This is a genomic window from Streptomyces sp. NPDC048254, from assembly GCF_043201895.1.
In the GTDB taxonomy this organism is placed as follows: domain Bacteria; phylum Actinomycetota; class Actinomycetes; order Streptomycetales; family Streptomycetaceae; genus Streptomyces.
On record NZ_JBICZJ010000005.1, the window covers coordinates 224,312 to 280,976 of the forward strand.

The window sequence follows — 56,665 nt, forward strand, 5'->3', positions numbered from 1 at the left end:
GTGGTCGGCACGGCTGCTGGCCGACCGGCCCGACGCGGTCCGCGACGCGCACCTCGCGTACTTCAGGGCGGGCGCGGACGTCGCGATCACCGCCAGCTACCAGGCCACCTTCGAGGGCTTCGCCAAGCGCGGGATCCCGCACGAAGAGGCCGCCCGGCTGCTCGCGCTGAGCGTGGAGCTGGGGCGGGACGCGGTACGGCGGGCGCGGGTGGAGGGGATCGTACGGCCGCTGTGGGTGGCCGCCTCGGTCGGGCCGTACGGGGCGATGCTCGCGGACGGCTCCGAGTACCGGGGGCGGTACGGGCTGAGCGCCGACGAACTGGAGCGGTTTCATCGGCCGCGCCTCGAGGTGCTGGCCGGGGCGGGGCCGGACGTGCTCGCGCTGGAGACCGTGCCGGACGCGGAGGAGGCGGCGGCGCTGCTGCGGGCGGTGCGGGGCCTTGGGGTGCCGGCCTGGCTGTCCTACAGCGTGGCGGGTGGGCGGACTCGGGCGGGGCAGCCGCTGGCGGAGGCGTTCGCCCTGGCCGCCGATGTGGACGAGGTGATCGCGGTGGGCGTGAACTGCTGTGCGCCCGAGGAGGTGCCCGGGGCGGTCGAGGTGGCGGCGCGGGTCACCGGGAAGCCGGTGGTCGTCTATCCCAACAGCGGGGAGGTGTGGGACGCGGAGGCCCGGGCGTGGACGGGGCGGTCGCTGTTCGACACCGGGCAGGTGGAGGGGTGGCGGGATGCGGGGGCTCGGTTGATCGGGGGGTGCTGTCGGGTGGGGCCGGAGGCGATCGCCGGGATTTCGCGGGTGGTGTGAGAGCGAATTGATACTGTCCCGCGCCCCCGAAGGGGCACTAATGTCCCCGTGGGAACCGGTTGCCGGTTCTGGAGGGTGGGGAATTGACCAGGAAAAGCGGGGAAGACGGGCGGAGCACCATCCGTGATGTCGCCGCCCGTGCCGGTGTGTCCGCCTCCACCGTCTCCCGGGTCCTCGCCGGCGACTACCCCGTCAGCACCGCCACCCGTACGCGCGTCCTGCGGGCCGTCCGGGAGATGGACTACGTCGCCGACGCCCGTGCCAAGGCGGTGGCCGGGGCCGGTACGCCCACGCTCGCCTTCGTGCTGGAGGACATCACCGGGCCCTCGTTCGCGCACATGGCGCACGGGGTGGAGCGGGAGGCGGCCCGGCTCGGGCATCTGAGCCTGGTGTGCAGCACCGACGGTGATGTCGGGCGTGAGCTGGAGTTCATCGGGATGATGCGAGCCCAGCGGGCCGCCGCCGTGATTCTCGTGGGCGGGGCGGCGGACACGCCCGAGTACCGGGAGCGGACCCGCCGTACCGCCGACTCGCTGGCCTCGGCCGGTTCCCGGCTCGTGCTGTGCGGGCGGCCGCCGCTCGGGCCCGGCGCGCCGGTCACGGTCATCGAGTACGACAACGAGGGCGGCGCCCATGCCCTGGTGGCCCATGTGCTCGCACAGGGCCATCGGCGGGTGCTGTTCCTCGGCGGGAAGCCGGACCACACGACGGCGATGGGGCGCGAGCGCGGCTATCTCGCCGCGCACCGGGCCCGGGGTCTGGAATCCGACCCCGCTCTGCTGCTGTACGGCGACTTCACCCGGGACTCCGGGCACCGGCTGATGCGGCAGGCGCTCGCCCGGCAGCTGGAGTTCAGCGCCGTGGTCGCCGCCACCGACATGGTGGCGGCGGGTGCGCTGACCGCCCTGCACGAGGCGGGACTCGAGGTGCCGGGGGACGTGTCGGTGGCCGGGTACGACGACATCCCCTTCGCCCGTGATCTGCATCCGGCCCTCACCACCGTGCACGTGCCCTACGAGGAGCTGGGGCGGCTCGCCGTGCGGACCGCGCTCGGGCACGGCGGAGAGTCGGCCGACGAGCATCTGCTCCTCGGCACGCATGTGGTCGTACGGGACTCAGTGGCGGCGTACGGCGGCCATTGAGCGGCGCAGCCGGCGTACGGCCAGGGCCAGTTCGGCGGTCCGTTCGGGCTGCGGCAGAGCGGTGGGTGTCCAGACGGCGAACTCGCGGTCCCGGGGGCCGGACACCGTGTGGGGTTCGCCGTCGCCGAGGACGCGGACCGGGTGGGTGTCGTCCCAGGGCTGCCAGCCGGGGTCGCCGGTGGTGGCGAAGCGGACCCAGGCGCCGTGCATCTCGTCGGCCAGCTGCCGCGGGGCGCCCTCGCCGGCCAGCCGGGCCGCGTCGGGGCCGTCCCCGGTGTCGAAGACGAAGCCCAGCTCCAGGGCGTGGCAGGCGCCGAGCCGGGGGCGGTTGGAGGGCCAGGCGAACTCGTAGAGGTACGACGAGCCCGGGCGGGCCTCGGCCAGCCGGTGCAGCGGGCGGCGGAGCAGGTGGTCGGTGACCATCTGGCCGACGGTCTCGGCGGGGCCGGCCTCGGGGTGCAGGGCGCGGTAGCCGCGCGGCACCTCGTGGCCGACGTGGCAGCGGGCCATGGCGCCGGCGAGGGCGACCGGGCCGAGCCGGTCGACGTGGTCGAGCAGGCCGCCGGGGACCAGCCAGAGCCGGTACTCGTCGCGGGTCCAGCCCATGAGGAGGTCGACGCCGTGGGCCGCGTCGCCGTCGAGAAGGGCCTGCAGGGGGTCGCGCGGGACCAGGTCGCCGTCGACGACGATGCCGAAGGCGGGGCCGCCCAGGACCGGGCTGCTCAGCCGGCCGACCTCGGCCTGGGTGCGCAGCAGCAGTTCGCGGTCGACCTCGGCGAAGGCCTGGGCGGTGGCGGGGATCCGCAGGCGGTTGGCCATCCGGCGGACCATGCGCCGGACCTTGTCACGCTCCGCGGCCTCGGGCGGGCCGCTCTGCAGCACGGCCCGGCGGATCAGGCCCTGGGCCTGGGGTGCGGCGAGCAGGGCGCCGGCGCTGATCGCGCCGGCGGACTGGCCGCAGAGGGTGATGCGGTCCGGGTCGCCGCCGAAGCCGGCGATGGTGTCGTGGACCCAGCGCAGGGCGGCGAGTTGGTCGCGCAGGCCGGGGTTGTGCGGGGTGTCGGGGAACAGGCCGTAGCCCTCGATCCCCAGCCGGTAGTTGACCGAGACGAAGACCACCCCGTCACGGGCGAACGTATGACCGTCGTACACGGGTACGGCGGACGAGCCCCTGGTCAGGGCGCCGCCGTGCAGCCAGAGCAGGACCGGGAGCCGGGCGCCGTGGCCCGGCTCCGGGGTCCACACGTTGAGGTTGAGGCAGTCGTCGCCGGGGATCACGGGGTCGGACAGATACTGCGCGAACGCCTCCGAGTACGGCGGTTTGGGCGCCGTCGGCCCGAAGGCGCCCGCGTCCCGGACACCGTCCCAGGGTTCGGGCGGCACGGGCGGACGGAACCGGTGTGCCCCGAAGGGCGGGGCGGCGTAGGGGATGCCGCGGAACACCGCGACCGCGTTCTCCCACCTGCCGCGCACCGCCCCGAACGGGGTGCCGGCCACGGGGTCCTTGAGGTCCGTCCGGTCTGCCGTCATCCGCCACCAGCTCCTCCCGCCGCGCGTGCCTCAACGCCGGTACGACCAGAGCACCACATTCGCTCCCGGTATTCCGGCACCCACGGCGTTCGGGTGGCCGCGCGCGGCTACTTGGCGTACATCAGGGTGCCGAAGCCGAGCTGGTCGTACCCGCCGCTGTCGGAGCCGTAGTCCCCGCCGCCGCCCTCGGGGGCGACCAGGTTGTAGTACATGGCGGAGATGTACTTGTCGTCGAGGTTGACGCGCCGGTTGTAGTGGAAGTGGAGCATCGCCCACACCGGGCGGATCTGGCCGCGCGAGGCGGCGGAGATCACCGTCTGGGACGACTGGGCGCAGCTCTGCCCGGTGCCCCAGGTGTAGGTGGTGAAGGGCACGTCGCTGCCAGAGTTGTACTTCGCGACGTACTGGGCGGCCTTCATGAAGCGACGGCTGTCGTACGAGTACAGGTCGTCGCCCTGGTTCCAGGCCATCTCGCAGATCGCGCCCATCTGGCCCATGCCCAGGACGGTGTGGCCCTGGTCGCGGCCGGACTCCTGCCACTGGCCCAGCGCGTAGCCGTCGGAGTCGGTGTACAGGTAGGGCACGGCGTGCGCGATCGAGCCGTTGCCGGCGCCGGACTTGAAGTACGTGACGGCCTGGTCGTACTTGGCCTTGTCCTCGTTGAGGATGCCGATGGCGAGGACGGCGGCCATGTTGCACAGGTCCCAGTTGGCCCAGTAGTTGGTGATGCAGGCGTCGTTGTGGTTGGTCAGGAAGCTGTTGTTGAGCGGGTAGAAGACGTCTGCGAGCATCGCCTGCGCCGCGGCGAGGTCGAAGCCGGCGTAGTCGCGCATCAGCTCGCACGCGTTGGCGAACTGCCAGCCGTAGAGGCCTGCGGCGAGGAACCGGTCGGCGTTTCCGGTGACCGATGTCAGCGTCCTCGACCAGGCGTTGAGGATGTTCGCGGCGCAGACGGCGTTGGCCTCGGTGCCGCCGACCTTCCAGCGCAGGGCGTTCTGGTAGGCGGCGGCGATGTCGTTGTAGAGCAGGCTGTAGTTCTGCCCGTCGCCGCCGCGGATGATCGTGGCGGTCGCCCGGTTGGTCCAGGTCGACTGGGAGTGGGAGTTGGCGGTCAGTCTGTTCCATCCGGACAGCCAGGGGTCGGTGCCGGCGGCGACCCGCACCTTGGCGCGGTTGATGTCTCCGGCGTTGTGGAGCATGCCGGGGTGGGTGAAGGTGGCCGGCGCCGCGTCGGCCACCCGGGGGGCGGTGACCGAGGCGGCGACGGCGAGTGCGGCGGCGGACTTCAGGACACTGCGGCGGCTCAGTCCGCTGGTGTCCGGTCGGGGTTGTTCGCGGCGGCTCATCGCGATGGTTCTCCTTCGGTGGGGGGAGCTCAGGTGAGTGCGACACTCACCTCTTCGAACTGCGTGGTGCCGAGGGCCTGCGGGGTGCGCGAGCACACCACCAGACCCACGTGGTAGGGGGCGTCGCCGAAGGCGGGGATCGTGCCCGTGGCGAGCGGGCTCCAGGTGACGCCGTCATCGGCGGAGACGGCGGCGGCGAAGGCGGTCCCGGTGCGCTTCAGCCGCAGCAGCAGGGGCAGTCGGACGGTGGTGGTCCCGGTGAAGGCGGAGGCTCCGGCGACGGTCGGGCGCAGCATCAGCTGGGCGCTGGTCCCGCCGGTGACGATCACGCCGGCCGCCTGGTCGAACGGCGACAGCGACTTGGTCATGAGGAGCCCCACCCGGTCGGCGGTGGCCCCGGAGCGGGAGACGAGCCGGGCGGTGAGTTCGCAGTCGCCGGTGACCTGACGTCGTACGAACTGCCCGGTCATGCCCTGTGAGTTGACGTTGAGGTCGGCTCCGGCGCCGCGCACGGTGAAGGTGCCGTCGGCGTAGGCCGCGTCGCCCGGGGTGAGGACGGCGACGACGCCGAGGGTGCCGTACGCACTGCGGTCGAGGACCACGTCACCGAGGTCGCCGCCGGTCCAGGGCTCGGGGAGGGCCGGGACGACGGCGGCCGTGGGTGCGGTGGCCGTGGTGACGGCGGGCATCACCGCGCCGGCGGACGCCGAACGCGGCCCGCGGCCCGCGCAGTTGGTCTTGGCCACGGCGTAGTGGTACGTCGTCCCGGAGGTACCGCTCCCGTCCGTGTACCGCAGCCGGGTGCCGAAGCCGACCGCGCCCGCGTCCCGGGCGAGGGTCCGGTACGGCCCGTGCGCGGCGGGGGCGCGCAGCACGGTGTAGCGGGCCGACGGGTCCGGGTCGGTCCAGGCCAGCTCGACCCCGTCGGAGCCGGCGACGGCGAGCAGATCGGTGGCCCGGCGGACCGGGCGCGGCACCCGCCACCCCGCGCCGCCCCGGGACACCACACTGACGTTGTCGAAGGCGCCCGTGCCGGTCTCGGCGTACTCCGCGTCGACGCCCAGGCAGGAAGTGAGGACGAGCCCGGCGTACGCGGTACGCGGCAGCTCGCACACGGTCGACCCCACCTCGGTCCACCGCACCCCGTCCGCCGAGATCGCCCCGGTGCAGCGGTCCCCCTCCCGGGTCACCCGCACCCAGTACGGCGCCCGCAGCCGATAGCCGTCTCCCGCTCCCTCGACGTACGGGGCCGCCAGCGGGGTCGCCGACTCGGGCAGCGTGCCCAGGTCGGAGATCGGGAAGCCGGCGCCGGTGGTGATGGCCTGCTGCTGGCTGGGCGGCACCGGGGTGCTCCCGGTCGCGGAGATCCCGGCACCGGCCGCCGGGCGCACGCTCCACACCCCGCTCCAGGTGTGCAGGGGCAGACCCTGGATCAGCGTCGAGGCATGGGCGTCGGACGGGTCGAGCGAGGCCCTGAGGGTGACGCCGATCTTGGCGTACTGCGAGCTGAGCGGCCAGACGATCCGCGCGGTGACACTGCCGTCGCCGTGCAGCGGGAGGTGGACGAGGCGGTAGGTGGCCGCGGTGCCGCTCGCCTCCAGCACGAACCGTTCACCGTCGAAGCGCGCCGACCCGGGGATCCGTACGGCGCCCAGGTCCCGGGTCCGCCAGGGCCGCGGGAGCCCGGCGGTCGCCGGGACGACGGCCGAAGTCCCGCTTCTCCCGAGGGAGTTGGCGGCGACGACCGAGTAGTAGTACGTCCGGCCCGGGCGTACCCCTCCGTCGCTGTACGACGGCGACCGGACCTCGGCAAGCCGCTCATGGGGACCGTCGGGGTGCTCGGCGCGCCGCACCTCGTAGCGCGTCGCGCCCGCCGACGGCAGCCAGGACACCGTGACCGCGTGCTCGTCGCCGTCCGCCGTGAGGCCCGCCGGCGGGGTCGGCACGGCCGGGGCGGGGGCCGCGGCGCCCGCGTAGGCGAAGGTACCCCAGCCCGGCAGGTCGTCGTTGCCGCCCTCGACGATCCGGGTGCCGCCGGTGCCGCGGAAGACGGCGGCCTCCGTGTGGGGCGCGGCGAGGCCGCGGACCCCCGCGTAGTGGGCGTAGTACATCTCGTAGACCGGGGGCAGGGTGCCTCGGGAGATCGCCGAGACGGCCGTCTTGACGTACTTGCCGGTGCGGTCCAGGTCCGGGGTGAAGGGGACGTCGTCGCCGAGGTTGTAGCGGGCCGCGTACTCCGCGTTGCCGAGGATGCGGTTGCCGTCGTAGCCCCACAGATCGACGCCCTGGTTCCAGGCGACCTGGGCCGCGTCGCCCATCAGGCCCACCGCCAGCTGTTCGTGGCCCTGGTCGCGGCCGGACTCCTGGCCCTGACCGGCGTCGGTGACCACGCGGTGGCGGACGCTGCCGTTGCCCGCGCCGGCGGCGGCGAAGCGCAGGGCGTCCTCGAAGAGGGTGCGTTCCTCGCAGAACACGCCGATGGCCAGAATGGTCTGAAGGGCCGTCAGGTCCCAGTTGCCGTTGGCGTAGGGCATGTAGCCGGAGACGGCCGGATACCAGACGTCGAGGAAGGAGGCCGCGCAGCGGGCGATGTCGGCGTCCGCCCAGCCGTCGTAGCCGGTGTGGCGCAGGAGTTCGGCCGCGTTGGCGAACTTGAAGCCCTGCAGGCCCGCGCCGAGCGGGCCGTCGGCACCGGTGACGACGGTGAGGGAGCCCGACCAGGCGTTGAGGATGTCGCGGGCCTTGTCGGCGTGCGCGCGGTCGCCGGTGACGGCCCAGAGCAGGGCGTTCTGGTAGGCGGCGGCCGAGTCGGCGACGGCCTGGTTCTGGAAGTTGGCGGGGCCGCGGCCCCAGGAGGTGATCTGGCCGGTGTTCTGCACGGAGTACGTGCTCTGCGAGCGGACGTGGGCGGCGAGGGCGAGATAGCCGTCGTGGACGGGCGGTTGTCCGCCGTCGACCGCGGATCGCATGCGGGCCAGGTCCTCAGCCGTGTGCAGGATGCCGGGGTGGGTGAAGGCGAAGCCCGGAAGGTCGCCCGCCGCCCCGGCCGCGGGCACGAACAGCGTGTTCGTGCCCGCGGCGAGCAGCAGCGCGCCGGAGGACTTCAGCAGGGAGCGGCGGCTGAGCGGGCTCACTGGGCGGCCGCCTCCGCCTCGGCGGTCGTGATGAACTTCAGGTTCGTCACGTGCTCGTTGGAGAACCACTGGATGGTGTCGGTGGTGTAGTACCAGCTCGGCTTCTTCATCGAGTCGGCGATGACGACCCCGTTGATCACCAGGTTCTCGAAGGTGACGTTCGTGATGGCGTGGCCGGCGTCGTAGCCGAGGAGGAGCGACGGTTCGGCGTGGGTGCCGGTGTAGGTGAGGTTCTTGACGTAGACGTCCTCGATGCCGCGGCCGACCGAGGTGTTGTACTTCGTGTTGTACATGACCTTCATGTAGATGACCTGGCCCCAGCGGAAGTCCTCGATCCGGACGTCCTCGATGCGCACGTTCCTGATCAGGTTGGAGTCGCCGGGGTTGAGGGCGATGCAGCCCTGGTAGTTCATCTGGGGTTCGCGGTGGTCGAGGATGTCGAGGTTCCTGATGACAAGGTTCTCGATCGTCTCCGGGGCGTCGGTGTTGCCGTGCGTGCCGATGTTGATCGGGTGGGCGACGTCGGCCCACAGCGAGCAGTTCTGCACGGTGATGTTCCGGGTGTCGCCGTAGTAGTCCCAGCGGTGGGCGTAGATGGCGATGCAGTCGTCGGAGTTGCGCAGGAAGCAGCCGTCGAGGACGACGTCGCTGGAGGAGAAGATGTCGATGCCGTCGCCGTTGCCGCGGGAGCTGAAGCCGCGCACTTTCTTGATGTGGACGCTCTTGGCCTCGCCGAGGGTGGTGATGTAGCCGCCCGGGTTCATGATGATGACGTCCTCGACCCGGATGTGCTTGCTGCCCTCGCAGAGCACGCCCCCGCCCGGACCGGCCCAGATCATGCCGTGGCCCTTGAGGGCGGCCTTCTCGACGTCCTTGAAGTAGACGGTCGCCTTGAGGACGGCGCCGCCGGCCAGGTAGACGGTCTTGCCGCTGGGGACGGTGAGGACGCCGCCGGTGACGGTCTGCACGCCGGGGCCGAAGTAGATGACGTCGGGGTCGTCGGCGGCCGGCGGGCGGTGCTCGACGCGGTTGGTGATGATGTGCAGGCAGTCGAAGATCTCGTCGTTGATCTGGACGACCAGGTCCTTCGGCTCGTCGAGGGTGAACCGCAGCGTGTCGCCGAGGAGTTCGGGCGTGATGCCGTACGAGTCCGGTCTCACCCGGGCCTTGGTGGTGCCGCCCTTGAGGTAGGTCACCTCGACTTCGACGGAGCCCCGGAAGTCGAAGTAGACCAGGGAGGAGTTGTAGACCTTGCCGGAGCCGGTGGCCGGGTTGATCTCCTCGAACTGTGGGCGGTAGATGTCCAGCGTCTGCCAGTCTCCGTCGGGGGCGGTGCGCACCCGCACCTGGAAGCTGGTGTTGGTCGGTACGGCGGACGGGCGGGGGTAGGTGACGAGCCTCCGTGCGGAGTTGCGGGCGTCCGCGTGGGCCGCTCCGGCGGTCAGCCCGCCGGACAGCCCCGCGGCGAGCGCGGTGACTCCGGCCGCTTGCAGGGCGGTACGGCGTGAGAAGGGTGCGTTCATCTCTGACTCCTTGCAACAGGTCGGCGGTGCGGGCTACTTGAGGCCGGACGTCGACAGGCCGGCGACGAAGCCGCGCTGGGCGACGAGGAAGACCAGCAGGATGGGGAGGACGTACATCACGGACGCGGCGGCCTGGAGGTTGGTGATGGGGGTGCCGGCCGAGGAGACGTAGGTGGTCATCACGGCGACGGCGAGGGTGGAGCGGTCGGTGGACAGCAGGAGTTGCGGCGCGATGTAGTCGCCCCAGGTCCAGGTGAAGGCGATGACGAAGCTCGCGGAGAGCACCGGCCAGGACTGCGGCAGGAAGATCCGCCAGAACATCCCGGCGTATCCGCAGCCGTCGACGATGGCCGCCTCCTCCAGTTCGCGGGGCAGTCCTGCGAAGAACTGCCGGAAGAGGAAGACCAGGTAGGGGGCGGAGGACAGGCCCCACAGCACCCAGGGCCAGTAGGTGTCGACCATGCCGAGCTTGGCGAAGATCAGGTAGGTCGGCAGCAGGGTGATCATCTGGGGCAGCATCATCGAGCCGATGAGGATGCCGAACAGGGTCTTCCTGCCGGGTGCGGTCAGCCGGGCGAAGCCGAAGCCGACCCAGGCGGAGCTGAGGGTGACGAGGGTCGCGTAGATCGTCGCGATGATCAGGGAGTTGCGGGCGTAGCCGAGGAAGTCGATGAGCTGGTAGGCGTCGGCGAAGTTGTGCCACTGGACGTGGGTGGGCAGCCAGTGCACGGGGGCGGCGGCCAGTTCGGCCGGGGCCTTGAGGCCGGTGAGGACCAGCCAGCCGAACGGGCCGAGGAACAGGCCGGTGACGACGACCAGGACCGTGTAGAGGACGAGCCGGTTGACGCGTATCCGCGGCCGGGCCGGGGACTTGGGGGTCACGCTGGTGGCGGTCACTTCTTCGCCTCCGGGTCGACGTTGTAGAACACCACGCCGGAGGTGAACCTGAAGATGAGTCCGGTCGCGATGAGGATCAGGACGAAGAGCACCCACAGCAGTGCGGAGGCGTATCCGTAGCGGCCGAGCGCGAAGTACTCCGAGAACACGTGGATCATGTACGTGTAGTTGGACTGCGGGATCGTGGTGAGGCCGCCCGTGGTGGCGATGGGGGCCAGCAGCATCGGCATGATGGTCTGCACCGAGGCGATCACCCCGGTCACGGTCTGGAAGAGCAGCACCGGCGACAGCAGCGGCACGGTGATGCTGCGGAAGGTCCGCCAGGCACTCGCCCCGTCGATGCGGGCCGCCTCGTGGAGTTCGCGGGGGACGTCCTGGAGCCCCGCCAACGAGATGATCATGATGTTGCCGGCGGCCCAGAGGACCGTCATGACGAGGACGTAGCGGGCGTAGGGGTCGGCCAGCCAGCCGATCGCGTCGAAGCCGAAGAAGGTCAGGACGCCGTTGGCGGCACCGGAGTTCTGGTCGAAGAGGTTCTTGAAGGCGATGCCCGCGCCCACCGGGGGCACCACGGCCGGCAGATAGAGCAGGGTGCGGAAGATACCGCGTCCCCTGATCGGCCGGTTGACCAGAACGGCGAGTGCGAGCCCGGCGGTGATCGACAGCGGCACCGAGAGAAGCGCGAACAGGCCCGCCCGGCCCAGGGCGTCCCACGTCGTCGAATCGCCGATCAGCTCGCGGTAGTTGCCGAGGCCGACGTAGTGCCAGTTCGGGGAGATGCCGTCGTACGTGGTGAAGCTCAGCCACAGCGCGTAGGCCATCGGGGTGATGGTCAGCAGCGCGAACCCGATGATCCACGGGGAGGTGAACATGTAGAACGCGCGGTGCCTGCGGACCGTCATCGAGGGCCCGGTGCGCTCGGCGGACCCGGCCCGGCCGGCACCCGCGGTCGTACTCGCCCGGCCGGCGACGGATGAGACCTGATTGACCGTCATCCCGCCTGCTCCTTTCCGCGCTTGAGCTGCTGGTTGATGGCCGAGTTCAGGCGTCCGGCAACGGTGTCGACGGAGATCCCGCCCGTCATCGCGGGCGTGGCGACCTGGTTGAAGAGCGCCTCGAAGGCGTCCCCCGAGATGTAGGGCGACAGGGAGACCACCGAGAAGTGCCGGAGCTCGTTCTCCTGCGCCCTCAAGGTCCGTTTCTGGTACTCCTCCTTGGCCGGCATCAGCGGTCGCAGGGACTTCAGGGTGGGGATGCCCCAGCCACTGGAGGCGCGCGCCTTGGCCGGTGCCTCGCCGAAGAACCACTCGAAGACCCGCCATGCGGCATCCTTGTGCTTCGCCTTCCGCGGCATCCACAGGCCGGTGCCGCCCTGGCAGGCGCTGATGCGCGGACCGCCCGCGAAGACGGGGGCCGGAGCGAGCCGCGAGACCTGCGCCAGCTTCTTGTCGGTGCCGATCATGCCGCCCATCCAGTAGCCGGAGTTCGACATGGCCAGCCGTCCGGCCTGGTAGGTCGGCCCGTCCCAGCCGTTGGGGTCGGGCAGCACCGGGCTGGGCCCGACCTTGAGCCTGCAGTAGTCGAGGTACCAGGCCAGCGCCTTGCGGGCCTCGGGGGTGGTGAAGTCGACCTGGGAGAAGTCGTCGCTGAAGAGGCTGCCGCCGGCGGAGGCGGTCATGGTCGCCATGAGGGTGAGCTTGACCAGGCCGTTGTAGCTGCCGCCGAAGACGGTCGTCTGGCCCTTGGAGCGCTGCGCGAGCCGCTGGGCGTCGTCCAGCCACTCGTCGAAGGTGACGGGCTCGGTCTCCGACGGGTAGGTGACGCTCTTCTTGTCGAAGGCGGCGGTGTTGAACCAGAACATCGAGTCCTGGGAGAAGTCCTTCGCCATGCCGTAACGGGGACCCTTGCCCTGGACCTTGCCGTCGTAGCGCCACAGGTCGTTGACGGGGTCCAGGTCGTCGAGCCTGAGAACGCCGCTGCCGGCGAAGTAGTCGTCCAGCTCCTGCATCACGTCCCGGGCCGCGAAGTACGCCGCGTCCACGGCACCGACACCGCGCACCAGGTCCGGCGGGTTGCCGCTGGTGAGCATCGCGATCAGCTTGGTGATGTCGTAGTCCACCCGCTTGATCGTGACGCCGGTTTCCTTCTTGGCCTGCTTGACCAGGTCGGGGCTGAGGTCGTCGGGCTTGACCATCATGGTGACGGTCTCGCCCGAGCCGCTCACCCCCGTGGACACCTGGAGCGCACAGCCGCCGAGCGACGCCGCTCCGGCCGCGGCACCCGCCGCCGACAGGGCGAGAAACCGGCGCCGGCTGACCGGGGCACGGGCGTGCGTCTGCATGAACTACCCACTCTCTGGAAGGAGGTGACGAGTGTCGGCTCTGGTTGGCAACCGGTTGCTATGAGCGGTGAGGGGAGCTTCAACCCGTACGGGGGCATCGTCAAGGGGGGTGACGAACTTTCGAAAACCGTTCGGCGGCAACCGGTTGCTCTTGTGTACCGGTTGCTGTTCACGAGCCGTTCGGCCGACCGCACATCGAAAGATTCCGACTCATACCCCTTGCTGGGAGCGGCCGGCCCGTCCTACCGTCTCGTGGAAACCGGTTTCTAAGGCACTGCCGAGCCGCCGCCCTCCTCGCCGAGAGCGCCCACCTCCGAAGGAACACGGTCTGATGAACTCCACCAGGTTGGTCCGCGCCGCGATCGCGGGCCTCGCACTGACGGGTCTGCTCTCCGCCTGCGGCGGATCGGGCTCCGGCTCCGGCGGCTCCGACTCGGCCGCCGGCCCGGTCACGCTGCCCTTCTGGGGCTGGGCGAACGGCCAGGAGGCCGTGGTGAAGGCGTTCAACGCCTCCCACAAGGACGTCCAGCTGAAGTACACGAAGGTGACCGACCAGCTGACCATGCAGAAGCAGCTCACCAACGCGGTGAAGGCGGGCAACGCGCCCTGCCTGGTGCAGAACACCGCCGAGTACGTGACGAGCTGGGTCGCCCAGGGCGCCCTCGCCGACATCACGAAGTACGTCGACCCGGCGAAGGAGAAGTTCAACCCGGGCTCCTGGGCGGCCGCCCAGGTACAGGGCAGGCTCTACGGCGTCCCCACCAGCTCCTCGCCGAACTTCACCGTCTACCGCACCGACATCTTCCAGAAGTACGGCCTCAAGGCCCCCACCACCTGGGACGAGTTCATCGCGGCCGGCAAGGTGCTGAAGAAGCAAGGCATCAAGATCACCAACTATGCCGGCGAGGACCCCAGCACCCTCGAAGTGCTCGCCATGCAGGCCGGCGCCCACTGGTACACGATCGACGGCGACTCCTGGAAGGTCGACTTCCAGGACGCGGGCACCCTGAAGGCCGCCGACGTGATCCAGCAGATCATCGACAACGACCTCGACTCCAAGCTGTCGTTCGCCGACTACGCGGCCGTGCAGCGGAACTACGACAACGGCTCCACCGCGACCCGGCAGATCTCCACCTGGCAGATGGCCGGCATGGTGCAGAACTTCACCAAGTCCTTCGGCAAGTGGGCCCTCTCCCCCTGGCCCGCCTTCGCCGGCGAGGCCGCGAAGACCCCGGCCGGCACCAACCTCACCGGCAGCGTCACCCTCGTCACCAAGCAGTGCGCTCACCAACAGCAGGCCGCCGAGGCCGCGTTGTGGATGTCGACCGATCCCGGCGCGGTGAAGACGATGGCGAGCCCGACCACCGGCAACGGGGTGATGCCCGCGCTGGCCGACAGCAGCGCCTACGTCGACGAGGCGATCTCGCAGAAACTGCTCGGCCCGAACTACGCCCCGGCGAAGAAGGTCGTCACCGACAGCCTGGCCGACGTCACCACCGACTGGACCTTCGGCCCCGACTGGACGGCCATGTTCACCGAGCTGCAGAACGGCTGGGCGAAGGTGGTCAGCAAGCAGCAGAAGGTCACCGACCTCCTCGCCCATATGCAGGAGTGGACGGTGGGCGACCTGAAGTCCCGCGGCATCAGCGTCAAGGGCTGAGGCGGTCACCCGGATGGTCCGCTCCCAGCGCTGGAAGGGCGCCGCCTTCACGGTGCCCTTCCAGCTCGGCTTCGTCTTCCTCTACCTGATCCCGGTCGGGTACGCCGTCTACGAGTCGCTGTACCGCTCCCAGTCCTCCGGCCTCGGCCTCGGCGGCACCACCGACGAGTTCTCCGGCCTGGCCAACTACCGTCAGGGTCTGACGGATTCGGCGTTCCTCGACTCCGTGTTCCGCGTCATCCTGTTCGCCTGCGTGCAGATCCCGGTGATGCTGCTGGTCAGCCTGCTCCTCGCACTGTTCCTGGACGCGCTCGCGTCCCGGACGGCCGGCCGCTTCCGGGTGCTGCTGCTGGTGCCGTACATGATCCCCGGGGTGGTCGCGGCGATCGTCTGGATCAACCTCTACAGCCCGGACGTCGGCCCGCTCACCCCGCTGGGCAAGGCGTTCGGACTGTCCTGGAACTTCTTCGCGCCGTCGATGGTGTGGCCGTCCATCGGCAACCTGCTGACCTGGCACGGCATCGGCTACAACATGGTGATCATCTACGCGGCGCTGCAAGGTGTGCCCCGCGAACTCTTCGAGGCGGCCCGGCTGGACGGCGCCTCGGAGCGCCGTATCGCTCTCAGCATCAAAGTCCCCTACGTGCGGGGGGCGTTGGTCCTCACCGGCATGCTGTCGATCATCCAGATGCTGCAGATCTTCAACGAGCCGGCCCTGTTCCGCAACGTCACCCCCCAGACGGTGAGCGACAGCTTCACGCCGATCATGGTGATCTACAACCAGGCGTTCAACGCGGGCAACTACCACTACGCGGCCGCCCTCTCGGTGCTGCTGGCCCTGATCCTCGGCGTCGCCTCCTTCCTCTTCTACCGGCTGACCGCGAAGGAGGCCGACTGATGGCACTCACCGAGGAGCGCACCCGCACGAACCCGGTCCGCCGCATCACCATGCCCGATCCGGCCTCCCGCTCCCGGGGCGGCCAGCGCTTCCTCCTCCTCGGCCTGATCCTGGCCGGCACCTACAGCCTCTTCCCGGTCTGGTGGCTGCTGGTCGCCGCGACCAAGGACCGCACCGCCCTCTACCAGAGCAACGGCCTCTGGTTCTCCGGCTGGCACCTGTGGGACAACCTGCACCAGCTGTTCACCTACGAGGACGGCATCTTCCTGCGCTGGACCGCCAACTCCTTCCTCTACGCCGGGGTCGGCTCACTCGGCGGCACGCTCATCGCCCTCGCCACGGGCTACGGCCTGGCCCGTTTCCAGTTCCCGGGCCGGGGCCTGGTGTTCGCCTGCGTGGTCGGCTCCTTCCTGGTCCCCATCGCCCTGCTCACCCTCCCCCTCTACCTCCTCTTCTCGAAGATCGGCCTGGTGGACACGCCCTGGGCGATGCTGATCCCCTGTCTGATCAACCCGTTCAGCGTCTACCTCGCCAAGGTCTACACGGAGGCCACGGTTCCCTTCGAACTCCTGGAGGCCGCCCGGATCGACGGAGCGGGCGAGCTGCGCATCTTCTTCTCGATCGTCCTGCGCATGATGACGACGGGCGGGGCCACGGTCTTCCTGCTGGCCTTCGTCAACACCTGGAACGCCTTCTTCCTCCCCCTCACCATGCTGCGCGGCGAGGAGAACTGGACCCTGAACCTGGGCCTGTACAACTGGTCCGGCAAGCGGCTCGAATCCGGGGTCGACCTGACCGGCCTGGTCCTCACCGGCGCCCTGCTCTCCATCGTCCCGATGGCCGTCATGATGATCGCGATGCGCCGCTACTGGCGCACCGGCGTCACCCTGGGAGCCCTCAAGTGACCGTGCTCCACAACCCGGTGATCCGCGGCTTCGCCCCCGACCCCTCCCTGGTCCGGGCCGGCGACTGGTACTACCTGGCGACCAGTTCCTTCGAGTGGTTCCCGACGATCCCGATCCACCGCTCCCGCGACCTGGCCCACTGGGAGTACGCGGGCCATGTCGAAGGCGCGGCCCCCGGCGACTCCCTGGCCGGCGTCCCCGACTCGGGCGGCATCTGGGCCCCGTCCCTGAGCTGGGACGGCGAGCGCTTCTGGGTGGTCTACTCGATCGTCCGCTCGGTCGGCACCCCGTACTTCGACGCGGACACCTACGTCAGTACGGCCACGGAGGTGTCCGGCCCCTGGAGCCCCCCGCGCCGCATCCCGAGCCACGGCTTCGACCCCGCGCTCCACCACGAGAACGGCCACCTCTGGCTCCTCAACCTCCAGAACGACCACCGCCCGGGCGGCCGGCGCTTCGCGGGCATCGTCGCGACGGATCTGGACCGGGAGACCCTCACCCCCGTCTCCCCCACCCGACTCCTTCTCCAGCACGACCGGTTGATCGAGGGACCGAAGCTGCTGGAGCGGGACGGCTGGTACCTGCTGGTGCTGGCGGAGGGCGGGACAGGGTTCGAGCACGGGGTGCGGGTGGCCCGCGGCAGGAATCTCACAGGCCCGTACGAGCTGGACGAACGCCCACTGCTGACGGCACGGGACGACCCCGAGTGGCCGTTGCAGAAGGCGGGACACGCGGAGTTGGTGGAGACGCCGGAGGGCGACTGGTTCCTCAGCCACCTGACGGCACGCCCTCTGAAGACGTCGAAGGGCCTACGGTGCCCACTGGGCCGCGAGACGGCGATCCAGGCGGTGACCTGGGACGCGGAGGGCTGGCCGAGACTCCGGCACGGGGATCACCGTCCGGCGGTCACAGTGAAGATGCCTCAGCACGAGCGCCCCTTCAGGGGCGCGGGGAACTGCGCGACCGGCCCCCACCCACCCGCACCCGACAACGCACCCCCCTACTACACCCTCCGCTCCCCAGCAGCCCCCTCCTGGATAGACCCCACCACCCGCCCCGGCTGGCTGCGCCTCCGCGGCCACCACGGCCCCGACTCCCTCTGGTCCCACCACCTCCTGGCCCGCCGCATCACCGAGCACCACACCGAAGCCCAGGTCACCCTCCACGCGACCCCGTCCACCTTCACCCAGTCCGCCGGCCTGCTCCTCTGGTACAACACCTCGGCCTACTACGCCCTGGACCTCACCTGGGCCGAGCCGGACGGCGAAGCACAACACGGCCAGCAGTGGCGGAACACGGGCCGAACCGTGCTCGCCCTGACCACCCGGGACGAGAACGAAACCCGCCGCGCAGCCGTACAGGAAGTCGACGCGGACAGACCCCTCAGCCTCGGCGTCACCGTCGACCGCACCGAAGCCCAGTTCTGGCACCTCCGCGAAGACACTCGCCACCCCATCGGCCCACCCCTCGACTTCACCCGTCTCTCCGACGACCACGGCTCCCGTCTCCGCTTCACCGGCGCCATGGCCGCGATCCACGCCGTGGACCTCGTCGACGCCTCCTTCACCGCCGACTTCACCGATTTCCGAGTCACCTGCACACCCGCCTGATCCGACCTCCCCTGTTCGAAGTTTCGAAAGTCCCGCTGTGGACGATCCCGTGAATTCCCAGGTCTTCACGCCGAGTTGACGCACACCTATCGTAGGAAGCGCTTACTTCACGGCTGGCACGCAGACCGCGGAAGTGGCGTTGGTCGCAACTTTCGTCACTTTCGTTGGCCCAACGGCGGGCCGGAGAGGCGGTTCCCCATGGTTCGTGCCGGGGGTACGAGCGTGGCGGCGGCCGGGCCGACGCTGGCGGTGGTGGCCCGCGAAGCCGGCGTCTCCGTACCGACCGCGTCGAAGGTGGTCAACGGTCGTGACGACGTGGCCCCCGAGACCCGCCGCCGGGTCACCGAGGCCCTCGAACGGCTCGGCTATGTCCGCAGACCGCGGTTCGACGTGGCGAAGGCCCCCGCCCTGATCGACCTGGTCGTGCACGCGCTGGACAGCTCGTGGTCGGGCGCGGTGCTGCACGGGGTGGAGGAGGCGGCCTACGAGGCCGGTCTCGAGGTCGTGGTGTCGGCGGCGCTGACCCGGACGCGGGCCGGCCGCCCGGAGCGCGGCTGGCTGGACAAGCTCACCGCGCGCGGCTCCTCCGGGGTGCTGTTCAACCTGGCCGAGCTGACCCAGTCGCAGTACGCCTGGCTGGACCACCACCGCATCCCGTACGTGCTGCTCGACCCCGTCCAGGAACCCCCGGCGGGAGTCGTGTCGGTGGGGGCCGCGAACTGGCAGGGCGGGGTGTCCGCGACCGAGCATCTGCTCTCGCTCGGCCATGAGCGGATCGCGGTGATCGCCGGCAACCGGCGCAGGATGTGCAGTGGCGCCCGGGTGGCCGGCTACCGTTCGGCGCTCGCCTCGGCCGGGCTGCGCCATCGCGGCGAGTACGTCCGGCACGCGAGCTTCGACGAGGGCACGGCCCGGCATCGTATGCACGAGCTGCTCGACCTGCCGGAGCCGCCGACCGCCGTGTTCGTCTGCTCGGACCGGATGGCGCTCGGGGGGTACACGGCGCTGGCCGAGCGCGGGCTGCGGGTGCCGGACGACATCAGCGTGGTCGGCTTCGACGATCTGCCCGAGGCGCGCTGGGGCACCCCGGCACTGACCACGGTCCGCCAGCCGCTCGCGGAGATGGCGGCGACCGCGCTGCGGCTGCTGGTACGGCTGATGCACGGGGACCGTCCGGAGGGCACCCGGACCGAGTTGTCGACACGGCTGGTGGAGCGGGCGAGTACGGCCGCCCCGCCGGCCCGTTCGGCCGCACGAGGGTGACCGGAGCCCCTTCAAGATCGTTTCCAGTGCATGAATCTCACCCTGCGCACCGCGGCGGCCTGTGCCCTGGCGGCGGCCGCCGTGACCGCGGTCCTGGGCAGCGCCCAGGCCACCACCCGTACCGTCGCCCCGGCCCAGCACCACGCCAGGGTGGCCGCGCCGACCGACGAGCACGACCCGAAGGAGGATGTGGAGCTGGACGAGAACGGCCGCCCGGACCTGACCGAGGACTGAGGCGGAGCGCCCCGTCAGGCGCGCTGGGGGTACCCCCGGCCGAAGGCTGGGGGAGAACTGCGCGACCAGTCACCACGGTCCCGCAGTTCCCCACCGGCCGGTCTTTCAGTCGTCGTCCCGAAGAGGCTCACCGAGCAACGCCTGGATCGCGTCCACGGCGCTGCCGTCGTGGTCGCTGCCGGCCGTACCCCTCCCGGCCTGGATGTTCGCCGTGCGGTCCACCTCCAGGATGGAGTCCGCGTTGGAGTTGTCGATCACGGTGATCAGACTCCCGGCCGCGTACGCGGGAACCGCGGCCGCGCCGAGCAGCACCGCCGCGACCGCCACAGTCGTCGGTAACCGCCTCACACGCCCACGCCCTCGGGCTCGTCGAGCCGTTCCCGGGCGATGTTGCGTTCCAGCAGGGTGGTGGACGCCTTGACCCCGACGCCACCGGCCGCGTCCACCTCGGGCAGCCGGCCGTCCGCCGCCTTGAGCTCGCCGAGCGCGCTCTCCATGGCCTCGTGCGCGGCGAACAGACAGGGAGTGGAGTAGATGGCGACGTCGACACCGAGTTCGTCCAGTTCGGTGAGCGAGAGCCGGGGTGACTTGCCGCCGCCGATCTGGTTGAAGAGCAGCGGCTTGTCGCCGACGACCTTGCGGATGCGGCGGATCCACTCCTCGCTGCGGACCCCGTCGACGAGGATCACGTCGGCGTCGGTGGCGGCCAGCCGCTCGGCGCGGTGCAGGATGTCGTGCTCGTCGGTGGCGTCCGTACGGGCCACGACGAGCAGGTCCTGTCGGGTCGCCAGGACCTTCTCCAGCTTGTCCAGGTACTCCTCCAGGGGCAGTACCTGCTTGCCGTCGGCGTGCCCGCAGCGGCGGGGCCGCTTCTGGTCCTCCAGGATCACCCCGGAGGCGCCGATCCGCTCCAGGCCCTCGACGACATGGCAGGCGACCTCGGGGTCGACATACCCGTCGTCGATGTCGACGAGGAGATGGTGGTGCGGGAACGCACCCCGCAGCCGCTGGACGAAGGCCACCATGTCGGGCCAGGCGATGAATCCGATGTCCGGCAGTCCGTAGTACGACGCGGCGAAGCCGAAGCCGGAGACGAACATCCCGTCGTAGTGTTTGGCCGCGATCGATGCCGAGTACATGTCATACACGCCGATCAACGGGGTGGTCCCCGGTCCGGCGATCTGTTCGCGCAGCTTCTTCCCGTAACTCAAGGTCCGGCTCCTCCTGTGGGTGGGTGGCGCGGCGGCTCGATGGCCTCCGCGTCTCGACGCCCTTTGCCAAGACAAGAGCATGTCTAGGTACGCACGTGACTATCTCCGTGCGCGAGCTTTACTCACCCCAATGGCGGATCGGGTTCACCGGAGAAACGTCACTGGCCGAGCCGGGCGGCCCAGGCCAGACCCCCGTGCAGATGGGCCAGGAAGGCCGGATCCCGGTACGCCTCCCGGGCGTGCCCCAGTGCCGTGTAGAACACCCGTCCGGCCCCCTGCTCGCGGCACCAGGCCAGTGGATGGTCGTCCCCCATCGCGCCGCCGTCGTACGACGACTCGTCGGCACGCAGCAGCACCCGTACCCGGCCGCGCGGGTTGTCCCGGAAGTCGTACCACTCGTCGGTGAAGTCCCAGACGGCGGGCAGCTGCCGGGTCGCCGGATGGTCGTGGTCCTCGACGAGCGCCCGGCCGGGCTGGTACTCCGGGTGGCGGTCGAAGCGGGCGCCGAGGAGTTCGCCGTAGTAGGGCCAGTCGTACTCGGTGCAGGCCGCCGCGTGCACGCCGGCGAAGCCGCCGCCCGCCTCGACGTGGGCGGCCAGCCGGGAGCGGCCCGCCGGGGTCAGGATCTCGCCGCTGGTGGAGAGGAAGACGACGGCCGCGTACCCGTCCAGCGGCTGTTCGAGGGCGGCCGGGTCCTCGGTGGCGTCGACGTCGAAATCGGTGAACTCCCGTACGGCGGCGACGGCGTCGGGGATCGAGTCGTGGCGGTAGCCGGTGGTGCGGGTGTGCAGGAGCAGTCGAGGGGCCATGGCCGCATGGTCGCCCGTGGCCGGCGACGGTTTCAAAGGCCGGGCGTCGGCACGCTGTTGTCGGGGGCGCCGTCGCCGTTGGACGGCAGGTCGCCGCGCTGCACCGGCTGGTCGTCGGTGAAGGCCGGGTCGGGTGTGGGCAGCAGGGCGTCGAGCTCGTCGGCGGAGGGACGGTGGATCGCGCGCACCGCCTTGCCCAGCACGGCGTCGGAGACGCCGCCCTCGCCTTCGAGCCACACCACGCAGTCCTTCTCCGTCACCTCGTACTTGTGCTGCCCGGCGTAGCGCAGGTGGTCGGTGTAGAGATGGATGACGGCGCCGGTCCTGTCCGCGTACGAGGCGGAGAATCCGTCGTCGCCCTGCACGCCGACGGACTGCTGGGCGAGGGTGAAGCCCGGGGCCTCGGTGACATAGACCAGCGCCGGGTCCATGCCCAACGCTTTCGCCTTGGCGGCGAGTTCGGCCGGGTCGGCGGGCGAGCCGGAGGCCCCGGAGTCCGCCTTCTCGGTACCGCATCCGGTGAGCAGGGCGGCGGCGAGGAGCAGGGGCGGCAGAACGCGCACGGCACGGATCATGCACCCATCGTGCCGCACAGGCGTTCCACAGGCATCGGGTTTTCCGGTCGCCTCTCCGCTCGCGGTGTCCGCGACCGTCCCGGATCCGCGGGGAGCCGTGGTCTTCGGCCGAGTGTCCGTTTCCTTCAAGACCGGCGCTCGGCCCTCCGCCTACGGTGACGCCATGACTCCACGATTCGCCGTGATCGGTCTGGTCGCCTCCGACCTGACCGCGTCCCTCGCCTTCTACCGTCGCCTGGGCCTGGACTTCCCGCCCGGCGCCGAGGAACAGCCTCATGTCGAGGCCGAGTTGCCCGGCGGGCTCACCCTCGCGCTGGACACCGAGGAGACGGTCCGCTCCTTCCACCCGGCCTGGCGCCCGCCGGCCGGCGGCGGCCGTACGGGCCTCGCCTTCCGCTGCGGGTCGCCCGCCGAGGTGGACGCGGTCTACGAGGACCTGGTCGGCGCCGGGTACCACGGCGAGCTCAAGCCGTGGGACGCCTTCTGGGGCCAGCGGTACGCCACCGTCCACGACCCCGACGGCAACGGCGTCGACCTGTTCGCCCCGCTACCCGACTAGCTCGGTCAGCGGCAGCCCGGCCAACTCCCGCACCTCACGGGAGAGATGGGGCTGATCCGCGTAACCCGCCCGGACCGCGGTCTCGGCGAGCGGCACCCCGCCCCGGGCGAGCGAGAGGGCCCGCTGCAGCCGGAGCACCCGGGCGAGCGTCTTGGGACCGTAGCCGAACGCGGCGCGACTGCGCCGGTGCAGCCGGCGGGCGCCGAGGCCCAGTTCGTCGGCGGTGGCCGCCACCGGGCGCCCTGCGTCCAGCGCCTCGACGAGCCGCCGCAGCGACGGGTCGGGCGGCCCCGCCCGCTCCAGGGCGATCTGCTCCAGCGCCGCGGCGGGATCACCGGCGGCAGCGACCCGGGCGCGCAGCCGCCGTACGACGGAGGCCGGCCAGAGGTCGCTCAGCTCCACCCGCCGGTCGAGCAGTTCGTACGCCGGCACGCCGAGGACGGCGGGCGCGGTACCGGGGTAGAAACGGAGGCCCACCCACACGCCTTGGGCGCCCTCGGTGACGTAGGCGTGCGCATCGGGCCCGGCGACCAGCAGCCGCCCCTCGTGCCAGAGCAGATCCATACACCCGTCGGGCAGCACGCGCCCGGTGCCGCCCTCGTCCGGCCTTTTCATCCAGACGACCGCACCGGAGACCCGAGACGCCCGTTCCTTGTACATATAGGCCAGCGTAGACGCGCCCGTCAGGAGCGCGGGGCTGTGTGAGATACGCCGACCTCACCGCGCCCCTTCAGGGGCGCGGGGCTGTGTTCGACATGCGGCTGCCGCCGCGTGGGCGCGATCAGCCACGGCGAACCCGCACCCCGCCGGCCACGCGAACCCCCACGGCGAACCCGGCTCCGGCCCTCACGCCTCCGGCTTGCGCGGCGGATGGCTGCTCTTCACATGCGTGCGCAACCGGGCCGTGACGTCCTCGGGCGGCAGGAAGCGGGACCAGCGCTCCGGGAACTCGGAGGGCATGTCGGGATCGTCGGGGTCGACCTCGCGGGCCGCGGCCGCGCGGGCGACGTACTCGGCGACCTGGGCCTCCCGCAGCCGTTCGTTGGCCGCGCGGGCCGCGGCCGTGGCGGCGGCCGGCCAGACCCGGTCGATCGCGGCGTTCACGGCGGCGCCGACCAGCACGGCGAAGGCCGACACACCGATCCACAGGAGCACGGCGACGGACGCGGCGAGCGAGCCGTAGATCGTCGCGCCCTCGATGGTGTTGGTCAGGTAGATGCGCAGCAGGAAGCTGCCGAGGACCCACATGGCCAGGGCGACCAGGGCGCCCGGCACGTCCTCGATCCACGGCGAGCGCACCGGCACGGAGACGTGGTACAGCGTGGTCAGGAAGACGATGGACAGGACCATCACGACCGGCCAGTACAGGACCTGTACGACCGTCTCCGACCACGGCACGATCCGGACCACCGCGTCCGGCCCGGCCACCATCAGCGGCAGCGCCACCGAGCCGATCAGCAGGGCCGCGATGAAGAGCAGGAAGGACACCACCCGGGTCTTCACGATGCCCCGGACGCCGTCGAGGCCGTACATCACGGTGATCGTGTCGATGAAGACGTTCACCGCGCGGGAGCCCGACCACAGGGCGAACAGGAAGCCGATGGAGATCACGTCGGGGCGGCCGCCCCGCATCACGTCGTGCAGGATCGGCTCGGCGATCTCCTTGACGCCCTTGTCCGACAGGACGGTGCGGGAGGCGTCCAGGAGGTTGGCCTCCAGGCTGGCGATGGTGTCGGCGCCGGTCCAGTCGTCGACGTAGCCGAGCAGCCCGATGAGGCTGAGCAGCAGCGGCGGCACGGAGAGCAGGGTGAAGAAGGCGGCCTCGGCGGCGAGGCCGAGGATGCGGTACTCCATGCAGGAATTGACGGTGTCCTTGAGCAGCAGCCAGGCCGTCCTGCGCTTGGAGACGTTCCGGTAGAGGGCCCTGGCCCGGTGGAGCCGGCCGGAGGGCCGCTCGGGGGTATCGCTTGCTGGCTGCACGCCCTAACGGTATCCGCCGTCCGGGGCCGTACTCATCTTCCGGGGGCCTGAAGCGATCTTCCGGAACCCGGCGGCACCTTGCGGCGCGACCGGGGGTACCGCCGTGTCACGCTGGAGACCACCGCCGTCGCCCCGGGTAGGTTCGCAGACATGGCAGGCACCACCACCCATACCGTGACCAACCAGCCGCCCCCGCTGGCCGGATACGACCTCTTCGCCGCCGACCGCGCCCTTGTCGAGGCCGTGGCCCGGCACACCGGCCCGGAGCTGCTGGACGAGGTCCGTGCCGAGCTGTCGTCGATCGGCGTCTCGGCCGGTTCGGCGCAGGTGCAGGAGTGGGGGGTGCAGGCCAACGAGCACCCGCCGCGGCTGCGCACCCACGACCGCTACGGCCATCGTGTCGACGAGGTCGAGTTCCATCCCGCCTGGCACCGGCTGCTCGGCAAGGGCGTGGGCGCGGGCCTGACCACCGGCTGGGTACGGCCGTCCGGGCACGTCCGGCGGGCGGCCGCCTTCCTGGTCTGGACCCAGGTCGAGGCCGGCAACTGCTGCCCGCTGTCGATGACGAACGCGGCGGTGCCCGCGCTGCGCGCCGACCCGGAGCTGGCCGCCACCTGGGAGCCGCTGCTGACGTCCGTGATCTACGACCGTGAGCTGCGGCCCGCCGACCGGAAGGCCGGCGCCCTCTTCGGCATGGGCATGACGGAGAAGCAGGGCGGCAGCGACGTACGCGCGAACACGACCAGCGCCGTCCCGCTCGCCGAGTCCGGGACGTACACGCTCACCGGACACAAGTGGTTCTGCTCGGCTCCGATGTCGGACGGCTTCCTGGTGCTGGGCCAGGCGCCGGACGGACTGACCTGCTTCCTGGTACCGCGCGTCCTGGCGGACGGCACCCGCAACGTCTTCCTCCTCCAGCGCCTCAAGGACAAGCTCGGCAACCGGTCGAACGCGTCGGGCGAGGTCGAGTTCGACGGCACCTGGGCGCGGCGCGTGGGCGAGGAGGGGCGCGGGGTGCGGACCATCATCGAGATGGTCGCCGCGACCCGGCTCGACTGCGTGCTGGGCTCGGCGGGGCTGATGCGGCAGGCGGTGGCGCAGGCCGTGCACCACTGCACGTACCGCGAGGCGTTCGGCGGGAAGCTCGCCGACAAGCCGCTGATGCGCAACGTCCTGGCCGACCTCGCGATCGAGTCGGAGGCCGCGACGACGCTCGCGCTCCGGCTGGCCGCCGCCTACGACGACGGGAGCGAGTCCGAACGGGCCCTGCTGCGGCTGGCGTTGCCGGCCGCCAAGTACTGGGTGACCAAGCGCTGCCCGCCGGTCGCCGTGGAGGCCGCCGAGTGCCTGGGCGGCAACGGCTACGTGGAGGAGTCGGGGCTGCCCCGGCTGGTGCGCGAGTCACCGCTGAACTCGGTCTGGGAGGGCGCGGGGAACGTCCAGGCACTGGACGTCCTGCGGGCGTTGCAACGCGAGCCGGCGGCGCTGGACGCCTACCTCCAGGAGATCGGCCGCGCCCACGGCGCCGACCACCGCCTGGACCGCGCGGTCAAAGACCTCTTCTCCGAACTGGCCGACCTGGAGGGCATGGAGGCCAGGGCCCGACGCCTCGTGGAACGCCTGGCGACGGTCCTGCAGGGCTCCCTGCTGGCCCGCTTCGCACCCCCGGAGGTGGCCGACGCCTTCTGCGCGTCAAGGCTGGGCCACGACTGGGGTTCATCCTTCGGCACGCTGCCGAAGGGCCTGGACCTGGCAGCGGTGACGGAACGAGCAAGGGTGCCCATCCCTGCCTGAAGGGGCGCGGGGGTGGTGCTGCGCCGACACGGCACCACCCCCGCTTCGGCCCATGTCAGGCCATGACGCCGTAGCGTCGGCTCAATTTTCGGCCACCCCCGGTCCGTTCACCAGGGTTGCAAGGGGTTGCAACATATCGGCGTCTGTGAGCGGACTGTGTGCCTCGGGCACTGGAAAACGGCAGTATGAGACGCGCAGTCGGACCGGAAACCGCCGCCCGGACGGCTTGACAAGACTCTTCCATGCCTTTTTGCGAGGACTGTCCGGGAGGACCTCAGTGGGGAACCCGCCGATGGACGTGGCGCGACTGGCCGCGGTGGACGCGGCGCAGGCGGCGCGGTTACTGAGCGAGCTGCGCGAGGCCAGACTCGCCGGACAGCGTGGGCGGATCGCGCCCCGGCCGGTGATCGAGCAGTCCTGGGGGCGGACGCTGCGCAGCGGTGTCAACCCCGACCACAACCTCCGTTCGGGACTGCTGTCCGCCGACGAAGTCCGGCGCAGACGTGAGGAGTCACCGCTCAGGGACGTACTGCCGGTGTTGCGGGAGGGGTTGCTTTCGGTCGCGGACGTCGCCCGGCACATCATGGTGGTGGCCGACGCCGACGGCAGGGTGCTGTGGCGCGAGGGTTCCTCGCCGGTGCTGCGCAAGGCGGACGGCCTCGGCTTCGCACCCGGCGCCGACTGGCGGGAAGACGTCGTGGGCACCAACGGGGTCGGCACCCCGGCGGTGGTGCGGCGTCCCGTCCAGGTCTTCGCCGCCGAGCACTTCGTCCGCTCGCTCAGCTCCTGGACGTGTTCCGGCGCCCCCATCTCCGACCCCCGGGACGGCAGGCTGCTCGGTGTGGTGGACGTCAGCGGTCCGCTGGAGAGCATGCATCCGGCCACCCTGGCCTGGGTGAACTCGGTGGCGAAGCTCGCCGAGGCCCGGCTGCGGGAGCTGCATCTGGACGCGCTGGAGCGGCTGCGCGCGGTCGCGGCGCCGGTGCTGGCCCGGCTGGGCGGGCGGGCGCTGGTGGTGGACGCCGACGGCTGGACGGCGGCGGTCACCGGCATGCCGTATCCACAGCGGCTCGCGCTGCCCAAGCCCCTTTCGCCGGGCCGCCGCTGGCTGCCGGCGCTCGGGCTGTGCTCGGTGGAGCCGCTGGCCGGGGGCTGGCTGCTGCGGGCGGTGGACGATCCGGCACCGGCGGGCGGCGGCCGGCTGGTGCTCGACCTGGCCAGGCCGCGCCGGCCCTCGGTGACGGTGGGCGGCGGCACCTGCTCCTGGTCCCGGGAACTGAGCCCCCGGCACGCCGAGTTGCTGTATCTGCTGGCGGTACGACGTGCCGGGCGGAGCGCGGCCGGGCTGGCCGAGGACGTCTTCGGGGACGCCTCACGGACGGTGACCGTGCGCGCCGAGATGTCCAGGATCCGGCGCTATCTGGGGGCGCTGCTCGAACACCGGCCCTATCGCTTCCGGGAGGACGCGGAGATCGAGGTGCTGCTCCCCGCCGACCCGCACGACCTGCTGCCCTGCTCGACCGCCCCGGCGGTGACGGCGGGCCGAGGGCCTGACCCCCGGTCCAGGTGAAGGCTCGCACCACGGGGCTCATTTAACGCATCAGGGGCATAAGGTGACGTATCTTCCGCATATTTACGGGGTCTTCGCGGTACGGCCGCCCCGACTGCCGTAGCATCCGGGTGCGGGCTTCCCCAGCTGCTCCTCGGTCAACGTACGGACCATGGGGCGCAGTTGACCCGCCTCGGGAGGAGACATGAAGCATCGCGGCAGACACCGGCGGCGCAGGCGGGGCACGGCACTGCGCGCGGCCCTGGCCGGGGCCGCGCTGGCGCTCACCGCGACCGCCACGATCGTCAGCGCCTCGCAGGCCACGGTCGCCGAGAACCCGGGCGCGCTGAAGCCGCTGACCTCCGCCGCCGACACCGCGCCGCTACAGCTCCAGGAACACCTCGTGCCACGCCGCTCGCTGGACCGGCTCGCGTCGGCGATGGGCGGGACCGTCGGGGTCGCCGACGTCCTGGCGGACGCCGACCACAGCCTGCGCGAGGCGGCCGACTGCGACTCCGACGACCGGGACTCGCTGCCGGCCACGCCGGCGGCCACCGAGGCGTACTGCTGGGACCCCACCGACACCCTCACCGACGACTGGCGGCCGGCCTCGGTGACCACCTCCTCCGACGCGGATGACGACGGCCTGTGGGGCGCCAACCGGGTCGTCCTGGCCGGCTGGACGCACAGCACCTCCAGCGGCCCCGCCGCCTCCCGGGGCCTGGCCAGGGTCGCGGTCGTGAACGAGAACGACCCGGCGCACCCCTCCTACTCCTGGGTCCTGCTGACCGTGCCCAGCGCCGACGGCCGAACCTACCGGGGGCTGACCTCGGAGATCTCCGGCATGGCCTGGTACGAGGACAAGCTGCTGGTCACCACCACTCCAGGCAGCGCCGACGCGCTCTACGTCTACGACCTCAACCGCATCCAGCGCACCTCGGTGCTGACCGACGCGGTCGGCCGGGTGCCCGGCGGCTGGTCGGCCGACGGCTTCCGGTACGTGATGCCCGCCGTGGGCTCGTACCGGTACACCGCCGGAGCCTGTTCCGCGGCCGGCGCGCCCTGTCCGAGCGCGCTCTCGGTGGACCGCGGGACGGCCCCGGACAGCCTGGTCCTCGGCGAGTGGACACCCGCCGGCAGCGATCAGCGGGCCCGGCTGTGGCGGTACGCGTTCGACGAGAACCCGAAGCACGCCGGATCGCTCGCCACCGACGCCGCCGGCCGGGCGGACGCGGTCGAGGCGTACCGGACCGGGGCTTCCGAGATCCGGGGCGTCCTGTCGTACCGGCCGCCGGGCGCGACCTCCTCCGAGTGGTACGTCGGCCACCTCCCCGGCGCCATGGACGGGCACGGCAGCCTGTGGCGGCAGGACACCGAGGGCGCGCAGGCGGCCCGCTGCGGCTCGGACGCCTCGCACCGCTGCTGGGGCGAGAGCACCGGCTCGCTCTCCTACGCCCCCGACACGGGCGAGGTGTGGTCGGTCACGGACCGCATGCTGTTCTCGGTGCCGCTGCGCTCGATCGACGCGTCGCTCGGATAACGGCTGTCGACACGTCCGGGGCCGGGATGATTGCCTGGCCCCATGAGCAGCATCGTCGTGACCACCTGGTACCTGGAGCAGACGTCCCCGGCCGACCTACTCCCCGCCGCCGCCCCTGACGGTGACGCGGTCAGCATCGTCCGCGCCGAGGTTCCCTCCCCCGAGTTCAGCCGTTTCCTGTACGCCTCGGTCGGCGGCGACATCACCTGGACCGACCGGCTGAGCTGGAGCCACGCCCGGTGGCAGGAGTATCTGGAACGGCCGGGTACGGAGACCTGGGTGGCCTACGACCGGGGAACCCCGGCGGGCTATATCGAGCTCGCCCCGGAGGACGACGGAGGCGTGGAGATCGCCTACTTCGGCCTGGTCCCGGCGTTCCGGGGCCGCCGCATCGGCGGTCACCTGCTCTCGTACGGCGCCGCGCGCGCCTGGGACCTCGCGGAGCGGTGGGCCGGGCGGCCGCCGACGAAGCGGGTGTGGGTGCACACGTGCAGTCTGGACGGCGAGCACGCGATGGCGAACTATCAGCGGCGGGGGTTCCAGCTCTTCGACACGAAGACCGAGGAGGAGCCGGCCGTCCCGGCGCCGGGACCGTGGCCGGGGGCGCACGCCGAGGCGTGACGCACACCACCCTGTCTCAGTATTCAGAATAGATCCGTCCGAATCGCGGACGATGGTGGACTGCCCCGAGATCCGCGTGACACGCTTCCGTCATGTCTGGAACTGGAATCGCCTTGGTGAGTCGGCGGCACGTCGACCTCGGCCGCATGTCCAGCGCCATCTGTCCGGCGGGCTGAGAGCACAGCACCGCCGCCCTCTCCTGTCCAGACCTTCCTTGCGCAGTGTCGCGCAGATATGCCCCCGTGCGCCCGTACGCGCAGGTAAGAGCCGCTTCCCCGCCTGTCCCGAAGGACGTATTCACCATGGCCGCCACCCCGCAGAACCCTGCCGCCTCCGCGCCCCGCCGCAAGGTGAGTCGTCACCGCGGTGAGGGTCAGTGGGCTATGGGTCACTTCACCCCGCTCAACGGCAACGAACAGTTCAAGAAGGACGACGACGGTCTCAATGTGCGGACACGCATTGAGACGATCTACTCCAAGCGCGGCTTCGACTCGATCGACCCCAACGACCTGCGCGGACGTATGCGCTGGTGGGGCCTGTACACGCAGCGCAAGCCCGGCATCGACGGCGGCAAGACCGCCATCCTGGAGCCGGAGGAGCTGGACGACAAGTACTTCATGCTGCGCGTGCGGATCGACGGCGGCCGCCTCACCACCCGGCAGCTGCGGGTGATCGGCGAGATCTCGCAGGAGTTCGCGCGGGGCAGCGCGGACGTCACCGACCGGCAGAACATCCAGCTGCACTGGATCCGCATCGAGGACGTCCCGGAGATCTGGAACCGTCTCGAGGCCGTCGGCCTGTCCACCACCGAGGCGTGCGGCGACACCCCGCGTGTCGTCATCGGCTCGCCGGTCGCGGGCATCGCCGAGGACGAGATCATCGACGGCAGCTGGGCGATCGACGAGATCAACCGGCGGTTCATCGGCAGCAAGGAGTTCTCCAACCTGCCGCGCAAGTTCAAGTCCGCGATCTCCGGCTCGCCGCTGCTGGACGTGGTGCACGAGATCAACGACATCGCCTTCGTCGGCGTCGAGCACCCCGAGCACGGCCCCGGCTTCGACCTGTGGGTCGGCGGCGGTCTGTCCACCAACCCGAAGATCGGCGTCCGGCTCGGCGCCTGGGTGCCGCTGACCGAGGTCCCGGACGTCTGGGCCGGTGTCATCGGCATCTTCCGGGACTACGGCTACCGGCGGCTGCGCACCCGCGCCCGGCTGAAGTTCCTGGTCGCCGACTGGGGCGCGGAGAAGTTCCGCCAGATCCTGGAGGACGAGTACCTCGAGCGGAAGCTCGTCGACGGCCCCGCGCCGGCCGAGCCCCTGCAGCGCTGGCGCGACCACGTCGGCGTGCACCGGCAGCAGGACGGCAACTTCTACGTCGGGTTCGCCCCGCGCGTCGGCCGCGTGGACGGCACCACCCTGGCGAAGATCGCCGACCTCGCCGAGGCGCACGGCTCGGGCCGGGTACGCACCACGGTCGAGCAGAAGATGATCGTCCTCGATGTCGTGGAGGACCAGGTCGACTCGCTGGTCGAGGCCCTGGAGGCGCTGGACCTGACCGCCAAGCCGTCCCCGTTCCGGCGCGGCACCATGGCCTGCACCGGCATCGAGTACTGCAAGCTCGCCATCGTCGAGACGAAGGCGCGGGGCTCCGCGCTCATCGACGAGCTGGAGCGCCGGCTGCCCGACTTCGACGAACCGCTGACCATCAACCTCAACGGCTGTCCGAACGCCTGCGCCCGCATCCAGGTCGCGGACATCGGTCTCAAGGGCCAGCTGGTCCTCGACGACCGGGGCGAGCAGGTCGAGGGCTTCCAGGTCCACCTGGGCGGCGCGCTGGGTCTGGAGGCCGGTTTCGGCCGCAAGGTCCGCGGCCTCAAGGTGACCTCGGAGGAACTGCCGGACTACGTCGAGCGGGTGCTCAAGCGTTTCCAGGCGGAGCGCGAGGACGGCGAGCGCTTCGCCGCCTGGGCGTCCCGCGCCAGTGAGGAGTCCCTCTCATGAGCGAGCGGGCCGCCCCCTTCTACTGCCCCTACTGCGGCGACGAGGACCTGCGTCCGAACGAGCAGGGCCACGGTGCCTGGGAATGCGCGGCCTGCAACCGCGCATTCCAGCTGAAGTTCCTCGGGCTGCTCGCCCGGGGGCTGAAGCACTCCGAAAGCGGAGGGGAACAGATATGACCACAGCTCAGGAAGACCGCACCACCGGCGAATTGAAGGCGCTGGCCGAGCAGGCCGGCCGCGATCTCGAAGACGCCTCCGCCCTGGAGATCCTCCAGTGGGCGGTGGACACCTTCGGCAAGGGCTTCTGCGTGACCTCCTCCATGGAGGACGCGGTGGTGGCCCATCTGGCGTCCCGCGTCCAGAAGGGCGTGGACGTCGTCTTCCTCGACACCGGCTACCACTTCCCGGAGACCATCGGCACCCGGGACGCGGTCGAGGCCGTGATGGACGTCAACGTCATCACCCTCACCCCGCGCCAGACCGTCGCCGAGCAGGACGCCGAGTACGGCCCCAAGCTGCACGACCGCGATCCCGACCTGTGCTGCAAGCTCCGCAAGGTGCAGCCGCTGGAGCAGGGCCTGACGAAGTACGCCGCCTGGGCGACCGGGCTGCGCCGCGACGAGTCCCCGACCCGGGCGAACACCCCGGTCGTCGGCTGGGACGAGAAGCGCCAGAAGGTCAAGATCTCCCCGATCGCCCGCTGGACCCAGGACGACGTGGACGACTACGTCGCCGAACACGGCGTGCTGACCAACCCCCTGCTGATGGACGGCTACGCCTCCGTCGGCTGCGCCCCCTGCACCCGCCGGGTGCTGGAGGGCGAGGACGCCCGCGCCGGCCGCTGGGCGGGGCGCGCCAAGACCGAGTGCGGACTGCACGGATGACGACCATCGGGCTTTCGACGACCCATTCGACGACCCATTCGACGACCCATTCGACGAAGCAGGAGAACAACGTGACGACCGGAGCCACCGTCTGGCTCACGGGTCTGCCGAGTGCCGGCAAGACCACCATCGCGTACGAGCTGGCCGGCCTGCTGCGGGCCGACGGCCACCTCGTGGAGGTGCTCGACGGCGACGAGATCCGCGAGTTCATCTCGGCGGGCCTCGGCTTCAGCCGCGAGGACCGGCACACCAACGTGCAGCGCATCGGCTTCGTCGCCGAACTCCTGGCACGCAACGGCGTCAAGGCCCTCGTCCCGGTGATCGCCCCCTACGCCGACAGCCGCGATGCGGTGCGCAAGCGCCACGAGGAGAACGGCACCGCGTACGTCGAGGTGCATGTGGCGACCCCGGTCGAGGTGTGCTCCGTACGCGATGTGAAGGGTCTGTACGCCAAGCAGGCCGCCGGTGAGCTGAGTGGGCTGACCGGCGTCGACGATCCCTACGAGGAGCCCGAGACGCCCGATCTGCGGATCGAGTCGCAGCACCAGACCGTGCAGGAGTCCGCGGCGTCCGTGCACGCCCTGCTGAGCGGGAAGGGACTGGCATGACGACGACCGTGGCGGCTCACGGGGAGGGCACGGACACCCCGTACGCCCTGTCCCACCTGGACGCGCTGGAGTCCGAGGCGGTCCACATCTTCCGCGAGGTGGCGGGCGAGTTCGAACGGCCGGTGATCCTGTTCTCCGGCGGCAAGGACTCCATCGTCATGCTGCATCTGGCGCTCAAGGCGTTCGCGCCCGCGCCGGTCCCCTTCTCCCTGCTGCATGTGGACACGGGACACAACTTCCCCGAGGTCCTTGAGTATCGGGACCGTGTGGTGGCCGCACATGGGCTGCGCCTCCATGTGGCCTCCGTACAGGACTACATCGACCGGGGTGTGCTCAAGGAGCGCCCGGACGGCACCCGTAACCCGCTGCAGACGCTACCGCTGACGGAGAAGATCCAGAGCGAGAAGTTCGACGCGGTGTTCGGCGGCGGCCGCCGGGACGAGGAGAAGGCCCGCGCCAAGGAGCGGGTGTTCTCGCTGCGGGACGAGTTCTCGCAGTGGGACCCACGCCGCCAGCGCCCCGAGCTGTGGAACCTCTACAACGGGCGGCACGCCCCCGGCGAGCACGTCCGGGTCTTCCCGCTCTCCAACTGGACCGAGCTGGACGTCTGGCAGTACATCGCCCGCGAGGGCATCGAGCTGCCGCAGATCTACTTCGCGCACGAGCGCGAGGTGTTCCGGCGGGGCGGGATGTGGCTGACGGCGGGTGAGTGGGGCGGCCCCCGCGAGAACGAGACCGTCGAGAAGCGGCAGGTGCGCTACCGGACCGTCGGTGACATGTCCTGCACGGGCGCCGTCGACTCCGACGCCGGCACGCTGGAGGCCGTGATCACCGAGATCGCCGCCTCCCGGCTCACCGAGCGCGGCGCCACCCGGGCCGACGACAAGCTCTCCGAGGCCGCGATGGAAGACCGCAAGCGCGAGGGGTACTTCTAGAGATGAGCACGACCACCACGGAACTCGGCCTGACCGAGACCACCCTGCTGCGTTTCGCGACCGCCGGCTCGGTCGACGACGGCAAGTCCACCCTCGTCGGACGGCTGCTGCACGACTCCAAGTCGGTCCTCACCGACCAGCTGGAGGCAGTGGAGCGCGCCTCGGCCTCGCGCGGGCAGGACGCGCCCGACCTGGCGCTGCTGACCGACGGGCTGCGGGCCGAGCGCGAGCAGGGCATCACCATCGACGTGGCCTACCGTTACTTCGCCACGCCCAGGCGGCGGTTCATCCTCGCCGACACGCCCGGCCATGTGCAGTACACCCGCAACATGGTGACGGGTGCCTCCACCGCCGAGCTGACCGTGGTCCTGGTCGACGCCCGCAACGGGGTCGTGGAACAGACCCGGCGGCACGCCGCCATCGCCGCCCTGCTGCGCGTCCCGCACGTCGTCCTCGCCGTCAACAAGATGGACCTGGTCGACTACCAGGAGGCGGTCTTCGCCGGGATCGCCGAGGAGTTCACGGCGTACGCGACCGAGCTGGGCGTCCCCGAGGTCACCGCGATCCCGATCTCGGCGCTGGTCGGCGACAACGTCGTGGAGCCGTCCGCCAACATGGACTGGTACGGCGGCCCGACCGTCCTGGAGCACCTGGAGACCGTCCCGGTCAGCCACGACCTGGCGCACTGCCACGCCCGGCTGCCCGTGCAGTACGTGATCCGCCCGCAGACCGCCGACCACCCGGACTACCGGGGCTACGCCGGCCAGATCGCCGCCGGTACCTTCCACGTCGGCGAGCCGGTCACGGTCCTGCCGTCCGGTCGTACGACCACGATCTCGGGCATCGACCTGCTCGGCAAGCCGGTCGACTCGGCCTGGACGACCCAGTCGGTGACCCTCCTGCTCACCGACGACATCGACGTCTCGCGCGGCGACCTGATCGTGCCGACGAAGGACGCGCCGGAGACCACCCAGGAGGTCGAGGCGACCGTCTGCCACGTGGCCGACCAGCCGCTGACGGTCGGGCACCGGGTGCTGCTCAAGCACGGCACCCGCACGGTCAAGGCGATCGTCAAGGACATCCCGTCCCGGCTCACGCTCGACGACCTGTCCCTGCACCCGCACCCGGGACAGCTCGTCGCCAACGACATCGGCCGGGTGAAGATCCGTACCGCCGAGCCGCTGCCGGTCGACTCCTACGCCGACTCGCGCCGCACCGGCTCGTTCATCCTGATCGACCCCGCCGACGGCACCACGCTCACCGCGGGCATGGTCGGCGAGTCGTTCGCCTCCCCCGAGCCCGTCAAGGACGAGACCGACGACGACGGCTGGGACTTCTGACATGACGATGACCGACGTCTACTCGACGTTCGCGAAGGAGGGCGGCCGCGTCGGCAGCGGCGACCTCGGGAGCGGGCAGGGCGGGGTGGCGCGATGTGCGTGCTGACGTACGCGCACTGCCTGCGCGCCCCGGCCCCCCACCCGACGTCCCGGATGCGACGAAGACCTGCCGACCTCCCGGCCACGACCTGAAAGACCGTGACCAGCCGGGCCAACGAGAGGAAAGCCTCCCGTGCCTGCCAACCGCTCCAAGCTCCTGCGCCGCGGCATAGCCGCGCTCGCCGCACTCCCCTTGCTCACGCTCGCCGCCTGCGGGTACGGGTCGGACTCCGACAAGAGCGACACCACCAAGGTCGCCGCCGGGGCCAAGAAGATCGAAGGCCTCGACACCGTCAAGATCGGCTACTTCGGCAACCTGACCCACGCGACCGCGCTGGTCGGCAACCAGAAGGGCTTCTTCCAGAAGGAGCTCGGCGCCACCAAGGCCAAGTACGCGATCTTCAACGCGGGCCCGTCCGAGATCGAGGCGCTCAACTCGGGCTCCATCGACATCGGCTGGATCGGCCCCTCCCCGGCGATCAACGGCTACACCAAGTCCAACGGCACCGACCTGAAGATCATCGGTGGTTCGGCGTCCGGCGGCGTGAAGCTGGTCGTCAACCCGAAGAAGATCAAGTCCCTGAAGGACGTCAAGGGCAAGAAGATCGCGACGCCTCAGCTGGGCAACACGCAGGACGTGGCGTTCCTCAACTGGATCGCCGACCAGGGCTGGAAGGTCGACGCGCAGAGCGGCAAGGGTGACGTCACCGTCGTCCGCACCGACAACAAGATCACCCCGGACGCCTTCAAGGCCGGTTCCATCGACGGTGCCTGGGTGCCGGAGCCGACCGCGTCCAAGCTGGTCGCCGAGGGCGGCAAGGTGCTGCTCGACGAGTCCACGCTGTGGCCCGACAAGAAGTTCGTGATCACGAACATCATCGTGTCGCAGAAGTTCCTCAAGGCGCACCCGAAGGTCGTCGAGGCCGTGCTGAAGGGCTCGGTCGAGACCAACAAGTGGATCAACGCCAACCCCGACCAGGCGAAGGCCGCCGCGAACAAGCAGCTGGAGGTCGACTCCGGCAAGGCGCTGCCCGACGACGTCCTGGACCCGGCCTGGAAGTCGATCCAGTTCACCGACGACCCGCTGGCCTCCACCCTCAACACCGAGGCCGAGCACGCCGTCAAGGCCGGTCTGCTCTCCGACCCGCTGCTGAAGAACATCTACGACCTGACGATCCTCAACAAGATCCTCAAGTCCGAGGGCACGAGCACGGTCGACGCCGCCGGTCTCGGCAGCAGCTGACGCCGGTCCCGACGAGATCCCAGGAGGTGACGACCATGGCCACGACCACGACACTCGCCAAGGCCGACGAGTCGGTCGAGTACGCGGCACGCCTTGAGCATGTCTCGAAGTCCTTCGCGACTCCGGGCGGGCAGCAGCTCGTCCTGGACGACATCACCATCGATGTCGCGCCGGGCGAGTTCGTCACCCTCCTGGGGGCCTCGGGCTGCGGCAAGTCCACGCTGCTGAACCTGGTGGCGGGGCTCGACCAGCCCTCGGCGGGTTCCATCGCGACGGACGGGCGGCCCGCCCTGATGTTCCAGGAGCACGCCCTCTTCCCGTGGCTGACCGCGGGCAAGAACATCGAACTCGCCCTGAGGCTCAGGGGGGTTCCCAAGAACGACCGCCGCGCCAAGACCGAGCAGCTGCTCGAACTGGTCCGGCTGAAGGGCGCGTACGACAAGCGCGTCCACGAACTGTCCGGCGGGATGCGCCAGCGGGCCGCACTGGCCCGCGCGCTCGCCCAGGAGAGCAGACTGCTGCTGATGGACGAGCCGTTCTCGGCCCTGGACGCCATCACCAGGGACGTGCTGCACGACGAGCTGACCCGGATCTGGGAGGAGACCGGGGTCTCCGTCCTGTTCGTCACGCACAACGTGCGCGAGGCGGTGCGGCTCGCCCAGCGGGTGATCCTGCTGTCGTCCCGGCCGGGCCGGATAGCGCGCGAGTGGGAGGTCGGCATCCCGCAGCCGCGCCGGATCGAGGACGCGCCCGTGGCCGAACTGTCCCTTGAGATCACCGATGTACTGCGTGGGGAGATCCGCCGTCATGGCCAGCAGTGAGACGAAGACGCCGGGGACGGCCGCGACGGTCGGCGGCGAGCTGGCCGGCATCGAGGCGGGTCTGGACGCGCTGGAGATCGCCGTCACCGGCCGGACGCCCTTCCGCCACACCTTCACCAGCAAGATCCTGCCCCCGATCATCGCGCTCGCCGTGGTCCTCGTGGTCTGGACGCTCCTCGTCCCGGTCGTCGACGACCCGTCGAAGCTGCCCTCACCGGCGGCGGTGGGCGACGCCTTCAAGGACGCCTGGCTCAAGGGCGACCTGCTCGGCTACATCTGGACCAGTGTCAGCCGCGGCCTCCTCGGGTTCCTCTTCGCGCTGGTTATCGGCACCCCGCTGGGTCTGCTGGTGGCCCGGGTGAAGTTCGTGCGCGCGGCCATCGGCCCGATCCTGTCCGGCCTCCAGTCGCTGCCGTCGGTGGCCTGGGTGCCGCCGGCCGTGATCTGGCTGGGCCTGAACAACTCGATGATGTACGCGGTGATCCTGCTCGGCGCGGTCCCCTCCATCGCCAACGGCCTGGTCTCCGGTGTCGACCAGGTGCCGCCGCTCTTCCTGCGGGCAGGGCGCACGATGGGCGCGACCGGCGTCAAGGGCATCTGGCACGTCGTGCTGCCGGCCGCCATGCCCGGCTATGTGGCGGGTCTGAAGCAGGGCTGGGCGTTCTCCTGGCGCTCGCTGATGGCGGCGGAGATCATCGCGAGCTTCCCCGATCTCGGTGTGGGCCTCGGCCAGCTCCTGGAGAACGCGCGCACCGCCAGCGACATGGCCATGGTGTTCGAGGCCATCATCCTGATCCTGTTCGTCGGCATCGCGATCGACCTGCTGATCTTCAGCCCGCTGGAGCGGTGGGTGCTGCGCAGCCGCGGTCTGCTGGTGAAGAGCTGAGGTAGCGCATGCGCAAGCCGGTCCGCCCCGTCCTCGTGGTGATCGCCCACGGCAGCCGCGATCCGCGGCACGCGGCGACCGTGCACGCCCTGGTACGGCGGGTACGGTCGCTGCGGCCCGGGCTGCGCGTGGAGACCGGCTTCCTGGACTTCAACATCCCCTCGGTGCACGGGGTGCTGGAGTCCCTGGCGGCGGAAGGCGTCCGCGATGTCGTGGCTCTCCCCCTGCTGCTCACCCGCGCCTTCCACGCGAAGGCGGACATCCCGGCCGTACTGCGGGAAGCGCCGGCCCGGCTGCGGATCCGGCAGGCCGAGGTGCTCGGCCCGTCCCCGCTGCTCCTGGCGGCCCTCGAACGGCGGCTGTACGAGGCGGGGCTGACCCCCGCCGACAAGTCCTCGACCGGGGTCGTGCTGGCCTCGGCGGGGTCCAGCGACCCGGAGGCGATCGCGGTGATCGCAGAAATCGCGCGGGAGTGGCGGCACACCGGTTGGTGCGCCGTGCGGCCCGCGTTCGCCTCCGCATCCCTCCCCCGCACCGAGGACGCGGTACGGGAACTGCGCGAGCTCGGCTGTGCCCGGGTGGCGGTGGCTCCGTACGTCCTCGCCCCCGGCTTCCTGCCCGACCGGATCGCGCGGGGCGCGGCGGAGGCGGACGTGCTGGCCGAGGTGCTCGGCCCGGCGCCGGAGGTGGCGCGGGTCCTGCTGGCACGGTACGACGCGGCCCGTACCCCCGCCCTGACGGCCGTGGGGGCCTGAACCGTCCGGCGTCCGGTCCGAGAGGCACCCTCGGGGTTCGCGGTCCGGCGCTCCCCTGTGACGTCGGACCGCGAACGGCCGGCCCGCGGCGGGGCTCTCACGAGCGGCACTGCCGTGGCCGGCTCTTATTTCTGCGCCGCGGTCCGCGAACGTGTCACACCTGGGGCTTTACCGGTTCAGTTTCCCAAAGACTTGTCCCTGTTGGGCAGTTGATCAGGCCCGGCCGGTGGCGGTAGGCCCTGCACCCCGCGCCGGGAAGAGGCCGCTCAGCGCTCCTGGACGGACGTGACAGCCTCGTCGGCGAGGCGGGCGAGCTCCCCGACCGGCATCGAGCCGGGCGTCCGGCGCTCGCGCGCGAACGTGTTGGCGAGGTGCTGCAGGAGGTCGTTGAGCGGGGTGGGGACGCCGTGCAGGCGGCCCAGCAGCGCGATCTCGCCGTTGAGGTAGTCGGCCTCGATGGTGCCGGTACCCCGGCTGAGGGACTGCCAGGAGGAGCCGCCGCCGCGCGGGGCGCCGTCCAGCGGGACCAGGTCCACCTTGTGGCCGCGCAGCGCCCGCTGCTCCTCGGCGCTCGCGTACGCGATCCCGGCGGCGTCGAGCACGGCCTCGCCCTCGGTCCGCACCCGCTGGAACAGGGTCACGGCCGCGTCGTCGGCGATGGGCCCGGCGACGGCCTCCAGCGCGTTGCCGAGGTTGGACAGCAGCTTGGCGTACTGCCAGCGCGCCACGTCGGGCACGACCGGTGCCTCGAAGTGCGACTTCTCCAGGTCGGCGGCGACCAGCCGGGCGGTCGCGTCGGTGCCGTGCGGATACCGGCCCAGGTGCAGCATGCCGGTGAGCGGGGCGCCGCCGGCGGAGACGACGCCCGGTTCGAGGTAGGTCGACGGCAGCCAGACGCAGACGCCGTAGACGTGCCGGAAGACGCGCAGGGCGAGGCGCTGGCCCTCCACGCCGTTCTGGGCGCAGAACAGGGGCAGGCGCTCCGCCACCGTGCCGCCGCCCGCGACGGGGGCCGGCCCCCAGGTCCCCAGGGCGGTCACGGTGTCCTGTGTCTTGACGGCGAGGACGAGTACGTCGTCCGCCCGCAGCTCGCCCAGCTCCCCGGGCCCGGTGACGGCCGGCAGCCGGTACGTGTACTCGCCGTCCGGCACCTTCAGCCGCAGCCCGCCGTCCCGCAGCGCCGCGTGGTGCGCGCCCCGCGCCACCAGCACGGCCTCGTGCCCCGATCCCGCGAGCCGCCCGCCGATCGCACCGCCGACGGCCCCTGCCCCGATGATGATGTAGCGCATGGGAGGAGCCTCGCACAGGCGTTGACCCTGCCCCTGGGGCAGGGTCGAGGGTGAGCGCATGGACAGCTACCTGGAACAGACGCCGTACAGCGATCCCGGAGACCTGGACACGAGCCGGTTGCCGACCGATCCCGGTGAACTCGCCCGGCTGGTCCGGGGGCTGATCATCCACCGCTTCGAGGGCGACCGCCTCGGGTACGGGATCCCGGCGGAGCGGCTGCACCACGACGGCGAGCTCCGGTACGCCTCCGGGATCCTGCGGATCCTGCGCGAGCGCTCGGGCGCACCGCTCACCGAACCGAGGGCGTACGGGGAGCGGTTCGTCGGGACGTGCCGGGACTTCGCCCTGCTGCACGTGTCCCTGCTGCGGGCGACGGGCACCCCGGCCCGGGTGCGCGGGGGCTTCGGCACGTACTTCGTCGACGGCTTCCACGAGGATCACTGGATCACCGAGTACCGGCTGCCGGACGGGAGTTGGCGGCTGGCCGACCCGCAGGTCGTGGATCAGGGCCACGACCTGGACTTCGACCCGCTGGACGTGGCGCGGGACCGGTTCGTCGTGGCCGGCGACGCCTGGCGGGCCGTCCGCGGGGGCACGGCCGATCCCGGGACCTTCGGGCTCTGGGGGGACGACGGCCTGCGGGGCGCCTGGTTCGTCCGGCACAGCCTCGTCCTCGACCTGGCCTGCCGCAACGGCGTCGAGACGCTGCCGTGGGACGGCTGGCTCCCGCTGGCCGGTGTCGAGGAGCCGGAGGCGGCGCTCTCCGACGACGACCTGGCCCTCCTCGACGCGGTCGCCGCCTGCGGCGAGGACGAGGCCCGCCGCCTGTACGCCGACCCGCGTCTGACCGCACCCCGCGAGATCCTGTCGCGGGCCCCCTTCCTCGGCCTGCGGACGGTCACGCTCCCGGGGCGGTGAGCTCCACCAGCTTGACGACCGTGTTCCAGTTCCGGGTGGTGGCGATCAGCCCCTTGTTGATCCGCGGCCGGGACAGCGCCTCCGCCAGCTTGGAGCGGCCGAGCCCGTCCGGGGCGTACAGGTACAGCGCGCGGTCGCCCAGCCGGAACTCCTCGGGGAGGTGGGCGGCGGGGTCCAGGCCCGCGAACCGCTCCGGGGTGACCGGCGCGGAGAAGTAGGTGACGTGCAGCTGCCTGGCCTCCAGCTCGGCGGCCGGGAACGGACAGGCCTCGGCGATCGCCCTCAGATAGGCGTGGTCGCGGACGAGCACGTCGACGGAGAAGCCGAACCGTTCCTCGATCGCCTCGGTCAGCTGCGCGGCCAGCGACTCGGCGTCCCCGTGGGCGGCGGCGAAGACGGCCTGCCCGCTCTGGAGGTAGGTCCCCACGGAGTCGTGCCCCAGACCGGTCATGAGCGCCCGCAGCTCGGCCATCGGGAGCTTCCTCCTGCCGCCCACGTTGATCCCGCGCAGCAGTGCCGCATACATCGTCATTCGAACACCTTAGAACGGCCGTCGTGCCCCGTGGGGGTGGGCACGACGGCCGTGCCGGGCATGCCGGACTGCCCGAAACTCTGGCCGATCGGACCGCCCCGGATCAACTCCTACACGCACCTGTGACTTGTTCAACAAGGTTCTGTAATCACAAAGCGGATCCGCGTCGTCGGAAGGGACACCCCTGATCAACACCCCCGAGATGGGTCGATAGATGTAAGGGCCCGACATCCTCCCAGGCGATGAGAGCCGGCCGTCGTACTTCACCGGGCAGCACGAGGAGTCGGTCTTATCCGGCCCATACCTTCGAATCGAACGAAGGAAGTCGTGAAGAAATCGTGGCGGCCGGGGCCGTCACCGCACACGAGGGGGCAATCCCGTCATGGGGAACGGAGACACGCGGGTGCGGGGCCTGGCCGCCCGGGCCGGCGGCTGGAGCGCCCGGCACCGCTGGGCCGCCGTCGGCATATGGGTACTGTTCGTCGTCCTGGCGATGGGACTCGGCTCGGCGGCCGGCCGGGTCGACGTCGACGAGAGCGACCAGCTCAAGGGTGAGACCCACACCGCAGCGAAGATCATCGACGACGCGGGGATCAAGGAACCGGCCACGGAGACGGTCCTGCTCCAGTCCAGGGATCCGTCGGTCAGGGCCACGGACGCCGAGTTCAGGTCCGCCGTCGCGGACGTCGTCAAGGCGGTCGACGGCACCGGCAAGGTCACGGACATCACCAGCCCGTACAACACCGGGACGATCTCGAAGGACGGCCGCAGCGCACTGGTCCAGTTCGACATGCGCGGCGACGCGGAGACCGCCGCCGACCGGGTCGGGCCGGTGCTGGACGCGGTGGCCGGGGTGCAGAAGGCGCACGGCACGCTGCGGATCGCGGAGATCGGCGGCGCCAGCATGGACAAGCAGTACGGCGACGCCTTCGGCAAGGACTTCAAGCGGGCCGAGTACTCCGCCGTGCCGGTGGCCTTCGGCATCCTGCTGATCGCCTTCGGCGCACTGGTGGCCGCGCTGCTGCCGGTCGGCCTGGCGATCACCGCGATCCTGGCGACGATGGGCCTGATGGGCCTGGTCAGCCATCTGCAGCCGATGAGTGACACCGCCAACTCCGTGATGCTGCTGGTCGGCATGGCCGTCGGCGTGGACTACTGCCTGTTCTACCTGCGCCGGGAGCGCGAGGAACGGGAGGCCGGCCGGGACGCGGACGCGGCGCTGCGGATCGCCGCCGCCACCAGCGGCCGGGCCATCATCGTCTCCGGCGTCACGGTCTGCGTGGCGATGGCGGGCATGCTGTTCACCGGCCTCGCCGAGTTCGAGGCGATGGGCCTGGCATCCCTGATGGTCGTCGCGGTCGCCATGGTCGGCTCGGTGACCGTCCTGCCCGCGCTGCTCTCCCTGCTGGGCCACCGGGTGGAGAAGGGTCGTATACCGTTCCTGCGCCGCCGCCAGCGCGCGCACGGCCCTTCCGAGAGCCGCTTCTGGACCGCCGTGCTGCGGGGCGTGCTCGCCAGGCCGCTGGTCTCCGTGCTCGTCGCGGCCGGCGCGCTGCTCGCGGTCGCCGCACCCGCCCTCGGCATGAAGACCTCGCAGCTCACCCTGGACCAGGAGTTCGGCGGCTCGCTGCCGATCGTGCAGACCTACGACCGGGTCAACCAGGCCTTCCCCGGCGGCTCCCAGCCGGCCGAGGTGGTCGTCAAGGCGAAGGACATCAACGCCCCCGAGGTCAAGCAGGCGCTGACCGACTTCCGGGAGCAGGCGATCAGTTCGGGTGCCTCGCGCGGCCCGGTCGACATCAGGCTGCACGACGCCCAGAACGTGGCGCTGATCTCCGTACCGCTGGTCGGCGGCTCCGACCTGGACAAGGCCGGCCAGAGCCTGGACAAGCTGCGCGACCAGGTACGGCCCGCCACGCTCGGCAAGGTCGACGGGGTGCAGGCGCCGGTGACCGGGAACGTCGCGGGCAACGAGGACTTCAACGACCAGCTGATGGGCTCGGTCGTCCCGGTCTTCGCCTTCGTGGTCGTCTTCGCCTTCCTCCTCATGCTGCTGTCGTTCCGCTCGCTGACGGTCGCGATCACCTCGATCCTGCTCAACCTGCTGTCGGTGGGCGCCGCCTACGGCATCCTGGTCGCCGTCTTCCAGCACGGCTGGGGTGCCTCACTGGTGGGCGCGGAGGGCGTCGGCGCGATCGTCAGCTGGCTGCCGCTGTTCCTCTTCGTGATCCTGTTCGGCCTGTCGATGGACTACCACGTGTTCGTGGTCTCCCGGATCCGCGAGGCCCGGCTGCGCGGCCGGTCCACCAGGGACGCGATCCAGCACGGGGTGGTCACCACGGCCGGGGTCGTCACCAGCGCCGCCGTCATCATGGTCGCCGTGTTCGCGATCTTCGGCACGCTGTCCATGCAGTCCATGAAGCAGATGGGCGTGGGCCTGGCGGCCGCGGTCCTCATCGACGCCACGCTCATCCGGGGTGTGCTGCTCCCGGCGGTGATGGCCCTGCTCGGCGAGCGCAACTGGTACCTGCCCCGCTGGCTGCACTGGCTGCCGGACCTGACCCACGACGAGTCGCCGGAGCCGGTGGCGCCGCCGGTGACCCGGGGCGAGCCGGACCGGCTGCCGGTCTGAGTGCCGGGTAACGCCCTCTGACACAGGGCCCGTCGGTCTCCGGGGGAGCCGACGGGCCCTGTTCGCCGCCTACGGGTGCTCAGCGCTGGTAGCGGGCGAGGACCAGGTTGCCGTCCTTCTCCAGGCGGTGGCGGAGTTCGTCGAGGCCGATGGCGCCGCTGTAGTACGACTGGAGGGCGGGGGTGGCCACCTTGTCCTTCCACTCCGGGTAGCCGCGGACCGTCTGGGCGGGGGCCGGGCTGAGTCGGCCGGCCAGGGCGGTGCCGGTGGCCCAGCCGTACCTGGCGGTGTGCAGGGCCGGGTCCTTCAGTGCCTGGGTGCCGGTGGGCAGCATCCAGTCGCCGAGGGCGAGCCGGACCATGTTCTTCGGCCGGAGCAGGAAGTCGATGAACTCGGCCGCCTCCTTCTTGTGGTGACTGTCCTCGGCGACGGACAGCGTCTGCGGGCTGACGCCCTGGGCGAGCCCGTCGGCGCCGGCCGGGGCGGGCAGCACCTCCCAGTCGAAGCCCTTCGGCGCCTGCTGGACGATCTGCTGCCGGTAGGAGAAGCCGAGCGGGACCATCGCGTACTTGCCGCCGAAGAAGCCCGGCAGGGTGTCCGAGCCGCCGCTGCCCAGCGTGGAGCCGGGTGCGCTGTGGTCGACGTCGACCTGGTCGTGGACGGTGCGGGGCACGACCTGGTCGGCGGCCTCGAAACGCACGGTCACCCTGCCGTCCGCGCCCCGGTGGAAGAGCTGTCCGCCCGCCGACAGGGAGAGGTTGAGGGTGGCGGAGACGGGCTCCTTGAGCGGCCAGGCGACGCCGTACCTGCCGTCGCCGCTGAGCTCCTTGGTGACCTGCCTGAACTCCGTCCAGCTCCAGGGCTGTTCGGGCGTCGGTATCCGCACTCCGGCCTTCGCGAGCCAGGTGGTGTTGGCGATCAGCACCCGCGGCTCCTGGAGGAACGGCACGCCGTAGATGCCGTCGCCGAAGGTCGCCGCCTGCCAGCTCCGCCGCGGTATGTCGGACTTGAGCCGGGCGGGCAGCAGGCCGGTCAGGTCGGCGAGGTAGCCGCCGTAGGCGAAGTCGGCGAGGTCGTCGGAGGCGTCGTGGATGATGTCCGGGGCCTCACCGCCCTCGAAGGAGGTGAGCAGCTGGTCGTGGACGCTGTCCCAACTGCCCTGCACGTACTCGACCCTGACGTCCGGATGGGTGGCGTTCCACTCCTTCACCAGCTCCTTGTTGGCGGCGACCGAATCCTCCTGCCAGGCCAGGGACTGGAAGCGGAGGGTGATCGGACCGCCCTTCCGAGCGGCTCCCGAGCATCCCCCGAGCAGCAGGAGGAAGGCGACGACGAGTGCCGTGGTGGTCCTGGTCCGCATCAGCTCTTCACCGCCCCGGTGAGCATCCCGCCGGTGATCCGCCGCTGGACGAGTGCGAAGACGACCAGCGAGGGCAGCGTGGCCAGGAAGGCGGCCGCGGCGAGGGGGCCCAGGTCGGCCACGCCCTCCGCACCGATGAAGTGGGTGAGGACGACCGGCAGGGTCTGTTTCTCCGGTGTCTTCAGCAGCACCAGCGCGAAGAAGAACTCGTTCCACGCGGTGACGAAGGCGAACAGCCCGGTCGCCACGATCCCGGGAGCCAGCAGCGGTGCCGTCACCGACACCAGCGTCCGCAGCCGCCCGGCCCCGTCCACGGCCGCCGCCTCCTCCAGTTCGACGGGGACCGCCCGGACGTAGCCGACGAGCATCCACAGCGCGAACGGCAGCGCCCACACCACGTACACCATCACCAGCCCGAACAGGGAGTCGATCAGCCGCAGGTTCTTCAGCACCAGGAACAGCGGGATGATCACCAGCACGAACGGGAAGGCCTGGCTGACCATCACCCATCCGGTGGCCGCCCGGGACAGCGCCCCGCGCCGCCGGGCCATGACGTACGCCATCGGAGTCGCGAGCAGTACGGCGATCAGACCGGCGCCGAGCGCGGCGAGCAGGGAGTTGAGGCCGGCGCGCAGCAGGGGCTGTTCGTCGAAGGCCTGGCGGAAGTTGGCCAGGGTCGGGTGCCGGGGGATCCAGGTGGGGTGCAGACTGCCCAGCTCGGTGGGCGACTTGAAGGCCGTGGAGAGCAGCCAGAGCAGCGGGAAGGCCAGGAAGACGAGGTAGCCGAGCAGGGCGGCGTACTGGGCGACACGGGCGCCGGTGCGGGTCCTCACGCGTCCTCGCCTCCCCGCAGCCGGCCCGCCAGGAAGACGGCCAGCAGCACCGCGATCACCGCGACCATCACACAGCCCATCGCCGCCGCGTAGCCGAACTGCCCGTAGCGGAAGGCCTCTTCGTAGGCGAAGAGCATCGGCAGCCGGGTCTTGCCGCCGGGGCCGCCGTTGGTCAGGACGTAGACCAGGGCGAAGGAGTTGAAGTTCCAGATGAGGTTGAGCGCGGTGATGGCCAGGGCTACGGGTCTGAGGGCGGGCCAGGTGACCGTGCGGAAGCGGCGCCAGGCGCCCGCGCCGTCCACGGCCGCCGCCTCGTGCAGTTCGCGCGGGGTGTTCTGCAGGCCGGCCAGCAGGGCGACCGTGGTCTGCGGCAGCCCGGCCCAGACGCCGACGACGATCACGGCGGGCAGGGCGGTGCCGAGGCCGCTCAGCCAGTCCCGGCCGCCGCCGAGGCCGAGGTCGCGCAGGGTCTCGTTGAGGATCCCCGCGTCCGGGTTGTAGACCAGCCGCCACATGATCCCGACCACGACCTCGGGCATCGCCCAGGGCACGATCGCCAGGGCGCGGGCCAGCCAGCGCAGCCGTAACTCCTGGTTGAGGAGGAGGGCCAAGCCGAGGGCGAGCAGGAACTGGGGCACGGTCACCCCGGCGGCCCAGACCAGGCCGATCCGGAACGACTCCCAGAAGAGCGTGTCGTGCAGGAGGTCCTGGAAGTTGAGGCCGCCGATCCACCGGGTGGCCGCGGTCCGGCCGGACTGGGCGTCGGTGAACGCCAGCAGGATCCCGTAGAGCAGCGGGCCGACGCTCAGGACGAGGATCGGGATCAAGGCGGGCAGGACCAGGAACCAGGCGCCGTGGCCGGTCAGGCGTGCGGCGGCCGGTCGCCGCACGGTGGCCACGTTCGTCGCCAATGCCACGTCATCCCCCTTTGCGCGGCCCGGTCGGACCCGGTCATGGTCGTGAAGGCAGGTGGTCTCGTCAAGGCACCGCGCACGCGCCGCGACCTCCGTGGATGCGAGACTGGCCGGCGGATGGCGAGAAGAGGGCGCCGTGTGCACCCGCACAGCCGCGGGGGCGCGCGGGCACCGGGAACGGACGCGGAGGCGGACGATGGACGAGGTCAGGGCGCGGGATGTACTGGCCGCGGCGGGTGTGCTGCCCGGTGCGGCGGCTGACGCCCCGCTCCTCGCCCTGGGCGAGAACGCGGTGTTCGCCGCCGGGGACCTGGTGGTGAAGGTCGGCCGGGACGCCGAGCTCCTTGACCGGGCCCGGCGTGAGCTGGAGATCGCCGGATGGCTGGCGGAGGCCGGTGTCCCGGCCGTACGGGCCGCCGAGCCGAAGGCCCGGCTCGTGGACGGCCACCCGGTGACCGTGTGGCACCGGCTGGCGGATCCGGTACGGCCGGCCGAGCCACGCGATCTGGCCGAACTGCTGCGGATCGTGCACGCACTGCCCGCTCCTCCTTTCCCGTTGCCGCCCCGCGAGCTGCTGGGCGGTGTGGAGCGCTGGCTGCGGCTCGCCGGGGACGCGATCGACCCCGCCGACGCGGCGTATCTGCGCGAACGCCGGGACGGCTTCGCGGCGGCCGCGGCCGCGGTGACGCCGCGGCTGGCTCCGGGACCGATCCACGGGGACGCGTTGCCCCGCAACGTGCACGTCGGTCCGGACGGACCGGTGCTGGTCGACCTGGAGACCTTCTCGTCCGACCTGCGCGAGCACGACCTGGTGGTCATGGCGCTCTCCCGCGACCGGTACGGCTTGCCGGCCGGGGCCTACGACTCGTTCGTCGAGACCTACGGGTGGGACGTGCGGGAGTGGGAGGGGTGCGGAGTGCTGCGGGGCGCCCGGGAGACGGCCAGCTGCGCGTGGGTCGCCCAGCACGCCCCGAGCAACCCGAAGGCGCTCACGGAGTTCGAGCGGCGGGTGGCGTCGCTGCGGGAGGGCGACGAGTCGGTGCGCTGGTATCCCTTCTGAGCCCGGCTGTCGCGAAGCCCGCTGCCGAGCCCGCCGCTGAGTCTCAGACCGCCTCGGCCAGCTCCCGCAGCGGCCACGCCCCGTCCACCACCGCGTCGGCCTCTCCCTTGCGGCGCAGAAAGCTCTGGAAGTCCGCCGCCCACTCCGCGTACCACTCCACCTGGCGCCGGTGCAGCTCCGCCGGACCCAGCGCCGCGATCTTCGGGTGGCGGTCGGCTATGGCCCCGGCCAGGCGGGCCGCGGCCAGGGCGTCGGCCGACGCGTTGTGGGCGGCGACGAGGGTGATGCCGTACTCGGCGCAGACCGCTTCGAGGTTGCGCTTGCCGCGGCGGTAGCGGTCGACCCAGCGGTCGATGGTGTACGGGTCGATGACCGGTGCGGGGTCGAGGCCGCCGAGGCGGTCGGAGAGCGACGGCAGGCCGTGCCGGCGCAGCTCCGCGGAGAGCAGGGTGAGGTCGAACGTCGCGTTGTAGGCGACGACCGGGACGCCCGTCTTCCAGTACCCGGTGAGGACGTCCGCGAGGGCGTCGGCGACCTGGTCGGCGGGCCGGCCCTCGGCCGCCGCCCGTTCGTTGCTGATCCCGTGCACGGCCACCGCCTCGGCCGGGATCTCCACGCCCGGATCCGCCAGCCACTCGCGGCGGCCCAGCTCCTGCCCGGCCCTGACCTCGATCACGGCGCCCGTGACGATGCGCGCCTCGCGCGGATCCGTACCCGTCGTCTCCAGATCGAAGCCGATCAGGAGCTCTTGGTGCCAGCCCATGGGCGGTCCCCCTTCTTGGTGGTACTTTCCCCCAGTGGTCTCCACCCTCGCATGCGCCACTGACAATCAGAGGACCGCGTTCCGCTTGCCGCCGCGCCCGCCTCAGGACACAGGGCGCGAATCCGCCCAAGCCATTTCGAACTCCTCGCGGTAGGTCGGGAAGAGCCCCGCTTCCAGGACATCGTCCGACTTGACCACCTTGTCGCCGTTGCGCAGGACCAGCACCGGCGACTCCATGCCCCGCGCCCCACGCAGGTAGGACTGGACGATCGCGACACCGTCGGCGCCGTCGCCGTCCACCAGGTAGGCGGAGAAGCGGGGGGTGTCGTCGTACACCTGGATCTCGAAGGCGCCGGGGTCGCGCAGCCGGGAGCGGACCCGGCGCATGTGGAGGATGTTCATCTCGACCGAGCGGGAGAGTTCGCCCCGTTTCATCCCGAGTTCGCGCTCGCGGCGCTTGATCGCGCTGGAGGCGGGGTTGAGAAAGAGCAGCCGGACCCGGCAGCCGGTCTCGGCGAGCCGGACCAGGCGGCGGCCGGAGAAGTTCTGCACGAGCAGGTTGAGGCCGATGCCGATGGCGTCCAGCCGGCGGGCGCCGCCGAAGAGGTCCTCGGCCGGGAACTGGCGCATGAGCCGGACCCGGTCGGGGTGGACGGCGACGACGTCCGCGTAGCGGTCGCCCACCAGGTCCTCCACCGCGTCCACCGGCAGCCGGCGCGCGGAGGGCACGTCACCGCCGGTGCCGAGCATCTCCAGGAGCCGGGCGGAGGCCCGTTCGGCCTGGTTGAGGACGGCCTCGGAGAGCGCGCGGTTGCGGGAGACGACGTTGCGGGTCACCTCCAGCTCGTCGAGAGCGAGTTCGACGTCCCGGCGTTCGTCGAAGTACGGCTCGAAGCAGGGCCAGTGCTGCACCATCAGCTCGCGCAGCTGCGGCAGCGTCAGGAAGCTGATCACGTTGTCGTCGGCCGGGTCCAGCAGGTAGCCCTTGCGACGGCTGACCTCGCGGACCGCGACGGCCCGCTGGACCCACTCCTGACCGGCGGGACCGGCCGCGGCGACCACCCACTCGTCGCCGTGGACGGGTTCGTAGATGGGACGCAGCACGGCGGCCACGACCGCCCGCAGCCGCTGTTCGACGAGGTTCAGCCAGATGTAGGCACGGCCTGCTCGCTGGGCGCGCGTACGCACCTCCAGCCAGGCGTCGGCGTCCCAGTCCAGCTCCGGACCGATGGAGCCCGAGGCGTCCATCGGCCGGGCCAGGGACACCGCGCCGGGCGGGACGTCTGTGGAGTTCCCCTCGTGACCCTCGTCACCAGGGGGCAGCTCCAGGCCTCCCGAGCCCACCCGTGCACCGCCTTCCGCTCCCCCGAGCTCTCCCTGTGCCAACGATCAAGGAAGGGTACTCCGGGAGCGGTCGGCGGTGCAGCAGGATGGACAGGTCGTTTCTCAACTACCGTTTCCGGGCTGTCCGTTCTGATCAGCGAGGGCGGCCGGAGTGAGCGGATTCATAGCGGTGACGTCGCGCGGGGCGAGGGAGAAGCCCTGCCAGTGGACCGGCATGGGCTGCTGGTCCTCGTCGCGCGCGATGTGGTGGAAGCCGACGTTCACCCAGACCACGGGGTTGGTGAGGGTCTGTCCGTTCACCCACTGGTCGACGGTCTTGGGATGGCCGTTGGCGCAGCCCGGGTTGTTGCTGGCGAACAGCTCGCACTTGTCGTACTGGGTGAAGTAGACGTCGTGCTTGGTGAAGCCGTGCCCCGGGTACTTGTTGGTGGCGCCCTGGACGATCTCGTACGAACGGGCGTGCCCGTCCTTGTTCTTGCCGGCCGTGCTGACCACCCGCCACCAGCGCATGTTCTTGGAGTCACCGGCGAGTTCCTTGGTGACGTTGGTGCGGGTGGTCTTGTTGCTGGGCGCCTGCTGGCCGTGCGCGGGTGCGCTGACCACCGAGTCGTACTGCTCGATGCGGCTCTTGGAGGAGCCGTCGAGGTCGAAGTCCAGCTTCCAGAACACGTTGTGGGCGTGGCTGGTCGCGTAGGCGTGGGCGCCCTTGCCGATCGGCCAGCCGCGGCCGTCCCCCGAGTCGTAGTCGCCCGGCGAGAGGCTGCCGGTGGCGCCGACGTTCATGTTGATCGTGCCGTCGTCCTGGAACCGCCACTCGGTCATGTACTCGTACCAGCCGACCTTGTTGACGGTGTAGACCAGCAGGTCCTTGCCCTGCGCCTGGTACACCTTGTTGCCGGTGTCGGCCTGCATCCGGTACGCGTGGCCGCGCGAACGGGTGGTGGTGCACAGGCCGTTGACGTTCGGGTGGGCCGGGTCCCAGGCGTCGGGGACCTTGACGGTCTTGATGGTGCCGCCCGGGCACTCGGCCGCGGCGAGCGGCACCAGGCCCTGGGCGAAGCCGAAGCCGGTCAGGTCGTCGTACTCGACGCTGCCGTCGTCGTAGGGGACGTCGATCTGACCGAGGCGGGCGCTGGAGAGCACCTTGATGGGCGCCGACTCGCCCTTGGGCTGGTAGGAGATGTGCTCCAGGACCAGCCCGGCCTTGCTGTCGTAGCGCCAGCACATCCGCCAGGTGGTACCGGTGGAGAGCTTCTGCTCGATCCGGTAGGCGGCGGAGCAGTCGGCGGCGGGCGCGGCGGCCTGCTTGGGCTGGGCGGCGGCGGGCCCGGCCGCGGTGGTCGCGCCGGCGGCCAGCGCGGCCACGGACAGGCCCACGGCGGCCGTCCGGCGGGCGCGGCGGATTCTGTTCGGGTGCATGACGAAGTGACTCCTCGTGCGGGAGATGCAGTCGAAAAGGAGAGGGAGTTCGGGAAAGGCGAACGGGACCGGCTCAGCCGCCGAGCTTCACGACCTTGCGCGCGCTCAGGTCGACGATCAGGGAACGGGCGTCGATCCAGGGCCCGTTCTTGACCTTCGGGAAGAGCCGCACGCAGCGGTGTTCGCCGCACTTGTCGAGCGCGGCCGGCTGGGCGCCCGGAGTGGCGCGGTAGACCGCGCTGTTGAGCAGCAGCTGCTGCTCCGGGGAGGTGAGGTCCTCGCCCGTGGCGTCCTTGAAGTCCGCCTTCAGGCCTGCGCCGAGCGGGTCGGCGACGAGCAGCTGGAGTGCCTCGACGTTCTCGTCGTGGCTGAGCGGCGGCTGGACACCCTGCCGGGTGGTGGTCTGCTCGACCTTGCCGGTGTCGAGGTTGACGGTCCGGGTGACGAGGCTGTCGTCCCGGTAGTCGTAGAACGTCACGTCCGCGCGCCGTGGCGCGTTCGTGGCATCCAGTTCGTCCGCGTTCGGCTCGGCCAGGTCGACGCTGATCCGCTGCGGGCCGCGCCGGCCCTCGACGTTCTCCCCGGCGTTGAACATCTGCTTGGTCAGAGCGAGTTGTTCGACGCGCTTGGTCTCGTCGTCGGTCAGCGGGTCGCTGCCCGTGCCCTTCTTGCCCTCGGCCGGCGCCTGTTCCACCACGCCCGGCTTGACGGCGTCCGTGCCCTGTCCCGCCTGCTGCGCGGCGACCGAGCCGGTCCCGTCGCTCCCTTCCGAGTCGTCAGCCCCGGCCGTACCCGGCAGGGTGATCCCGACCATCACGGCGGTCCCCGCAACCGCCAGGCCCGCACCGGCCACCACTTTGCCCAGATGGCGGTGCACTATCTTGCGCACATCTTCCCCCTACTCCCCCTTGGTCACAGGGAGTACGTGTTTGCCCCACTGGTTCGGCACACTTCGCCACATGGGTCGCTGTGTGCACTGGTCGCCGGGTAAGAGGGGTGTAAGTCACCTGGGGTTCCATTACTTTCGGGCAGACTCATGACCAAGGCGCCCCCGCGCGCAATGCACACCTGGAAGAGTCGACTTCATGCAGGTCTGGCCTGGAGAGGCGTATCCGCTCGGTGCCACGTACGACGGCGCCGGGACCAACTTCGCGGTGTTCACGGAGACCGCGGACCGAGTGGAGCTGTGTCTGCTGCACGACGACGGCTCCGAGACGGCGGTGGAGCTGCGCGAGAGCGACGCCTTCGTCCGGCACGCGTACCTGCCGGGGGTGATGCCCGGGCAGCGCTACGGCTTCCGGGTGCACGGCCCGTACGATCCCGGACGCGGGCTGCGCTGCAACTCGGCGAAGCTGCTGCTCGACCCCTACGCGAAGGCGGTCAGCGGGTCGGTGCGCTGGGGCGAGGAGGTGTACGGCTACCACTTCGGCGACCCCGACAAGCGCAACGACCTGGACTCGGCCCCGCACACCATGACCTCGGTGGTGATCAACCCGTACTTCGACTGGGGCGACGACCGGCGGCCGCGCACCGAGTACCACCACACGGTGATCTACGAGGCCCATGTGAAGGGCCTGACCATGCGCCACCCGGGCCTGCCCGAGGAGCTGCGCGGCACCTACGCGGGCCTCGCGCACCCGGCCGTCATCGACCACCTGACGGAGCTGGGCGTCACGGCGCTGGAGCTGATGCCGGTCCACCAGTTCGTGAACGACCACCGGCTGGTCGACATGGGCCTGAACAACTACTGGGGCTACAACACGATCGGTTTCTTCGCCCCGCACAACGCGTACGCCTCCTGGGGCGACCGCGGGCAGCAGGTCCTGGAGTTCAAGTCGGCGGTCCGGGCGCTGCACGAGGCCGGGATCGAGGTGATCCTGGACGTCGTCTACAACCACACCGCGGAGGGCAACCACCTGGGTCCGACGCTGTCCTTCCGGGGCCTGGACAACCCGTCGTACTACCGGCTGACCGACGACCCCCGCTACTACATGGACACGACCGGCACCGGGAACTCCCTGCTGATGCGGTCCCCGCACGTCCTCCAGATGATCATGGACTCGCTGCGGTACTGGGTCACCGAGATGCACGTCGACGGCTTCCGTTTCGACCTCGCGGCCACGCTGGCGAGGCAGTTTCATGAGGTGGACCGCCTTTCGTCGTTCTTCGACCTGGTGCAGCAGGACCCGGTGGTCTCCCAGGTGAAGCTGATCGCCGAGCCCTGGGACGTGGGCGAGGGCGGCTACCAGGTGGGCAACTTCCCGCCGCTGTGGACCGAGTGGAACGGCAAGTACCGCGACACCGTGCGCGACCTGTGGCGCGGCGAGCCGCGCGCGCTCGCGGAGTTCGCGTCCCGGCTGACCGGTTCCTCCGACCTCTACCAGGACGACGGCCGCCGCCCGCTGGCCTCCATCAACTTCGTGACCTGCCACGACGGGTTCACCCTGCACGACCTCGTGTCGTACAACGACAAGCACAACGCGGCCAACGGCGAGGACAACCGGGACGGCGAGAGCCACAACCGCTCCTGGAACTGCGGGGTCGAGGGACACACCGACGACCCCGGGATCCTCGAACTGCGCGAGCGGCAGATGCGCAACTTCGTCGCCACGCTGATGCTCTCCCAGGGTGTGCCGATGATCAGCCACGGTGACGAGTTCGCGCGCACCCAGCAGGGCAACAACAACGCGTACTGCCAGGACAACGAGGTGTCCTGGGTGGACTGGCCGGCCCCCGAGGACGACAGCGGCCTGCTGGCCTTCACATGCGCGATGGCGCGGCTGCGCAAGGAGCACCCGGTCTTCCGGCGCCGCCGCTTCTTCCACGGCCGCCCGGTGGAGGGCACCCACGACGAGCTCTCCGACATCGCCTGGTTCACCCCGGAGGGCCATGAGATGGCCCAGCAGGACTGGGGGTCGGCACAGGCGTCGGCCCTGACGGTGTTCCTCAACGGCAACGCGATCTCGGAACCGGGCACCCGCGGGGAGCGGATCGCCGACGACTCCTTCCTGCTGATGTTCAACGCGTCACCGGATCCTCTGGAGTTCCTGGTGCCGATCAACCACGGCCGGCAGTGGGAGGCGGTGGTGGACACGGCACGCGCGGAGCCGGTGCCACCCGGGCCGAAGGTGGACGGCGGGGCACGCCTGACGTTGATGGGGCGGAGCCTGACCGTTCTGAAGAGGCCGGCGTAGGGATGCGCTCCCGCACAAGGGCCGTTGTCCGGGTACGGGCCGGTGGGGGCCGGTCGCGCCCACGCGGCGGAGCCGCACATGGATACAGCCCCGCGCCCCCTCCGGGCGCGACACCGCACCCGGTGACAGAGAAGTCGACGGATCGGGTACGTACGTTTGCATGACTGCTGAGCGAATCACCGCGGCCTTTCCGACAGCCACCTACCGCCTCCAGCTCCAGCCCGGCTTCCCCTTCCCGGCCGCCGAAGCCGCCGTGCCGTACCTCGCCTCGCTCGGTGTCTCCCACCTGCACCTCTCCCCCGTCCTGGAGGCCGTGCCGGGCTCCACGCACGGCTACGACGTCGTCGACCACGCGCGCGTGCGTGCGGAACTCGGCGGCGAGGAGGGGCTGCGCGCACTCGCGCGAACCGCGCGGGAGCACGGTCTCGGTCTGGTCGTGGACATCGTGCCGAACCACATGGCCATGTCCCCCCGGCACAACCACGCCTTGTGGGAGGTACTGCGGGAGGGCCCCAGCTCGCCCTACGCGCGCTGGTTCGACGTCGACTGGGAGGCGCAGGGCGGGCAGCTGCTGGTGCCGGTGCTCGGCGGGCCGGTCGGCGAGGTGCTCGGGCAGCTCGCGGTCGACGGCGACGTGCTGCGCTATCACGAGCACGCCTTCCCGCTCCGGGAGGGCACCGCGGACCTGCCGCTGCCGGAGTTGCTGGACGCCCAGTGGTACCGCCCGGTGTGGTGGCGGCTGGCCCGGACCGAGCTGAACTACCGGCGGTTCTTCAGCATCTCGGAGCTGATCGGGGTGCGGGTGGAGGACCCGGAGGTGTTCGAGGCCACCCATGCCAAGATCCTCCAGCTGCTGCGCGAGGGGGTGGTGGACGGACTGCGCGTCGACCATCCCGACGGGCTCGCCGACCCG

Annotated in this window: 51 protein-coding genes (2 of these 51 cut by a window edge); 29 read left to right on the forward strand and 22 right to left on the reverse strand. The window is 71.0% G+C overall.

Annotation, left to right across the window (positions count from 1 at the left end; all coding sequences use genetic code 11):
* Positions 1-802: the 3' portion of a homocysteine S-methyltransferase gene (mmuM, locus tag ACGFZQ_RS16415; RefSeq protein WP_393840950.1), read on the forward strand. Its footprint begins 116 nt before the window's first position; the window shows 802 of its 918 coding nt (coding positions 117-918); its start codon lies beyond the left edge, outside the window; it ends in the stop codon at positions 800-802.
* Between the two features lie 83 nt (positions 803-885).
* Positions 886-1,944 (forward strand): LacI family DNA-binding transcriptional regulator, encoded by a 1,059-nt coding sequence (locus ACGFZQ_RS16420; RefSeq protein ID WP_393840951.1) that lies wholly within the window; start codon positions 886-888, stop codon positions 1,942-1,944.
* Here the strand turns inward: ACGFZQ_RS16420 and ACGFZQ_RS16425 are convergent.
* From ACGFZQ_RS16425 to ACGFZQ_RS16455, 7 genes are all read right to left on the reverse strand, one after another.
* Positions 1,918-3,474 carry a carboxylesterase/lipase family protein gene (locus ACGFZQ_RS16425; RefSeq protein WP_393840952.1) on the reverse strand — a complete coding sequence of 519 codons (1,557 nt, stop codon included), beginning with the start codon at positions 3,472-3,474 and terminating at the stop codon, positions 1,918-1,920. The genes ACGFZQ_RS16420 and ACGFZQ_RS16425 overlap by 27 nt on opposite strands.
* Before the next feature lie 107 nt (positions 3,475-3,581).
* Positions 3,582-4,820, reverse strand: a complete 1,239-nt coding sequence (locus ACGFZQ_RS16430; RefSeq protein ID WP_393840953.1) for an alginate lyase family protein — start codon at positions 4,818-4,820, stop codon at positions 3,582-3,584.
* Positions 4,821-4,849: 29 nt separating this feature from the next.
* Entirely contained in the window at positions 4,850-7,954 is a 3,105-nt protein-coding gene (locus ACGFZQ_RS16435) for an alginate lyase family protein (RefSeq protein WP_393840954.1), read from the reverse strand.
* Complete coding sequence (locus tag ACGFZQ_RS16440; RefSeq protein WP_393840955.1) at positions 7,951-9,477, reverse strand: glycosyl hydrolase family 28 protein; 1,527 nt, start codon at positions 9,475-9,477, stop codon at positions 7,951-7,953. Before ACGFZQ_RS16440 ends, ACGFZQ_RS16435 begins: the two co-directional genes overlap by 4 nt.
* Before the next feature lie 33 nt (positions 9,478-9,510).
* Positions 9,511-10,374: a carbohydrate ABC transporter permease gene (locus tag ACGFZQ_RS16445; RefSeq protein ID WP_393840956.1), complete on the reverse strand. Its 864-nt coding sequence runs from the start codon at positions 10,372-10,374 to the stop codon at positions 9,511-9,513.
* Complete coding sequence (locus tag ACGFZQ_RS16450; protein ID WP_393840957.1) at positions 10,371-11,369, reverse strand: carbohydrate ABC transporter permease; 999 nt, start codon at positions 11,367-11,369, stop codon at positions 10,371-10,373. The genes ACGFZQ_RS16445 and ACGFZQ_RS16450 overlap by 4 nt, the downstream gene beginning before the upstream one ends.
* Positions 11,366-12,715 carry an extracellular solute-binding protein gene (locus ACGFZQ_RS16455; RefSeq protein WP_393840958.1) on the reverse strand — a complete coding sequence of 450 codons (1,350 nt, stop codon included), beginning with the start codon at positions 12,713-12,715 and terminating at the stop codon, positions 11,366-11,368. Before ACGFZQ_RS16455 ends, ACGFZQ_RS16450 begins: the two co-directional genes overlap by 4 nt.
* Positions 12,716-13,046: 331 nt before the next feature.
* On the opposite strand from ACGFZQ_RS16455, the gene ACGFZQ_RS16460 reads away from it, so the two are divergent.
* The 6 genes from ACGFZQ_RS16460 (at position 13,047) to ACGFZQ_RS16485 (ending at position 19,285) form a co-directional block, all read left to right on the forward strand.
* The gene (locus tag ACGFZQ_RS16460; RefSeq protein ID WP_393840959.1) at positions 13,047-14,375 is read left to right on the forward strand and encodes an ABC transporter substrate-binding protein; all 1,329 of its coding nucleotides are present in this window, start codon (positions 13,047-13,049) and stop codon (positions 14,373-14,375) included.
* Between the two features lie 13 nt (positions 14,376-14,388).
* Complete coding sequence (locus ACGFZQ_RS16465; protein ID WP_393840960.1) at positions 14,389-15,273, forward strand: carbohydrate ABC transporter permease; 885 nt, start codon at positions 14,389-14,391, stop codon at positions 15,271-15,273.
* The gene (locus ACGFZQ_RS16470; RefSeq protein WP_393840961.1) at positions 15,273-16,178 is read left to right on the forward strand and encodes a carbohydrate ABC transporter permease; all 906 of its coding nucleotides are present in this window, start codon (positions 15,273-15,275) and stop codon (positions 16,176-16,178) included. Before ACGFZQ_RS16465 ends, ACGFZQ_RS16470 begins: the two co-directional genes overlap by 1 nt.
* Entirely contained in the window at positions 16,175-17,788 is a 1,614-nt protein-coding gene (locus ACGFZQ_RS16475) for a family 43 glycosylhydrolase (RefSeq protein ID WP_393840962.1), read from the forward strand. Before ACGFZQ_RS16470 ends, ACGFZQ_RS16475 begins: the two co-directional genes overlap by 4 nt.
* Positions 17,789-17,986: 198 nt before the next feature.
* Positions 17,987-19,051, forward strand: a complete 1,065-nt coding sequence (locus ACGFZQ_RS16480) for a LacI family DNA-binding transcriptional regulator (RefSeq protein ID WP_393840963.1) — start codon at positions 17,987-17,989, stop codon at positions 19,049-19,051.
* Positions 19,052-19,081: 30 nt separating this feature from the next.
* Positions 19,082-19,285, forward strand: coding sequence for a hypothetical protein (locus ACGFZQ_RS16485; RefSeq protein ID WP_393840964.1), 204 nt, complete (start codon positions 19,082-19,084; stop codon positions 19,283-19,285).
* 105 nt (positions 19,286-19,390) lie between these two features.
* Here the strand turns inward: ACGFZQ_RS16485 and ACGFZQ_RS16490 are convergent, their stop codons facing one another.
* The 4 genes from ACGFZQ_RS16490 to ACGFZQ_RS16505 all read right to left on the reverse strand — a co-directional run bounded on the left by ACGFZQ_RS16490 (position 19,391) and on the right by ACGFZQ_RS16505 (position 21,880).
* Positions 19,391-19,612 carry a hypothetical protein gene (locus ACGFZQ_RS16490; protein WP_393840965.1) on the reverse strand — a complete coding sequence of 74 codons (222 nt, stop codon included), beginning with the start codon at positions 19,610-19,612 and terminating at the stop codon, positions 19,391-19,393.
* A 17-nt stretch (positions 19,613-19,629) separates the two neighbouring features.
* Positions 19,630-20,496 carry an oxaloacetate decarboxylase gene (locus ACGFZQ_RS16495; RefSeq protein ID WP_393840966.1) on the reverse strand — a complete coding sequence of 289 codons (867 nt, stop codon included), beginning with the start codon at positions 20,494-20,496 and terminating at the stop codon, positions 19,630-19,632.
* Between the two features lie 158 nt (positions 20,497-20,654).
* Entirely contained in the window at positions 20,655-21,305 is a 651-nt protein-coding gene (locus ACGFZQ_RS16500) for a ThuA domain-containing protein (RefSeq protein WP_393840967.1), read from the reverse strand.
* A 32-nt stretch (positions 21,306-21,337) separates the two neighbouring features.
* Entirely contained in the window at positions 21,338-21,880 is a 543-nt protein-coding gene (locus tag ACGFZQ_RS16505; protein WP_393840968.1) for a membrane lipoprotein, read from the reverse strand.
* 163 nt (positions 21,881-22,043) lie between these two features.
* Here ACGFZQ_RS16505 and ACGFZQ_RS16510 point away from each other — a divergent pair, with 163 nt between their 5' ends.
* Positions 22,044-22,439, forward strand: a complete 396-nt coding sequence (locus ACGFZQ_RS16510; RefSeq protein ID WP_393840969.1) for a VOC family protein — start codon at positions 22,044-22,046, stop codon at positions 22,437-22,439.
* On the opposite strand, the gene ACGFZQ_RS16515 is transcribed toward ACGFZQ_RS16510, so the two are convergent.
* Together ACGFZQ_RS16515 and ACGFZQ_RS16520 are read right to left on the reverse strand one after the other, a co-directional pair.
* A complete protein-coding gene (locus ACGFZQ_RS16515; protein WP_393840970.1) occupies positions 22,428-23,099 on the reverse strand; it encodes a helix-turn-helix domain-containing protein in 672 nt (223 codons plus the stop codon). The two genes, ACGFZQ_RS16510 and ACGFZQ_RS16515, sit on opposite strands and share 12 nt — an antisense overlap.
* Before the next feature lie 186 nt (positions 23,100-23,285).
* Complete coding sequence (locus ACGFZQ_RS16520; RefSeq protein ID WP_351729267.1) at positions 23,286-24,419, reverse strand: YihY/virulence factor BrkB family protein; 1,134 nt, start codon at positions 24,417-24,419, stop codon at positions 23,286-23,288.
* A 150-nt stretch (positions 24,420-24,569) separates the two neighbouring features.
* Between ACGFZQ_RS16520 and ACGFZQ_RS16525 the strand changes: the two genes are divergently transcribed.
* The 15 genes from ACGFZQ_RS16525 to ACGFZQ_RS16595 all read left to right on the forward strand — a co-directional run bounded on the left by ACGFZQ_RS16525 (position 24,570) and on the right by ACGFZQ_RS16595 (position 39,493).
* Entirely contained in the window at positions 24,570-26,213 is a 1,644-nt protein-coding gene (locus ACGFZQ_RS16525; protein ID WP_393840971.1) for an acyl-CoA dehydrogenase family protein, read from the forward strand.
* Positions 26,214-26,505: 292 nt separating this feature from the next.
* A complete protein-coding gene (locus ACGFZQ_RS16530; RefSeq protein ID WP_393840972.1) occupies positions 26,506-27,783 on the forward strand; it encodes a GAF domain-containing protein in 1,278 nt (425 codons plus the stop codon).
* Positions 27,784-27,967: 184 nt separating this feature from the next.
* Positions 27,968-29,302: a hypothetical protein gene (locus tag ACGFZQ_RS16535; RefSeq protein WP_393840973.1), complete on the forward strand. Its 1,335-nt coding sequence runs from the start codon at positions 27,968-27,970 to the stop codon at positions 29,300-29,302.
* Between the two features lie 42 nt (positions 29,303-29,344).
* A complete protein-coding gene (locus tag ACGFZQ_RS16540) occupies positions 29,345-29,923 on the forward strand; it encodes a GNAT family N-acetyltransferase (RefSeq protein WP_393840974.1) in 579 nt (192 codons plus the stop codon).
* Between the two features lie 92 nt (positions 29,924-30,015).
* Positions 30,016-30,099 carry a putative leader peptide gene (locus ACGFZQ_RS16545; RefSeq protein WP_309500612.1) on the forward strand — a complete coding sequence of 28 codons (84 nt, stop codon included), beginning with the start codon at positions 30,016-30,018 and terminating at the stop codon, positions 30,097-30,099.
* Positions 30,100-30,225: 126 nt separating this feature from the next.
* Entirely contained in the window at positions 30,226-31,923 is a 1,698-nt protein-coding gene (locus tag ACGFZQ_RS16550; protein ID WP_393840975.1) for a nitrite/sulfite reductase, read from the forward strand.
* Entirely contained in the window at positions 31,920-32,099 is a 180-nt protein-coding gene (locus ACGFZQ_RS16555) for a hypothetical protein (protein ID WP_351697294.1), read from the forward strand. The genes ACGFZQ_RS16550 and ACGFZQ_RS16555 overlap by 4 nt, the downstream gene beginning before the upstream one ends.
* Positions 32,096-32,806 carry a phosphoadenylyl-sulfate reductase gene (locus ACGFZQ_RS16560; protein ID WP_393840976.1) on the forward strand — a complete coding sequence of 237 codons (711 nt, stop codon included), beginning with the start codon at positions 32,096-32,098 and terminating at the stop codon, positions 32,804-32,806. The genes ACGFZQ_RS16555 and ACGFZQ_RS16560 overlap by 4 nt, the downstream gene beginning before the upstream one ends.
* Positions 32,803-33,414, forward strand: coding sequence for an adenylyl-sulfate kinase (cysC, locus tag ACGFZQ_RS16565; protein WP_393840977.1), 612 nt, complete (start codon positions 32,803-32,805; stop codon positions 33,412-33,414). The genes ACGFZQ_RS16560 and cysC overlap by 4 nt, the downstream gene beginning before the upstream one ends.
* The gene (gene cysD, locus ACGFZQ_RS16570) at positions 33,411-34,349 is read left to right on the forward strand and encodes a sulfate adenylyltransferase subunit CysD (protein ID WP_393840978.1); all 939 of its coding nucleotides are present in this window, start codon (positions 33,411-33,413) and stop codon (positions 34,347-34,349) included. Before cysC ends, cysD begins: the two co-directional genes overlap by 4 nt.
* 2 nt (positions 34,350-34,351) lie before the next feature.
* Positions 34,352-35,689 carry a sulfate adenylyltransferase subunit 1 gene (locus ACGFZQ_RS16575; RefSeq protein WP_393840979.1) on the forward strand — a complete coding sequence of 446 codons (1,338 nt, stop codon included), beginning with the start codon at positions 34,352-34,354 and terminating at the stop codon, positions 35,687-35,689.
* A 232-nt stretch (positions 35,690-35,921) separates the two neighbouring features.
* Positions 35,922-37,031, forward strand: coding sequence for an aliphatic sulfonate ABC transporter substrate-binding protein (locus tag ACGFZQ_RS16580; RefSeq protein ID WP_393840980.1), 1,110 nt, complete (start codon positions 35,922-35,924; stop codon positions 37,029-37,031).
* A gap of 35 nt (positions 37,032-37,066) precedes the next feature.
* Positions 37,067-37,852, forward strand: coding sequence for an ABC transporter ATP-binding protein (locus tag ACGFZQ_RS16585; RefSeq protein ID WP_393840981.1), 786 nt, complete (start codon positions 37,067-37,069; stop codon positions 37,850-37,852).
* Entirely contained in the window at positions 37,839-38,738 is a 900-nt protein-coding gene (locus ACGFZQ_RS16590) for an ABC transporter permease (protein ID WP_384479454.1), read from the forward strand. Before ACGFZQ_RS16585 ends, ACGFZQ_RS16590 begins: the two co-directional genes overlap by 14 nt.
* Before the next feature lie 8 nt (positions 38,739-38,746).
* Positions 38,747-39,493, forward strand: coding sequence for a sirohydrochlorin chelatase (locus ACGFZQ_RS16595; RefSeq protein ID WP_351729230.1), 747 nt, complete (start codon positions 38,747-38,749; stop codon positions 39,491-39,493).
* 266 nt (positions 39,494-39,759) lie between these two features.
* Here ACGFZQ_RS16595 and ACGFZQ_RS16600 read toward each other — a convergent pair whose 3' ends face one another.
* Positions 39,760-40,782, reverse strand: coding sequence for a ketopantoate reductase family protein (locus tag ACGFZQ_RS16600; protein ID WP_393840982.1), 1,023 nt, complete (start codon positions 40,780-40,782; stop codon positions 39,760-39,762).
* 58 nt (positions 40,783-40,840) lie between these two features.
* Between ACGFZQ_RS16600 and ACGFZQ_RS16605 the strand changes: the two genes are divergently transcribed.
* Positions 40,841-41,701: a transglutaminase-like domain-containing protein gene (locus ACGFZQ_RS16605; protein WP_393840983.1), complete on the forward strand. Its 861-nt coding sequence runs from the start codon at positions 40,841-40,843 to the stop codon at positions 41,699-41,701.
* On the opposite strand, the gene ACGFZQ_RS16610 is transcribed toward ACGFZQ_RS16605, so the two are convergent.
* On the reverse strand, positions 41,682-42,233 hold the full coding sequence (locus ACGFZQ_RS16610) for a DUF1697 domain-containing protein (RefSeq protein ID WP_393840984.1): 552 nt from the start codon (positions 42,231-42,233) through the stop codon (positions 41,682-41,684). The two genes, ACGFZQ_RS16605 and ACGFZQ_RS16610, sit on opposite strands and share 20 nt — an antisense overlap.
* A gap of 382 nt (positions 42,234-42,615) precedes the next feature.
* Between ACGFZQ_RS16610 and ACGFZQ_RS16615 the strand changes: the two genes are divergently transcribed.
* Positions 42,616-44,865: an MMPL family transporter gene (locus ACGFZQ_RS16615; RefSeq protein WP_393840985.1), complete on the forward strand. Its 2,250-nt coding sequence runs from the start codon at positions 42,616-42,618 to the stop codon at positions 44,863-44,865.
* Positions 44,866-44,944: 79 nt separating this feature from the next.
* Here the strand turns inward: ACGFZQ_RS16615 and ACGFZQ_RS16620 are convergent, their stop codons facing one another.
* Genes ACGFZQ_RS16620 through ACGFZQ_RS16630 form a run of 3 tightly spaced genes read right to left on the reverse strand, consistent with a single transcriptional unit; the run spans position 44,945 to position 47,975 of the window.
* A complete protein-coding gene (locus ACGFZQ_RS16620) occupies positions 44,945-46,225 on the reverse strand; it encodes an ABC transporter substrate-binding protein (protein WP_393840986.1) in 1,281 nt (426 codons plus the stop codon).
* Entirely contained in the window at positions 46,225-47,058 is an 834-nt protein-coding gene (locus ACGFZQ_RS16625; protein WP_393840987.1) for a carbohydrate ABC transporter permease, read from the reverse strand. The genes ACGFZQ_RS16620 and ACGFZQ_RS16625 overlap by 1 nt, the downstream gene beginning before the upstream one ends.
* Positions 47,055-47,975: a carbohydrate ABC transporter permease gene (locus ACGFZQ_RS16630; protein ID WP_393840988.1), complete on the reverse strand. Its 921-nt coding sequence runs from the start codon at positions 47,973-47,975 to the stop codon at positions 47,055-47,057. The genes ACGFZQ_RS16625 and ACGFZQ_RS16630 overlap by 4 nt, the downstream gene beginning before the upstream one ends.
* A gap of 193 nt (positions 47,976-48,168) precedes the next feature.
* On the opposite strand from ACGFZQ_RS16630, the gene ACGFZQ_RS16635 reads away from it, so the two are divergent.
* On the forward strand, positions 48,169-49,032 hold the full coding sequence (locus tag ACGFZQ_RS16635) for a phosphotransferase (protein ID WP_393840989.1): 864 nt from the start codon (positions 48,169-48,171) through the stop codon (positions 49,030-49,032).
* Between the two features lie 43 nt (positions 49,033-49,075).
* Here ACGFZQ_RS16635 and ACGFZQ_RS16640 read toward each other — a convergent pair whose 3' ends face one another.
* The 4 genes from ACGFZQ_RS16640 to ACGFZQ_RS16655 form a co-directional block, all read right to left on the reverse strand.
* Complete coding sequence (locus ACGFZQ_RS16640; RefSeq protein WP_393840990.1) at positions 49,076-49,795, reverse strand: 3'-5' exonuclease; 720 nt, start codon at positions 49,793-49,795, stop codon at positions 49,076-49,078.
* A 102-nt stretch (positions 49,796-49,897) separates the two neighbouring features.
* On the reverse strand, positions 49,898-51,139 hold the full coding sequence (locus ACGFZQ_RS16645) for an SAV2148 family HEPN domain-containing protein (protein ID WP_351713519.1): 1,242 nt from the start codon (positions 51,137-51,139) through the stop codon (positions 49,898-49,900).
* Between the two features lie 102 nt (positions 51,140-51,241).
* Complete coding sequence (locus ACGFZQ_RS16650) at positions 51,242-52,558, reverse strand: copper amine oxidase (RefSeq protein WP_393840991.1); 1,317 nt, start codon at positions 52,556-52,558, stop codon at positions 51,242-51,244.
* A gap of 73 nt (positions 52,559-52,631) precedes the next feature.
* Entirely contained in the window at positions 52,632-53,447 is an 816-nt protein-coding gene (locus tag ACGFZQ_RS16655; RefSeq protein ID WP_393840992.1) for a Tat pathway signal sequence domain protein, read from the reverse strand.
* Between the two features lie 196 nt (positions 53,448-53,643).
* Here ACGFZQ_RS16655 and glgX point away from each other — a divergent pair, with 196 nt between their 5' ends.
* Positions 53,644-55,752, forward strand: coding sequence for a glycogen debranching protein GlgX (gene glgX / locus ACGFZQ_RS16660; protein ID WP_393840993.1), 2,109 nt, complete (start codon positions 53,644-53,646; stop codon positions 55,750-55,752).
* A 160-nt stretch (positions 55,753-55,912) separates the two neighbouring features.
* A protein-coding gene (gene treY / locus ACGFZQ_RS16665; protein WP_393840994.1) for a malto-oligosyltrehalose synthase crosses the window boundary here: on the forward strand, positions 55,913-56,665 show its 5' portion. Its footprint extends 1,620 nt past the window's final position; only the first 753 of its 2,373 coding nucleotides appear in the window; its start codon is at positions 55,913-55,915; its stop codon lies beyond the right edge, outside the window.

Coding starts and splice junctions, on each gene's coding strand:
- ACGFZQ_RS16585 (WP_393840981.1), top strand. CDS start 37,067: ATGGCCACGACCACGACACTCGCCAAGGCCGACGAGTCGGTCGAGTAC.
- ACGFZQ_RS16535 (WP_393840973.1), top strand. CDS start 27,968: ATGAAGCATCGCGGCAGACACCGGCGGCGCAGGCGGGGCACGGCACTG.
- ACGFZQ_RS16440 (WP_393840955.1), bottom strand. CDS start 9,477: ATGAACGCACCCTTCTCACGCCGTACCGCCCTGCAAGCGGCCGGAGTC.
- glgX (WP_393840993.1), top strand. CDS start 53,644: ATGCAGGTCTGGCCTGGAGAGGCGTATCCGCTCGGTGCCACGTACGAC.
- ACGFZQ_RS16560 (WP_393840976.1), top strand. CDS start 32,096: ATGACCACAGCTCAGGAAGACCGCACCACCGGCGAATTGAAGGCGCTG.
- ACGFZQ_RS16590 (WP_384479454.1), top strand. CDS start 37,839: ATGGCCAGCAGTGAGACGAAGACGCCGGGGACGGCCGCGACGGTCGGC.
- ACGFZQ_RS16515 (WP_393840970.1), bottom strand. CDS start 23,099: ATGTACAAGGAACGGGCGTCTCGGGTCTCCGGTGCGGTCGTCTGGATG.
- ACGFZQ_RS16530 (WP_393840972.1), top strand. CDS start 26,506: ATGGACGTGGCGCGACTGGCCGCGGTGGACGCGGCGCAGGCGGCGCGG.
- ACGFZQ_RS16500 (WP_393840967.1), bottom strand. CDS start 21,305: ATGGCCCCTCGACTGCTCCTGCACACCCGCACCACCGGCTACCGCCAC.
- ACGFZQ_RS16540 (WP_393840974.1), top strand. CDS start 29,345: ATGAGCAGCATCGTCGTGACCACCTGGTACCTGGAGCAGACGTCCCCG.
- cysC (WP_393840977.1), top strand. CDS start 32,803: ATGACGACCATCGGGCTTTCGACGACCCATTCGACGACCCATTCGACG.
- ACGFZQ_RS16455 (WP_393840958.1), bottom strand. CDS start 12,715: ATGCAGACGCACGCCCGTGCCCCGGTCAGCCGGCGCCGGTTTCTCGCC.
- ACGFZQ_RS16485 (WP_393840964.1), top strand. CDS start 19,082: ATGAATCTCACCCTGCGCACCGCGGCGGCCTGTGCCCTGGCGGCGGCC.
- ACGFZQ_RS16460 (WP_393840959.1), top strand. CDS start 13,047: ATGAACTCCACCAGGTTGGTCCGCGCCGCGATCGCGGGCCTCGCACTG.
- ACGFZQ_RS16510 (WP_393840969.1), top strand. CDS start 22,044: ATGACTCCACGATTCGCCGTGATCGGTCTGGTCGCCTCCGACCTGACC.
- ACGFZQ_RS16575 (WP_393840979.1), top strand. CDS start 34,352: ATGAGCACGACCACCACGGAACTCGGCCTGACCGAGACCACCCTGCTG.
- ACGFZQ_RS16470 (WP_393840961.1), top strand. CDS start 15,273: ATGGCACTCACCGAGGAGCGCACCCGCACGAACCCGGTCCGCCGCATC.
- ACGFZQ_RS16635 (WP_393840989.1), top strand. CDS start 48,169: ATGGACGAGGTCAGGGCGCGGGATGTACTGGCCGCGGCGGGTGTGCTG.
- ACGFZQ_RS16620 (WP_393840986.1), bottom strand. CDS start 46,225: ATGCGGACCAGGACCACCACGGCACTCGTCGTCGCCTTCCTCCTGCTG.
- ACGFZQ_RS16640 (WP_393840990.1), bottom strand. CDS start 49,795: ATGGGCTGGCACCAAGAGCTCCTGATCGGCTTCGATCTGGAGACGACG.
- ACGFZQ_RS16425 (WP_393840952.1), bottom strand. CDS start 3,474: ATGACGGCAGACCGGACGGACCTCAAGGACCCCGTGGCCGGCACCCCG.
- ACGFZQ_RS16550 (WP_393840975.1), top strand. CDS start 30,226: ATGGCCGCCACCCCGCAGAACCCTGCCGCCTCCGCGCCCCGCCGCAAG.
- ACGFZQ_RS16615 (WP_393840985.1), top strand. CDS start 42,616: ATGGGGAACGGAGACACGCGGGTGCGGGGCCTGGCCGCCCGGGCCGGC.
- ACGFZQ_RS16525 (WP_393840971.1), top strand. CDS start 24,570: ATGGCAGGCACCACCACCCATACCGTGACCAACCAGCCGCCCCCGCTG.
- ACGFZQ_RS16465 (WP_393840960.1), top strand. CDS start 14,389: ATGGTCCGCTCCCAGCGCTGGAAGGGCGCCGCCTTCACGGTGCCCTTC.
- ACGFZQ_RS16450 (WP_393840957.1), bottom strand. CDS start 11,369: ATGACGGTCAATCAGGTCTCATCCGTCGCCGGCCGGGCGAGTACGACC.
- ACGFZQ_RS16430 (WP_393840953.1), bottom strand. CDS start 4,820: ATGAGCCGCCGCGAACAACCCCGACCGGACACCAGCGGACTGAGCCGC.
- ACGFZQ_RS16610 (WP_393840984.1), bottom strand. CDS start 42,233: ATGACGATGTATGCGGCACTGCTGCGCGGGATCAACGTGGGCGGCAGG.
- ACGFZQ_RS16545 (WP_309500612.1), top strand. CDS start 30,016: ATGTCTGGAACTGGAATCGCCTTGGTGAGTCGGCGGCACGTCGACCTC.
- ACGFZQ_RS16600 (WP_393840982.1), bottom strand. CDS start 40,782: ATGCGCTACATCATCATCGGGGCAGGGGCCGTCGGCGGTGCGATCGGC.
- ACGFZQ_RS16555 (WP_351697294.1), top strand. CDS start 31,920: ATGAGCGAGCGGGCCGCCCCCTTCTACTGCCCCTACTGCGGCGACGAG.
- ACGFZQ_RS16605 (WP_393840983.1), top strand. CDS start 40,841: ATGGACAGCTACCTGGAACAGACGCCGTACAGCGATCCCGGAGACCTG.
- ACGFZQ_RS16650 (WP_393840991.1), bottom strand. CDS start 52,558: ATGCACCCGAACAGAATCCGCCGCGCCCGCCGGACGGCCGCCGTGGGC.
- ACGFZQ_RS16595 (WP_351729230.1), top strand. CDS start 38,747: ATGCGCAAGCCGGTCCGCCCCGTCCTCGTGGTGATCGCCCACGGCAGC.
- ACGFZQ_RS16480 (WP_393840963.1), top strand. CDS start 17,987: ATGGTTCGTGCCGGGGGTACGAGCGTGGCGGCGGCCGGGCCGACGCTG.
- cysD (WP_393840978.1), top strand. CDS start 33,411: ATGACGACGACCGTGGCGGCTCACGGGGAGGGCACGGACACCCCGTAC.
- ACGFZQ_RS16505 (WP_393840968.1), bottom strand. CDS start 21,880: ATGATCCGTGCCGTGCGCGTTCTGCCGCCCCTGCTCCTCGCCGCCGCC.